Raw genomic sequence first — 57671 nt, forward strand, 5'->3', positions numbered from 1 at the left:
CATCCGGGCGACACTGTCTGGATTCCACCGAACACCCGTCACTGGCACGGCGCCACGGCCAGCAACGGCATGACCCACATCGCCATCGCTGAAGCCGAGGATGGCAAGACCGTCACCTGGGCGGAGCAGGTCTCGGAGGCGCAATACGCCGGCCAATAAAGTTACGGAATGTGTCGAAGCTGCTCGACCGGCACGTTCGCGGCGAACCGCCACGTAACCTCAATGCCCCGTAACAACCTGCCCGCACCGGGATTCCAGCGGTTATCGCACGTCGACTCATGAGTTCTGCTCATGAGTCCATGCGCTATTTCGGGGTTAATCGCCACAACCATCCTCCTTACGATCCAGCAACACCGCAGCGCCCCGCAATGGATGGAGCCCTTCACGATGATCACTGACACCCGCAACCGCACTGCCCTCCCCACACTCATGGCGCTCTGCCTGAGCGTCGGGGCGATGTTCAGCGTCACCACTCAAGCAGCCGAGGCTTCGCCCACCATGACCAGCACACCCGCCAGCGCAGCCCGCTTGTCGAGCCAGCAACAAGCCATTCCACTGATCGCGGCGTTCATGGCGACCAGCGACATGCCCAACCTCAACACGGCGCTCAACCAAGGGCTTGATGCCGGCCTGACCATTAGCGAAACCCGCGAAGTCCTCGTGCAGCTCTACGCCTACGTCGGCTTCCCGCGCAGCCTCAACGCCTTGAATGAATTGATGACCGTGGTGCAGGCGCGCAAACAACGCGGCCTTGACGATGCGCCGGGGCGTGAGCCGAGCCGGGTGATACCGGTGGGGGATGAGCTATTGGCAGCGGGTACGGCGAATCAAACGAAAATCTCCGGCGCCCCGGTCAAAGGCCCGGTGTTCGAGTTCGCCCCAGTGATCAACCAGTTCCTGCAAACGCACCTGTTCGGCGACATCTTCGAGCGCGACAACCTCGACTGGCAAAGTCGCGAATTGGCGACTGTCGGAGCGCTGGCAGCGACGCCGGGGGTCGAGCCTCAGTTGCGCTCGCACATGGCGGCGAGCCTGCGCGTCGGGCTCAGCGCAGCACAGTTGCACCTAGTCACCGAACTGCTGAAAAAGCATGGCGATGCACAGACTGCCGAGCGGGCCAACGCAGCGCTGGTCCAAGCCCTCGCGGCGTCGAGGAAGTGACATGAGAACTGCAAAACGTCTGCTGAGCGTCATGCTGTTGAGCCTGTTGGCGGCCTGCGCGAACCACTCCGAAGGCCCGCTGCTGATCCAGAAACAAGGCAGCTTCGCCGCCGGCGGAACGATGACCACGGCACCGGGCACCTTCAACCCGCGCCAACCGATGACGCCCAACGGTCAGACCTACCACGGTGACCACGCCTACGCCTTCTATCAAATCCCGGTGGACGCGCGAAAACTGCCCATCGTCATGTGGCACGGCGCAGGTCAGTTTTCCAAGACCTGGGAAACCACCGCCGATGGTCGCGAGGGTTTTCAGAACATCTTTCTGCGCCGCCACTACGGCGTCTATCTGATCGATCAACCCCGGCGTGGTGATGCCGGGCGCAGCATGGTCGAGACTACCATCAAGCCTGTGCCGGACGAACAACTGTGGTTCAACCAGTTCCGTATCGGCCTTTGGCCCCGCTACTTCAACGGCGTGCAAGTGGCACAGGACGCCCAGACCCGCGAGCAGTTTTTCAGGGCTATGACACCGAACACCGGGCCGTTTGACATGGGCGTGGTCTCCGATGGTGTGTCGGCGCTGTTCGACAAAATCGGCCCCGGCATCCTGTTTACCCATTCTCAGGGCGGCGGGCCGGGCTGGTTGACGGCGATCAAGAACGACAAGGTCAAAGCCATCGTGGCGTTCGAACCGGGCAGCAGTTTCGTGTTTGCTGACGGTGAAGTGCCGGCGCCGATCCCCAGCGCGTTCGACACGGTGCAAGGCGCAGCGGTGCCGATGGAGCAATTCATGGCACTGACGCGCATTCCGATTCTGATCCTGTACGGCGACAACATCCCGGAACAGGCAGTCGATCTGCCCGCTCAGGACAGTTGGCGCGCACGCCTGAAAATGGCCCGGCTCTGGCGTGACGCGGTCAATCGCCATGGCGGTGATGTGCGACTGATACACCTGCCGGAGATTGGCATTCACGGCAATACCCATTTCCCCATGTCGGATCTGAACAACGTGCAGATCGCTGACCTGGTCGCGCAGTTCCTCAAAGAAAAACAGCTGGACTGACCCAAATACTTTCGCAACTGCCGTCCTTTTTTTGCTCAGGAGCTTCACGTGAAGAACACCCTCAAAGCCACGTTCATGTCGGCATTGGTCGGCCTCTCGGCAGGCGAAGCCTTGGCCGCCGACTACAAGAAGAACCCATTCACCCTCGCCTACGACGGCGCGATCACCCGCAACGAACCGGGCAGGGTCAACATCCACCCGGTCAGCTATAAGCTCAACGGTCTGGACATCGCCGCCAACGTCTACACGCCTGCCAACTACGACGCGAAGAAGACCTACCCGACCGTGGTGGTTGCGCATCCAAATGGCGGCGTAAAGGAGCAAGTCGCCGGTCTGTATGCCCAGCGCCTCGCCGAACAGGGCTACATCACCATCACGGCCGATGCGGCCTATCAGGGCGCCAGCGGTGGTCAGCCGCGCAGCATCGATAAACCGGCGTATCGCATCGAAGACATTCACGGCATGGCCGATTTCATCAGCCAGTTCGCTGGCGTGGATGACAATCGTCTGGGCCTGCTCGGCATTTGTGGCGGCGGTGGTTATTCGTTGGCGGCGGCGCAAACCGACAAACGCTTCAAATCCCTGGCAACGGTGAGCATGTTCAACTCGGGTCGAGTACGCCGCAACGGCTACAGCGACTCGCAACTGGACAGCATCCAGCAACGTTTGCAACAGGCATCAGCAGCCCGCGCGCAAGAAGCAGCGGGGGGCGCGGTGCTGTATACGGGGGATGCCAACCTCACCGATGAGCAGACTGCCAAACTGCCTTTCGAACTGTATCGCCAAGGCTATGAGTACTACTGGAAAACCCACGCGCACCCGAACTCGACCTTCAAATACACCACCAGCAGCCTTATTGACCTGATGCGTTTCGACGCCACCGACCATATCGAGTTGATCAATCAACCGTTGCTGATGATCGCCGGCAGCAAGGCCGACAGCCTGTACATGACTCAGGATGCGTTTCCCAAAGCCGCCGGCACCACCGACAAGGAAGTGTTCATCATCGATGGCGCCACCCACATTGAAACCTACTGGGTGCCGCGTTATGTCGATGCGGCGATCGGCAAACTGACGGATTTTTACGCACGCACCTTGTGATCAGCGCGCCAAGGGTCGCACATCCGTGCGCGACCTGCTTTCATGGAATAATCACGCGCTCCTCATGAGAGGTTCTCATCAATGTCCCGCCCCAATCTCAACGACCTGCAAGCCTTCGTGGTCATCACCCGCGAAGGCAGTTTTACCCGTGCTGCCGCGCAACTGGGCGTTTCGCAGTCAGCGCTGAGCCACACTCTGCGGGCACTGGAAACCCGGCTGGGCGTGCGCTTGCTGACGCGGACTACGCGCAGTGTTTCACCAACGGAGGCGGGCCAACGCCTGTATCAAGCGATGGCGCCGCGCTTTGAAGAAATTGAACTGGAACTGGCTGCCGTCAGCGAGTTTCGCGACACCCCCGCCGGCAATGTACGGATTCAGGCGTCCGAGCATGCGGCGAACAATATTCTCTGGCCGAAGCTGCTGAAGGTGCTGCCCGACTACCCGGACATCAAGGTCGAAATCACCGTCGATTACGCCCTCGCCGACATCGTCGCGCAGCGCTATGACGCTGGTGTTCGACTGGGTGACCAGGTGGCCAAGGACATGATCGCCGTGCCGATCGGGCCATCGTTACGCATCGCCGTTGTCGGCTCACCGCAGTATTTCCAGCAGCGGCCTTACCCGATGGAACCGAGAGATCTGGCGGCGCACAACTGCATCAACCTGCGCCTGCCGACTCACGGCAGCCTGATGCAATGGGATTTCGAAAAGGATGGCCACGAACTCAAGGCCCGCGTCGAAGGCCAATGGACATTCAACAGCAGCGTGCCCATTCTGCGTGCGGCCGTGGCGGGATGTGGCTTGGCTTTCCTGCCAGAGGACATGGTGGCGAAGGAGCTTGCCGACGGTAGCCTTGTGCGGGTGTTGGAAGATTGGTGCCAACCCTTTGCCGGTTACCATCTCTACTACCCCAATCGCCGTGAACATTCGTCAGCGTTTGGCGTTGTAGTTGAGGCGTTACTCTACAAGAGCTGAGTCATCGACCTTCAAGGCGTCTGAATTTTTCCCGCCCCCTCAAACCGTGAATGAGCAGATGATTTTGATCGACTGCGTCGGGCGCGACCGGCTGCAAGCCGATTGCTGCCCCTCGTAACAAGCAGCTTCTGGCTTATCCCCCCTAAAGCCCCACCCAAAAACGCCGATAACCTCCTACCATCAATCAACCCCCGCTCCCCTACACCCGATTCGCTCCCCGCATGCTCGTATGGCACGTCGCAAGCTTGCCTCACCCCGGCCCGTCCACATGGAGTACGAGTGAATGCCTGCCCAAGCCCGTTTCATCGAGCACTACCGCAAAGCCGACCGCATCATGCTCGCCCTGATCTGGCTGATGACCCTCTTCTCCCTGGGCCTGGCGTTCTGGCACGACACGCTGCTTCAAGCGCTTTTCATAGGCGGCGGCACCAGCGTGGTGCTGACCCTGGCCTATCGCGTCATCGGCGGCACCCGCCTGATGCGTTGCGCCCTTGGCGTCGGCCTGATGGTCATGGCGGCGTTGCACATCAACCAGGCCCAGGGTGTCATCGAATCGCACTTCGGTATCTTCGCGCTGCTGGCGGTGCTGACGTTCTACCGCGACTGGCTGCCTATCCTGGTGGCCGCTGTCACCATCGCGGTACACCACGTGGTGTTTCATGCCTTGCAGCACCAGGGTTTCCCGGTGTTTGTGATGGAGCATCACGGCGGCTGGAGCATGATTTTCGTCCACGCGTTCTACGTGGTGATGGAGACGGTCGCCCTGCTCTACCTCGCGGTGCACAGCCAGACAGAAGCGCTAGAAAGCCAGGAAATGCTCGAAAAAATGCTCGCCGTCACCACGCAGTTCAGCGGTGAGGCCGTCAAGGGCAGTCCGGAAAAAGTGCATGTCTCCCTTGCCACCCGTTTCGATCACTTTCTGACCCAGATCACCGGCCTGATCGACGGCGTCGCCCGTGACTCCCACGGCCTCGGCCAACTCGGCCAGGAGCTGGCTCACGCCAGCGGCACCCTGGAAAAAGGCGCGCGCCACCAACTGGCGGAAATCGCCCAGATGACCGGTTCCATGCAGCGCATGGACTAATGGCCGACAGTAGCCGCTCATGACAGACCACTTCCAGCCAAGCCAGTGAGCCACTCCAACCCTATCGGCGAACAAAACCAAAACACCCCGCACTTCAACCAAAGGCGGGGCGTTCTCTCCAGCATCACTTCACATCAATCACATCGCCGTATGAAAAATCTGCTCAATCTCATCCTGATTGGCAGGACGCGGATTGGTAAAGCCGCAGGCATCTTTCATCGCATTGGTTGCCAGGGTCGGAATATCGTCAGCCTTCACACCCAGCTCAACAAGCCCGCTCGGAATCCCCACATCCGCAGACAGTTTACGGATGGCCGTGATAGCCGCCGCAGCGCCCTTGTCCGCATCCAAATGCTGAGTCTCAACCCCCATCGCATGAGCGATATCCTTAAACCGGGCCGGGCATACGCTGGCGTTGAAGCTCGACACATGGGGCAGCAGGATCGCGTTGCACACGCCGTGAGGCAGGTCGTAGAACCCGCCCAGTTGGTGCGCCATGGCGTGCACGTAACCCAGCGAAGCATTGTTGAAGGCCATGCCGGCAAGGAATTGCGCGTAGGCCATGTTTTCCCGGGCGGTCATGTTGTCACCCTGGGCAACGGCGGTGCGCAGGTTGGCCGAGATCAATTCGATGGCTTTGAGTGCACAGGCATCGGTGATCGGCGTGGCCGCCGTCGACACGTAGGCTTCGACGGCGTGGGTCAGTGCGTCCATGCCGGTGGCGGCGGTCAGGCCTTTGGGCATGGCGGCCATCAGCGAGGGGTCGTTGACGGATAACAGGGGGGTGACGTTGCGGTCGACGATGGCCATTTTCACGTGGCGGACTTCGTCGGTGATGATGCAGAAACGGGTCATTTCACTCGCCGTGCCGGCGGTGGTGTTGATGGCGATCAGTGGCATTTGTGGTTTGGCGGATTGGTCGACGCCTTCGTAGTCGCTGATGTGCCCACCGTTGGCGGCGCACAGGGCAATGCCCTTGGCGCAGTCATGGGGGGAACCGCCGCCCAGGGAAATAATGAAATCACAGTCGCTGCGGGCCAGCAATTCAAGGCCCTTTTCCACGTTGCTGACGGTCGGATTCGGTTTGGCGCCGTCAAACAGGGTGGAGTCGATGTCTTGCTGGGCCAGCAGGCCGGCGACCTTGGCCGCCACGCCGGCTTTGGCCAGGCCGGCATCGGTGACGATCAAGGCTTTGCGGAACCCGTACTTGCGGATTGCGAGCATCGCCTCGTCGAGGCTGCCAATGCCCATCATGTTCACGGAAGGAATGAAGAAGGTGCTACTCATGATAAATCCTCTTTTTATTATGGAGACACGGGAGTCAGTGAGGTTTTCTACTCATCTCGCAGGTGATGCGACGCCTCTTGTTGTCATCGTTGACGATCACAAAGCTGAGCCTAAACCTATGGCGTCAGACCGAAATGGTCCTTTAGCGGGCATTGACACCTCCTTTAGTACTGGAAGCAGGGCTTCACCCATTCCATGGGGGGCGGCAGCAAAATCTGACTTGCGCAGACCCCGACCCGCACGGATGGTTATGATGGTTCGCTGATCAACAGCCCTCACCCACTCTCCTGTGCAGGAACTGCAAAATGAGCATTGATTGGATCAACTTCACGCCTTGGGCTTCATTAGGCGCAGGCGCCTTGATCGGGCTGTCCGTCAGCGTGTTTGTTCTCGGGTATCTGCCCTGGGCCTGCGGTCGCCCTTCTGTTTACCGGGCACTGGCAAATTCTCATCTTCGTAGTGGCGATGCTGGCGGGTATGTACGTGTTTTCCAGCCTGGAAGGCCGGCGCACGTCTTGATGGGGTTTGACCCCGATTTTTACTGAACGCAACTCAAGGACGGCTTCATGGAACGACTCCAACCTCGTGGCACTGATGCGGACGGTTATATCCTCACCGTGTCCAACGTCGAGACGCAGCCACAGTTTCAGGCTTTGCTGACGGACGTTTGCATGACGCTCGCGCGGCCGGAACCTCTGCTGGACGGGATTTATCTTTATGGCAGTGTCGCGAGAGGCGACGCCGTGCCGGGGTTTTCTGACCTTGACCTAACCCTTATTCTGCACAGCCCACCTACGTCGCAGGATCTGGAAATGCTGGAGTCGAAAAGGCGCACGCTGGAAAGTCGGCATGCCGAAGTCACCAAGATCGATTTCGATATCGGTAGTCGTGCTGAAGTATTGGCACCTGACAATCGATTGAGCTGGGGGTATTGGCTCAAGCATCACTGTCGTTGCTTATGGGGCAATGATCTGACCCAACGCTTCGACCGGTTCAAGCCGTCGCGCGATATCGCCATTGCCGTGAATGGTGACTTTGAATCCGTACTGACCCGGTATGCCGACCTTATCGACCAGGCGACCACACCGACGCAATCGCTGCGCTTGCAGCGAGAAGCTTCGCGCAAACTCATCCGGTCAACTCAAGTGCTTCGCTCTGAACAGGACCTGATGTGGCCGCAAACACTGGAAGAGCTTGTCGAGCAGTTTGTTCAGCATTACCCGAGTATGAAAATGCAGATCTCTTTTTTCTTGTCCCAGGCAAGGAACCCGGATGCCAAGCCAAAGAAATTTACGACTCAGCTCCATCATTTTTTGACCTGGATGGCTACACAAACCGGTTGAGTCCATAACGCGCCTATGAAATCAGGGGCGATTCATGTACCTACAGACGGGTTATCACGCATGCCATTACCGCGAAATTCGATATCCATAACCTGTTGGCTGCTCCGTGGTGTTACTGAATTGAGTGAGTCATCCTAAGCGTTCCTGGATCATCATCGGAAGATACGCTTCCAAGCGACAACAGGCTTTGGATCAACTTCCGCTGAATGACCGATACTCCTCTTCTTATTGATGAGTATCAGCCTCCTCTGCGGGATAAAACTCGCCCTCCTTCCCCATTTTTTTCAGCCGTTCGCGCACAATTACCTCGACGCTGGCTACGGCGGTTTGATCGTCAGGGTTGACCAACTGCAAGCACAGGCGTTGGACATTCTGATCGTGGGTGCCCTCGCTCATCATCTCGTGGGTGAAGACCTGTTCGCCACGCCATAGGCATAGCTGGGTATGCGTCCCGCCAAGCCATATTTCGTTGATTGATCCAAGGTCGGTGGTCGCTAGTTGATCGACGGTGATTGTCTTATCCATTGCGCTGTACCTTACCCATGAGTAGATACAGGTAGACTTGCCGGCATAGCGGGTCGTTCCACGCGTTGGCAGTTCAACCGGGCTAATGGTGGTTAAGCACGTCCCGGTTGGAACCAGGACAATTGACGATTGAAGGCGGACAGTACGAGCCGAGAAGGGCCATCACATGACTGATCCTGCTGTTTTACATGCAAATGACCGCGCTTGGATCAACTTTGATCTCCCCTCCTCGGGCCGATACTGCCAGCTCACAGATGGCATGCAGCCTACGGAACGACCGGCTGCTATCGGCCAAAAGCAGTCATACGCGATTCATAAAACTGCCCATTAAAAGGGGAATCATTTAGCAGGTCTTTGATTGATTGCACCGATCAGACGGCCCCACTATTCCCGTTACGCTATACGTCAGCACGGCCCGATTTTTTTTGTGTCATTTGGGGAGAGAAACCTGGCGTCCGCCAGGTGAGATGAAGCATTACGGTTGCACAAAGTGCGAAGGGCAATCCCACCAAGATCGACACTTTGTAGGCCAGCAATAGTCCCGCTGCGCAACCAACGAAAGCGGCTAAAACGAGAAAGCCGGCGTCTGCCATTTCCGTTCCCGGTCGAATAATTAATTTTAGTAAGCCATGCATCTGTAAATTCTCTACAAAAGGTGTTTTTGCATCGCCCTGATAGGCCTAGGTCTCATCAATCGTTATTGATACAAGTAGTTCTCTCTCGGCGTCATTGGGAATTAACCCTGTCGTTTCCGCGAGCAAGACAGCCAGGCCGCTACTGTTGGTCACGATTACCTCGGCTTGAGCCCGATTACCCTCATCGATCCCCATAATTTTCCACACGCATGTAAGCTCATCCCCGATATAAACGGGGCGCTTGAAGCGCAGATTCATGGAGGTAGCCAACCACCCCAACTGCCCTCCGATCTCTGTGATCAATGTCGCAGTAAGCAAACCGTGAGCGATGACACCATCAAAGCCTTTAGCCTCTGCATACTTGGCATCGGAATGCACTGGGTTGTGATCGCGCGATAGCGCTTCAAACTGGACGATGTCTGCGTCCGAAAAAGTGCGTTTGATTTCAAAAGTGTCACCTTCCTCCAGGCCTGCTATCGCCTTCTGGCGCAGTGTGCTCATTGCAATCTCCGATGCTCTAAAAAGTATGTTCTGGCCCAGGGAATGAGCCCGATTCGACATCTTTAGCAAAGGCTTGAGCAGCGTCACTCATCACCTTTCTCATATCCGCATACTGCTTGACGAATCGCGGCAACTGACCATCCCTTAGCCCCGCCATGTCCTGCCAGACAAGCACCTGTGCATCGCAGCCATTACCAGCACCAATTCCTACGGTAGGGATGGAGACTGTCTCGGTGATCCTCGTTGCTACATCGCCTGGCACCATCTCTATCAGCAGGCCAAACGCCCCAGCACGCTCGAAGGCAACGCTCAAATCAATCAACCGCTCCGCGTCTTCGCCTTTGCCCTGGATGCGGTATCCGCCCAGCTGATGTTCTGCCTGTGGGGTAAAACCGATATGGGCCATAACTGGTATGCCAGCGGCTACCAACATCTCTACCTGCGCAAGCATCTCGATCCCACCTTCGAGCTTTACGGCATGAGCGCCGCCTTCCTTCATGAAGCGCACTGCGGTATGGAAGCATTGCTCAGGCGATCCCTGATAAGAGCCAAAGGGCAAATCGGCAATGACCAACGCCCGTTTGGTAGCACTCGAAACCGCCCTGACAAGAGGAAGCATCTCGTCAACTGTTATTGCCAATGTCGAGTTATGTCCAAACACGTTGTTGGCAGCGGAATCGCCTACGAGCAGCACTGGAATTCCTGCCGCCTCAAACACTGACGCGGCGTACATGTCATAAGCAGTCAACATGGCCCATTTCTGACCCCGTGCCTTCATGTCCTGTAAATGTGGAATTCGTACCCTTGCGCGAGGAGGGCTGTTATAGGGGGCGTTGATTTGATCAGACATTTCACTTCCTCAATTCAAATGGCCAGCCGCTCGGCAGCTAGAACCACAGCGATTACGATCATCGCGGCTCCCGATATCCGACTCACATTGGTTGCCGCTGCTGGTCGTGAAGCAAGCACCGCACCAGCGCCATAGCCGACCGCGAGATAGACGACACCGCAACTGACACCATGAATCAGGCCTAGAGCGACAATCTGAGCCCCTACTGGCCATGCGGTTGACGCATCAGTGAACTGAGGTAGTAGCGCTAGGAACAACAATAGGACTTTCGGGTTGAGACCGCTGACGCATAGTCCTTTTATCGCCCAGGCCATCCAGGCACCTTCATCGTGGGATGTCCCTTGAGCAGGCAGCGAAGGCTTGAGCAACATGTTGAGGCCGAGCCATAAGAGATAGGCCGCCCCCATCAGCGTTAACGTCAGCAATGCATAGGGAATTTTGACCAGCACTCCCCCCACACCTGCGGCGACGATCAGCGTGGCCACAAGATGGCCGGAAAGCATGCCGACTACGGCGGGTAAGACGCGGCCTCGCAAACCTGCCGAAATCGCGTAGGCCCAGTCGACCCCAGGCGTGATAACAAACAAAAATGATACGGCCCAAAACGCCATAATCAGAGAAACACTCACGATCAAATCCTTCCTCTTCCATCAATTCAAAGCGCCGCTTGGCCCTGAAAAACCGTGATAGAAGGATAATGAAAGCGAAGTGGTATTATCTTTCGAAGATACCTGTAGAAGCTAAACGAATTAGAAGGTTTTTCTTAATGGATCGTGTAGACAAGAAGATTCTTGCGCAACTGCAGCAAGATGGCCGTCAGTCACTGACGGAGCTGGCCGACCGCGTAGGTCTAAGTTTGTCTCCATGCCATCGACGCGTTCGGGCGATGGAAGATCTGGGAGTGATCAAGGGTTATCGAGCTCAACTATCCGCGACTGAGTTAGGACTCAATTTCTCGTCCCTGGTATTCGTGACGCTCCGAGAGGGACACCAAAAAGCAGTAGCTGATTTTGAAGATGCTTTACCGCGAATTCCTTACATCGTCCAAGCTCAGAGACTTTTTGGCGATCCTGATTACCTGCTGATGGTGGTGACAGCAGATCTTCCTGCATTTCAAAAACTATACGATGAGGAACTGTCGAGGTTACCCAACGTACAGCGTCTGACATCGACGTTGGTGATGAAGCACGTGATCATTGATCGTCCGCTGCCGTTGGAATGAAGTTCAAATATTGCGGATAACGCAGGGAAGTCGTCAGGCTTTTGTCGAATCGCCCCAGAGCTGAGACACGGATGCTCTGGGGCCGGACTTAGAATGCCTAATCTGACCGCATCTGAGGCCCACGGCTGAAGACTAAATTCAGAGGTTAAAGGCTGGGAGACAAGCGTGCCGCACCCACCAAGCCGTCCAGCCATTCCTGATGACCGTTGATCATCGGATTGGGTTTGGCCTTGGCGAGATTCTCCGCTGGTTTACCCTTCTGTGTTTCCTGAGTCAGGATGCGCACTCGTCCACCAGAGAGGTCTTCAATAAGCCAGGCATGGTGAACGTCCAGCCGAGCGTCACCCTCACCCGACCAGCCATGCCACGCAATTCGTCCTGGAGAGGTTAGAGTTGGCGGCACGCACTCATTGCATAAAGCCTCGACCGGAAAGCCGAACGTTTCGAAGTAGAAAAATACCCCGTCTTGCAGATCCGGCCCGATGTGATCATGAAACTGGATGTTTGCCGAGTTGGCGTAGTACGACGGCCATCTCTGCGCCTGGGTGAGCAGAGGCCATACCTGTGCGGCACTCAATCCCGCGATGATGACCTCGTTAGAGACAAAGTTTTCGGTAAAACCTGGCAGGTAGCCCTCAGGCCAAATGATCTGATTCATGGTTATGCAGCGCTCAGTTGATGAATTGAGACCATGATGGGTGTAGGCTAGAAATAAGACCAATCGCTATGTTTTATTTTGCGCATCATGAATCCTGATATCAGAAATCTAGATCTCAACCTCCTCAAAGCACTGGATGCGTTGCTTGATGAACGTAGCGTTACGCGAGCCGCAAATCGACTATCGCTTACCCAGCCTGCTGTGAGCGGCATGCTCAGCAGGCTCCGAGAAAGCTTCGCCGATCCGCTGTTCGTGCGCGCCCAGCGCGGCATCGTGCCGACGTCGCGTGCAGAGCAGCTTGCAGCGCCGGTTAAGAAATTGCTGGCAGATATTGAAGGTATGCTTCAGCCGCAAAGCTTTGATCCGTTGACGGCGAGCATGACGATAAGGATTGCTTCGACCGACTATGCATTGCGTGCAGTGGTCGTACCGTTTCTCAACGCGCTAAGAATACAAGCGCCGAACATCCGCGTTAGTGTCCAGCCCGTGGATCATCAAGAGCTTCAAAATCAGCTGGATCGAGGTGAGATCGATCTCGCATTGGTTACCCCTGAAGCGGTAACACCAGGATTGCATGCTATCGCACTCTTTGATGAAAGCTATGTATGCGTAATGCGCACTGATCACCCAGATGCGCTGAATGGCAGGCTTTCACTGGATCGATTCTGCGCATTGGATCACGCCTTGGTTTCCCCGGCAGGGGGCGGTTTTCATGGAGTGACGGATGATGCTCTGGAAAAACTTGGAAGATCACGTCGAGTGACAGTGTCGGTGACCAGCTTTCTGGTACTTCCAGAAATTCTAACGTACAGCGACATAATCGCTGTCGTGCCGCGTCGATTGGCAGTGAACAACATCGGGCTCAAATCAATAGAGCCGCCTGTTGAAATTCCAGGCTTCAGAAAAATCTTGGCCTGGCATGAACGAACTCAGCGCGACGCAGGCCATCGCTGGGTGCGGTCACTTATCGTTGAAACACTACGGACACTCGATTGAAGCAAACGGGGTGGCCAAACATGCAAAGTCGTCGTGGCAGCTGCGGTTTAGAGACCAGTTCCGTTGTGTCAAAAACCCAAGCTCGGTGTCCATAACCAGCTCAGTTTCCAGACCGTCTGTGACGGAGTCGTTCTTGGGCTCGCGGGCACCTTCGAGTTATTGTCTGTTACTGATAGCCGCCCCTTGCGAGCGTCAGCAATGGATAGATAACGACCATATACTAATGGCTGCTTATGGCCGATTGCAGCCCCTCGTGACAAGCAGCTTCTGGCTTATCCCCCCTAAAGCCCCACCCAACACCGCCGATAACCTCCTACCACCAATCACCCCCCCCGCTCCCCCACACCCGATTCGCTCCCAGCATGCCCGTATGGCACGTCGCATGCTTGCCTCACCCCGGCCCGTCCACATGGAGTACGAGTGAATGCCTGCCCAAGCCCGTTTCATCGAGCACTACCGCAAAGCCGACCGCATCATGCTCGCCCTGATCTGGCTGATGACCCTCTTCTCCCTCGGCCTGGCGTTCTGGCACGACACTCTGCTTCAAGCGCTCTTCATAGGCGGCGGCACCAGCGTGGTGCTGACCCTGGCCTATCGCGTCATCGGCGGCACCCGCCTGATGCGTTGCGCCCTTGGCGTTGGGCTGATGGTGATGGCGGCGTTGCACATCAACCAGGCCCAGGGTGTCATCGAATCGCACTTCGGTATCTTCGCGCTGCTGGCGGTGCTGACGTTCTACCGCGACTGGCTGCCTATCCTGGTGGCCGCCGTCACCATCGCGGTGCACCACGTGGTGTTTCATGCGTTGCAGCATCAGGGTTTCCCGGTGTTTGTGATGGAGCATCACGGCGGCTGGAGCATGATTTTCGTCCACGCGTTCTACGTGGTGATGGAGACGGTCGCCCTGCTCTACCTCGCGGTGCACAGCCAGACCGAAGCGGTAGAAAGCCAGGAAATGCTCGAAAAGATGCTCGCCGTCACCACGCAGTTCAGCGGTGAGGCCGTCAAGGGCAGTCCGGAAAAAGTGCATGTCTCCCTTGCCACCCGTTTCGATCACTTTCTGACCCAGATCACCGGCCTGATCGACGGCGTCGCCCGCGACTCCCACGGCCTCGGCCAACTCGGTCAGGAGCTGGCTCACGCCAGCGGCACCCTGGAAAAAGGCGCGCGCCACCAACTGGCGGAAATCGCCCAGATGACCGGTTCCATGCAGCGCATGGAAGATGCCATGGGCCATATCGCCGTGCACGTGGAGCATGCCGTCGAGCACGCGGGGCAAGCCAGCCAGCAGATCATCCGTGGCCAGGAAAGCGTCGGCCGCGCCCAGCTGGAAATCACTCAACTCGCCACCCGCCTCCACGACACTAACGAGACGGTCGAAGGGCTGGCCGTGCAAGCCGAACAGATCGGCTCGGTGCTGGAGGTGATCAACAGCATCGCCAACCAGACCAACCTGCTGGCCCTCAACGCCGCCATCGAAGCCGCCCGCGCGGGTGAGCAAGGGCGCGGGTTTGCCGTGGTCGCCGATGAGGTACGCAGCCTGGCGCAACGCACGGCAGTGTCGACCCAGGAGATCAAGACGATTATTGAAGGGTTGCAACACGGCAGCCGGCAAGCGGTTGAGGCCATGCACGACAGTCGCCAGGGCGTGGAGCGCTGCGTGGAGGACAGTCAGTTGGCGGTGGAGATGCTGCGGGCGGTGGGCAATGATATTTCGCAGATCGATCAGTTGAATGGGCGGATTGTGTCGACCACCCGTGAGCAATCCACGGCGAATGTGGAGATTGTCGGGCGGCTGCAGTCGGTGCAGAGCATTGCGCAGAATACGGCGCAGGATGTGGAGACGCTGGCCAGGAGCAGTGAGCGGTTACCGCCGATTGCGGTGCGGCTGGATGCGCTGGGGCGCCGGTTTCATCAGTGAGTGGGAGCATCGGCCGGTGCTTGATTCAAGCCCTGCTTCTGACGCGGATTGTTAGTCCAGGCGTGAGCGTCGCTACGGGCAGATCGGGTTTCAATCAAATGAATCGGGCCCTTTCTGCTCCTTTATTTGGACGTGGCGTGTTCATTTTGAGCGTGGGCCGGATAACGCATAGCGGCTTGCCTCTTCCATCAAGTCATCGCACATCGGATTGGCTTTGAGCATGTACGCAGCCGGGTCGATTATCGACAAGCCAAGCGATGTCTCTTCTGTGGCAGATGCCCAAACTTCTCCCATTGGCCTGACAATCTATTTCACTGCCCTCGCAGGTGCGTAGGGGTTGATTTACCGCTACCTTCCCTGGAAATCTTGCAAAGAGACGATGCACATGGATGTTGAATGGGCGCATGCCATCGAAGCCGCAGAAAGCGAGTACTTGTGTTCCCGCGTTGAGAGCTTGTCGCGGGTTAGTGGAAATCCTTTTGGTGCTCGTGTGTTTTTCAATGGGGCCTTTCCGTGCTTTCAGGTGAAGGCAACACCTAGCCCGATGTTCAATCGTATCTACGGTGACAGCACCGGCAACCCCCTTTCACTGCTGAGCTTGCTCAAGGAGTCAGCGGAGTATTCAACAGTAACGCCCCTTATCGGGAAAGCCTCGACGTTGGAGCAATTCGCTTTTGTGGGTGAGGAGCGATTCGAGCGTTTGAGGGGGTGGACGCATCTGCAGCTTGCGTGCCCCATCGAGGATGCGGTGTTGACCCCCCAATTATTCAACATCGAAGAGGCCACTTCAGACTCTCTCCCGGAGTTCGCGGCAGTTCATGCGAGTGGCTTTCATACCAAGCCAGAGCATCGTCAGTTGAGCCAGGCTTGTTTTGCAGGACTGATGTCGAATGAACGCCTGAAAATCTACGTCCTTAAAGCTGATGGGCAAGTCGTTGCAGGCGCGTTGATGTACCTGGCCACCAATGGCGTTGCCTACCTGGGCACGGCTGCCACTCGAAAAAATGCACGAGGCTTGGGCTATCATGGAGCGCTGATATCTCACCGGATAGAGCAAGCAAAGAAGCACGGCAGCCTGGTGATTGCTGCAACTGCGCTTCCAAGTTCACAGAGTCGCCGTAATTTGCAGCGCATTGGGCTGGCGGCGTCTCATGCTCAGGCGCTGTACCGCTTGGCAGATGGTTGAAACAGATTCGTAATCTACCTTCCGCTTGTGCGAACGGTAGATGTAAAAAGCTGCTGCGCCTATGGCGAAAATGGTAAGTCAGCCAGAGCTTTTCATATTCATTTAAAACCTCGGCACATCGACGTCGCGCAGAAGTTCCTCGGTGGCACATTTGAAACGCTCCACCAGAAAGTCCAACAGGACCCGCACTCTGGCAATTCGGTACCGATTGCCATGCAGCACCGCAAACACCCCAGCTTCTGCTACGCAATAGTCAGGCAGCAGCACCTTCAACCGCCCGGCACGGATATCCGCTGCTGCGTCCCAAATGGTCTTGCGTGCAATGCCATGACCGGCCAATGCCCAAGCACGTGCCACGGCGCCATCGTTGGTTTCCCAGGCGTTTTCCAATGGCACACTGTGGTTCCATGTCTGGCCGTCCACCCTGAAATGAAAGGTGTTTAAAGGACCCGCCGGAGTCACCAGCAGAATAAATTTATGCCCGGTGAGCTCGGCCGGCGTCTGCGGCTCGCCGTGGCTCGCCAGGTAGTCCGGCGAGGCACAAAGCACCCGCCAGTTGGGTGCCAGTTGCCGGGCGATCAACGAGCTATCACGCAGTGGGCCGAAACGAATGGCTAGGTCGACATCGTCCTGTACCAGGTTAGACATAGCGTCCGACAAGGTCAGCGCCACCTTCAACTGCGGATGCTGCGCGCAAAAGGTCTCGAGCCAGTCATTAAGCAGGTGACGGCCAAAGTCAGTAGAGGCAGACAGACGGACTTTACCGCGTACTTCCTGCTGACTCGCCTGCAACCCCGCCTCCGCCTCATCAATGGCGCGCAAGGCGACCCAGCATTGCTGCAGATAGAACCGGCCTTCATCAGTCAGGCGCAGTTGACGGGTTGTGCGATCAAACAAGCGGGTATGCAGCGCCGCCTCCAACTTGAGCAACCGTGCGCTGGCCGCCGCCGGCGACAACCCCAACTTGCGTCCAGCGGCTGAAAGACTGCCGAGGTCGGCAGCCTCAACGAACAAGCGCATGTCCCCCAATCGATCAGTGGCCATCTTCAATCCAGATTTGATTAAGCATCAAATTCTAGACCAATTATCAAATCACAGACACTTCATCACAATCAGGCCTCACCTGTTTTTCGAGCAAGCTCATGAACCGCGAAGAATCGATTCAACCCACCCCCCCGCCGTCCTCAGAACTACCTATCACTGGCTTACTGGCACTGACCACCGCGAGTTTTATCGCCACTGCCAACGAGAGCGTACCCGCCGGCCTGTTGCCACACATCTCCGACACGTTTGAGGTTTCCCAGGCATGGGCGGGGCAATGGGTCACCGCGTGTGCCCTCGGTTCCGGGCTGGCGGCCGTTCCCTTGACCTTGGCCTTGCAAGGTTGGCCACGGCGCCTTGTGTTATTACTGACAGTGGGGGTGTTCTGTTTGTGCAACGCGGTAACTGCCTTGTCGCCGTATTTTGCCCTCACCCTGGTCGCGCGCCTGATCGTCGGGGTCGCCACTGGTGTGGCGTGGAGCCTGTTGGCCGGTTATGCGCGACGCATGGTCGCCGCGCCCTTGCAAGGCCGCGCGATGGCAGTGGCTATGCTGGGTATCCCCGTCGCCTTGGCGCTGGGCGTACCACTGAGTGCCTGGCTGGGTGAACAGATCGGTTGGCGCAATGTGTTCGGGCTGCTAGCGGCGTTGAGCCTGGCGCTGATGGTTTGGATTCGGCTGAATGTCCCTGACTTTGCCGGGCAACGGGCTGGCCAGCGCTTGTCCCTGGGCCATGTTTTGTCCAGGCCAGGCGTGCGACCGGTGCTGACGGTAGTTATGCTGTGGATCATGGCTCATTACATGCTCTACACCTATATTGCGGCATTCCTGGCATCGGTCGGGTTGGATGGACAGGTCGAGCAGGCATTGCTTGCGTTCGGCATTGCGGCTCTCGTGGGTATCTGGCTCACCGGGCTATTGATTGACCGCTGGCTGCGGCGGTTGGTGCTGTTGAGCCTGGCCGGGTTTGCGCTGGTATCGCTGGCATTGGCGTTGGGTGGCTTGCCTGCCATAGCGGTTTATCTGGCGATGGCTGCCTGGGGCCTGAGTTACAGCGGTGCACCGACCCTGCTACAGACAGCTTTGGCGAATGCTGCTGCCGACGGTGCCGATGTGGCTCAGTCGATGCTGGTGACCGTGCTGAACCTCGCGTTTGCGGGCAGTGCCGTAGTGGGCGGTGTACTGCTTGAGACGACAGGCGTGGGATCGATCCCCTGGGCAACCTTGGGATTGGTGCTGCTGGCCTGGTTGGTTGTTAAGGTGGGTGGCCAAGCTGGGTTCAGGAGCTTGTCCAAGCCCTGACCGGTTTTACTGCCGCTTAGTCCGAATTCGGCTCAGCCAAAATGCAGGCAAGCCAGTTCACACAAATGCTGTGTGATGCCTTCCTCGGAGTGTTCCGGAGCTGCAATCAACAGCATCTCCGAGGCACTCGATGAGGCTCAAGCGACGGCACGCAATGCCGGTGATATTACGCCGCCGCTCAATCTCAACTTCGTCACTCTAAGCAGCTCGATTAAATTGTTCGGAGCGCCGTCTGAGTATCTGCGTCCAATTCAGATGCTCGGTTACTACCCTGACGAAGTCCTCAAGCGCTAATTTTAGCTCGATGAAGCACGCCTAGCCGAGCAGAGCATCCTAGTGTCACAGGCCATTTGAACGGCCTCTGACTGCTAACATTCCGTTGGCAGCCAGTCGGATAATGGCCGTAACGTTGGGCCTCATAGTGGTGAGGCATTTTCAGACGATATAGCCACTTATGCCGTCCCACAGAAGTTTTACCGCCGTGACTACGAGCAGGCAGTAGCAGGCAAGGTACATCTGGCGTTGATCCAGCTTGGTGTGCAGTCGCCAGCCCAGCCAGACACCACTTGGAACTGCTAACAGGCAGATGACCATCAGGCTTAGCACGTTACCGGTGGGCCTGGCTAACAGCAGCCAAGGCACTGCCTTGAGCAGATTGCCTACGGTAAAGAACATGCTGGTGGTGCCGGCATAGGTTTTCTTGCTTAGACCGAGCGGCAACAGGTACATCGCTAATGGTGGCCCACCAGAATGCGCGACCATAGTCGTGATCCCAGAGGTGACGCCTGCGGACACCGCCTTGAGCGATGAGCGCTGGCTGACCCTGATTTCCCCACCGGTTTTGAACCAGAGGCCGACAAAAATCAGGGTAACCGCCGCCATCACTAACGCGACTGCGCGGTGATCCATGACGCGAAAGAGTAGATAGCCGACACCGATGCCGACAATCAGACCTGGTAACAACAGCACCAAGTCGGGTTTAGACCAAGTGGATGGCTTCCAGTAACGCAGGCCGAACAGGTCCATCGCGATAAACAACGGCGCTAGCAGTCCGCCGGCTGTGAGCGGATCCATCACCAGCGACAGCAGCGGAATGCCGACAATGGAGAAGCCTCCACCGAAGGCACCTTTCATAAAGCAGATCAAAAAAACTCCGGCGAAGGTCACCAGAATCGTGGTGGTGGTCAACTCAAAGTCCACGGTGCTGCCCCCTGATCCGGCTGCTCAAGGTTGGCCAGCATTATCGAAGAAAGCTCAACGTGCCCGCGCTCGCGCAAGTGCGCGATCGCAGACAAGCGATCAGCGTGCGACTTGTTTTGATTGAGCTTGCGCTTGCATTCAACGCACTGCATTTCGATCTCGATACCGACGACTCTCGACACCATCTCGTCCAGATATTCACGCGGCGCATCGCCCATCTTCCAGGGCTTGATCTCCTTGGACTCCTGGTGGCGAGTCAGCAGGGCCAGGGTGCGGCGCAGGAGTTTTTCTTCCGACATCACGTGCATGACGCCATGCACATGCACCACCTCGTAGTTCCATGTGGGAACCTGGCGATGCGTTTCGTGCTTGGACGCAAACCAGTTGGGCGAAATGTAGCCTTCTGCCCCCCTGAAGATCACCATAACAGGCGTGCTGCCGGCGCAACGTTGCCACACAGGATTGGCGCGGGCCACATGAGCGGTCAGCAACCCGTATGTTCCGTGGCCGGTATCGAGTTCAAAGGGAATGTGGTCCGCATCCATGCCGGATTCACCCTCAGTCACGAGGATGCCCAGCGGATTGTCGCGGATAATTCGGTGCAACTGTTCCGGGCGGTGCTCTGCGAAGTGTTCGGGAATGTACATGGGATTTCACTACGGATTGTTGGGAGTCCATAATGTCGACCACGACCTGCATCATCGAAAGTGCCAGTTTCGAGGTTTTTCCATGGGCCAGTTTTCAGCCAATCCGGATGCATTTTCCCGCGGCGCGCAACGTCGGATCTATGCCAGGCTGCGCGCGCAGATAGAAGACGGCACGCTTGCCGCCGGCACGAGGCTCATGTCGACGCGGGCAATCGCGGCCGAACTCGGCGTGTCGCGAACCACGGTAACGGCGGCTTACGAGCAACTGGCGGCCGAAGGCTTTGTCCTGACATCAGTGGGCAAGGCCGCCACGGTAGCGAGCATAATCAGCACTCAATCCGGGCATGCCCAAGGGGACTCGGCGCAGCAAAAGGAACTGCCGCCAGTGCTTTCCCTTTACGGGCAACGAGTGGCCATCATGAAGCCGTACAACATGGCGTCACCCCAAGCCCGCATCGATTTCAGGTACGGCTCGGTCGCTACCAGGGATTTTCCGGCGCTGGGTTGGCAGCGCGCCTACCGTTCCGAACTAGTCAAGCGTCAACCGAGCCTCGCTTACGGCCACCCCGAAGGGGAGGAGCGCTTGCGCAATGCGCTGCAAGGTTATCTGCGACGCGCACGCGGTCTGGCGTGCGATGCGGATCAAATACTCGTCGTGCATGGCTCGCAGCAAGGACTTGACCTGTGCGCCCGGCTTTTGCTGAACCCGCAAGATGCATTCGTCTTCGAAGAGCCTGGCTACCGCATGGCCAGATATTGCTTTGAGGCCACGGGCGCGACGGCGTTGCCCATACCCGTCGATGCCTCTGGACTGGATACCAGTGCTCTGCCGGAAGGTGATCGCGTGCGCCTGGCCTTTGTCACTCCGTCGCACCAGTTTCCCATGGGGGCGGTGCTTCCTGTCGCACGTCGCCTCGAACTGCTGAGTTGGGCGAGGCGGCATCGTGCGTGGATCATTGAGGACGATTACGGCGGCGAGTTTCGCTATGGCCAGCGGCCCATCGACGCACTGCAATCCATGGACGCAGATGCTCGCGTCATTTATGTCGGAACGTTCTCCAAGGCACTCTCACCGCAACTCAGGTTGGGTTATCTGGTTCTTCCACGCGAGTTGGTTCACGTTTTCCGTGAAGCAAAACGGCTGACCGATCGACACTCACCGCGCTGGGAGCAAAACGTGCTCGCCTCATTGATCGAAAGTGGAACCTATGAGCGTCACGTTCGCCGCCTGCGGCGGGAAAATGAACTGCGGCGAAGGGCATTACTGGAGGCTTTTGAACAGCATCTGGCGGAATATGGGCAACTGGCCGGCATGGCGGCGGGCTTACACGGCGTATTAACGCTACCCGCGCTTCGCGCTCAGGATGAGCCGACGTTGCAGGCGATAGCGCTCGAACGCGGGGTTGGCGTATATCCGCTTTCGCCGCTGTTTGCCGAACCCACGTCGGTAGAATACGAGCGACCGGCAGGGCTCATTTTGGGCTATGCCGGCCTGACAACGCAGCAGATTCATGAAGGGATCGGCATTCTTGGCACGGTGGTTCGGGAGGTTGAAGAGCTTGGGGCTCGGTCCGGATCAGTGGATGACTATGTCATCTAATATGCGGCTCGAACACGAGCAAATTTACAAGGTAGAGATAAGGCGAATAAGAAAAAGTGGTCGGATTGAGTGACTGCTAAAGGTGGAAAATGGTTCTGGACGGAGGGACCGCTATTGGCCGATTGCAGCCCATCGTGACGGGTAGCTTCTTGAAAACTGGCCCCCATTATCGGCCCCAATTTTTCGATGCTGATAATTGGCTACTTTTCCCCGGAAAACCTCCTGGCTTGGGTCGAAGTCGTCGATACAACTACCACCGCCTCCACCACGCTTTCTGAGCAACCACCTCAGGCTTCAGCGAGGCGATCTTAGAGCCAGCAATCTTTACCGGTGCGACGTCCAGACCATCGAAGCTACCTAGACCCAGAGGGGGGCTTTCTGCTTGTAGAAAGCGAGTGGTTTCTGCTGAAGCAACCGCATGCAGTAACGATGAGGGCGTTATATTCCGACTCAAGACGTGAATGCCGCTCTCTGGGTCATGCAGACCACTTGCGTCGGTGCCTTCAACTCCATCTATCAGAAGCGGCTGGATCATGACCGTGCCAAGCTCGTAGGTGATATCCAGATCACCGCAAACGCAACGCAGTCTTTGCAGTTCACCATTCGACGATACACACACAAAATCCAGCCCGTCGTCATCCGTGCAAAAGCTGCAAACGTGTAATTGAAGGCTTTTACTCAGCGCTAAATTCACATTCAGGAAAGCTCTCTTGAAGTAGTCGGCTAGCTGAGCATCCCTAAGCACTTTGTATATCTGCGATAGCGCTGCCAATTCTTGAGGGAGCTCAAGCGGTACATCCTTGATGGGTGGCATAGACGTAAAGGGCCATTTCCGTTCTTCGCCAGCCTTGAACGTGTCTAAGTAGAACGACGTGGCGTTTTCATCCTGGTGCAATGACCAACCAATGCTCACCGGCAACGTAGAAAGTGGTTCTAACTCCGGCTTCACATTCATCGCGTGAGCAACGACAAGGTACCCCATTGTTTAGATCCTTCAGGTACAGGGCTGAATCGCTCCAAGCATAGTCGATACTTGAGTGTGTGCTATTGGCCGATAGCATTCGCGCATGGCCGAGAGCTGACTCAAATGGCCTGAAAAATTCCGGGGATTGAAAATGGAAGAAACGTTCTCTTCGATATTTATGCGCACTAAAGGAAAACCCATAAATTTCAACGGAAAAACCGTCGTTACGATCATCAACCCCGATTTTTCCTAGCCGTTTTACAAATGTTAACTCCTTCAAGTGGCTATTGGCTTTAGGCTTCAAATCACAAAGTCCGATCGGACCCAATCAGCTCTAAGACGACTCTACAACCATGAATCTGCACGCCATCGCCGCGACGCTTTTTGCGTTTTTCACACTGTTTCCTTCCTCAGTGCACGCCGCAACCCCCATCGCCCATGTCGCTATCTACCGAGGCCCGGCGGGCTGCGAGGGATGTTCAGAGAATGTCAAAACAGCCCTGCTGCGCGTCCGCCCGAATGCGCAGATTGACTTTGTAGGTGCCGATGAATCGATCGACATCACGCCGCAAAGCCTCGCTCGTTATGACCTCTACGTTCAACCGGGTGGCGGTCAGGACATCCCTGCGGCGCTTGATAGTTTGGGGGATGCGCGGGTGCAGGCCATTCGTGACTTTGTCGCCCAGGGTGGGCGCTACCTGGGGCTGTGTATGGGCGCTTATCTGGCCGACGACAGCAACTTTGGCCTGATACCCTACGACCTTGATTCAGAGGCGGGCAGGCCTGGGTTTGAGGTCGCGGGTATTGCGGACGCGGCGGTGCAGGTTGTGTGGGATGGGAAAGCCGATAGCGTCTTTTATCAGGATGGGCCTTACTTCCCCAAGCGTGACGCGACCTCGCCTTCTTCAACCATTGCGACCTACCGGAATGGTGATGTGGCGGCAGCGCGTTACACCTATGAAAACGGGGTAGTGGTTCTGAGCGGCCCGCACCCAGAGGCGGATCGGGAGTGGTTCGAGAAGGCGAATATTCCCTTGAGCGAGATGCCGCAGGGTGAGCTTTTTGGGGCGTTGGTGCGCAACATTGAGGGGCGCAACGGCGCAAAGTCACCCTGATGTGCAGCGCACTGGACTGGCGACATCCCACGTTCAGGCGCTGGCTGGAACACCGTACCGATTGTTCCAGCCGGGGTTTCTGTTGTGCCTGACGGCCATGCAATAGGTATTGGCAAAGAACCCTGCCCTAATAGCGTTTTTCCAGTCTACAGGCACCTGTTTGATGACCCGACTCCCCCTCATATTCCTGATGGCTGCTGCAGTTACCAGTGCGAACGCCGCCGATAATGTCCCTTTGGAGCGTTCGATCAAGGACTGGATTGTCGGCTGTGATAACACGCGTGCCTGCACGGCTATCGGTGCCGTCCCGGAGCGTGACGATATCGGTATCTCGACGTTCAGCCTGCGGGTAACCCGTGAAGCCGGCCCACATGGAGACTTGCGGGTAGGCGTGTTCAGCTACACCGCCCCCCAGGGTCAGCCAACACTCGATGGCAAGCCGCTGAAAAATCGATTCGAGCCTGGCGAACTCAAAAAAGGTGAGGTATCTGAGGTGTTTGCTCTGACCGGAACGAATGCCGACGCCTTGATTGCAGAGTTGCGCAACGGGCGGGAGTTGATTTTACCCATTGAGGGCGGTACCTCCGTCGCCTCGCTAAACGGGATGAGCGCGGCGCTTTTGCTGATCGACTCGGTCCAGGGGCGCGTTGGTACACAGGACGCACTGATTTCCAAGGGGCAGGCGCCCGCCAGCAGCGTGCCGCAAGCACCGGCCGCACCGCCGGCACCGAGTTGGCAGGCACCCGTTGCGCTAACCCCGGACAGGGCAAAAGAAGTCGCGGATGCCGTGGTGGCGGCCACGCGCAAGGAGTGGCAAGCGGATCTGAATGAAGGCGTTGCGCCAAAGGCTAACGCCTATGCCTTGAGTGCAGATCAAGCGCTGGTGATCATCGAAACCGGCTGTGGGGCATACAACTGTTTCTACAATATCTACCAGGCGCCCCTGGACCACCCTGAGCAGGCGCGCCCAGCACGGGTCGCCGAAGTGCCAAATCTGCCGGAAAGAGAGCCCAACGGCCTGGTCGATTTTGATCCGGCCACGGGTGAGCTGAGCAGCCAGGCAATGGCGATGGGCATGGGCGGTTGTGGCACTGCGCTGCGCTGGCGCTACGACGGTAACGGTTTCACGCTGACGCATGCGGCTGAAATGAACACCTGCATGGGGCTGGAGCAGGTTCATTGGCCTGTGCTGTGGCGTACCGAGGCAAGTCGCTGAAACTGTCGAATACATCAATGTGTGTGGCGAGGCGCGAGCGCCCTCGCCACAAACGGGTGTAGCCCCCTACCCCTTCAGGAAGCCTTCAACGCCCGCAACTCACCCTCTACACGCGCCGCGTTGCAGTAGGTGTCCAGCATTTCCAGCACTTGTTCGCCGGTGAGGACGTTACCGTTCAGTTGCAGGCCGAACAGCGTCAGGCATATCTGAGGCTCCCGGGAGCGCTTGATCTTGACGTGGGGCATCAGGGGGCCCGCAGCGTTTTTGCAGGCGGGCAATGGCGCACCCTCGCGCAATGTCAGCGTGATCCATAGCTTGATGCGGCCCTCTTTGATGTGGATATCGCCGATATCCAGCAGATCGATTTCTGCATCAAGGTTGCGAAACCACAAGTGGCTATGGGTCAGGCGCATCAGGATTTCTTCGCCGGCCCGACGGTGCAGCCACACCCCGCTGAGCAAGACCAGCGCCACGATTGCAAAAATGCCTCCCATGAACGCGTTTTTGCCATCCCATGCACTCCCGCCAGCCATCACGAAAGCGAACACTGAAAAGAGCAACAGGGTGCGGCGCACCTTGCGTGGGTAGGCCAGTTCGGTGACTGCGGGAACCTCGGCCAACCACTCCTCGCGTTCCTGGATGGCCGCCTGCAACTGATCGCCAGTGTGCTGATTAAAATCCTCAGTGAGGGATTGGGCCAGGCTGGCCAGTGGATCATCAGGGTGGTTCATACCGGTACTCCATTCTTGTTGGCATCTTCAGCCGACTGCGGATCATGAGTGAGTTGACTGAACCACTGCCGGTCGTGCGCGGTGGGCGTCCGTGTTGCCTGGGCCAGCAACTGGTCGTCGAGAACCACACCCAGTTGCTGCAGGCGCACGGCAGTGGGGGGATGGGTATCGAACGGATGAGCGATCGCGTGATCCATCACCGCCTCGTTCAAGATCACCGGAGCCTGGCGAAGGTGGTCCGCTAACGCCTGGATCAAGTTGCTGTGGGTACGCTGCCCAAGCAGTTTGTTGACTTCGGCATCAAGGGCGATGACGCGCAGCAGCGCCTGGCAAAACAGCCGCTCGCCGGCAATTTGCGCCCCGACCTTATCCGCCACCAGTTCCTGCGCACGGCTCCAGTGGTGCACGGCAATCTGGAAGTGATGCAGAAAGCGCCACGTCATCCAGATCGCCGGGCGTTCGATCCAGGACGGCATGTCATCCACCGCGCTGATGTTCAGGAAATGCATGTACATCAGGCTGAACCGTGCCCCGGCTTCACTCCCGCGCTCGGTGTCGCGGCTGCTGAAGTGGCCAAGCTCATGGCCGATAATCGAGGCGGCTTCTTCCTGGCTCAGGGTCGACAGGAAAGTCAGCGGCAGGTACATCGTACGGCCCGTCAACAGTTGCCCCGAGGGTTGCAGGGCCACCTGGACACTGGTGACGAAAAACGATTGGTCGACCCCAATCACGATGTGGTCCGGCACGGGCGCGCGGGTGACGGCTGCCAGTTTTTCTATCCACTCCCATAAGGCCGGGGCGCTGGCCCGGCTGATTGAACGCCCCAGAAACCCGGATTGCGGCGTTTCCATATCCTGCCATTGCCGACGCAGGCGCCCAATCAACAGCACGCCCAGGTACAGCATCACCAGCAAGGGCACCACCACCAGCAGTATCACCATGCCGCTGTTCTGGCGGTTGCTCCAGCCCCAGCTGACTTCATACAGCAGGGCCATCGCCAGCGCCCCCACTATCAACCCGGTGTAGACCACCAGCCACTGCCCCAGCGCACGCCAGCTCAGGACCAGTCGATCATAAAGAAAGTCCCGCGAACGCAACGCGCGCCAGGCATCCAGGCGCAGTTTTACCCAGGTCGCGCAGCCCGCCAGCACGGCTGCGACCGCCAGCCAGTAACCGAGAAACGCCAAGACCTGGCGCATGTGCACCGAGCCCTGGTCGGCATCGGCCCGAGCGACCTCACGCTGCAGGTAGCCGCGCAGGCTGTCGTCCGGGAGTACCGGCGTTTTGCGCCATTGTTGCGGCAGTTGCTGCCTCAATTCATCGCTCGGGCTGGCGAGCCATTGGCGCATCACCTGCGCTTCTTCCAGGGTACTGTCGGCACGCCAGCTCTGAAGGCTGCTCCAGCCCATCAGTACCAGCGGCAGCAGCAACATCGCCAGGCCCCACGACCATCGTCTCAACAGGCTCATGGCTCAGTTCGCCTGGAGATAGTCAGTGAGAAATGCTTGCGCATTGCCCTGACTCGCCAGCGCCTCGTTATAGGCGACGGCCAGCGCTTTTGCTTCGCCTGGCAAGTACAGCTCTCCCCAGCCGTTTTGCAGAATCAGTACGACGAACTTCTGACCGTCTACCGTGGTGTAATAGCGCGTGTCCTTGCTGGTCTTCTCGACAGACATCTTTTGGATTTTCAGGTTCCAGTCGTGGTCAGCCCCTTCCACTTGCACCAGTGCCTGATTTTCGTCACGGGCCCCGATACGCAGTGTCCAGACTTTCACCCCGGCCTCACCCGAATACGCAGCGACCTTATCTGCGACTTCCGGGCGATCTTGAGCGAAGGTATTGCCCGTCATGACGGCCAGTACCATGCTTAGCACGGCAGCCCATTTGCGATAAATCAGCATACTCAGGTTCCTTGAATTTCACGGCCGACCATTGAAAGTCACCCTCGGCGATCTGCCAACCGTGCAGGCCGTTGCGCACAACAATGAGACTGCGGTTCACAACGACGAGTGACGGGGTACAATGGCGCGAACACATAAGGACATGACTCAAACCCTTCTCGATGAAACGCCAGAATCCTTATCTCGACACACACTTCTGCTTCGATCACCCGGGTCCCCTGGACCAGGCCGGCGTATTCGACGACAGCGCTCGTCAGGTTATTGGTTCTGCCATCGGCCACTACCGCGCACGGACCGTTCGGCCAGACCTGCAGTATTTCGACTGTGACTTGCAGTTCCCCGAGCCGCTGAAGATCCACAAGGTATTGCCCGACAGTGTGTGCATCGTGCAGGTGCTCGGCGGCCAGTGGCAGCATCGGGTCGACGGTGTGCTCAATGAATACACCACGGGCGCAGTCCATGTGCTGGGCCTGAGTGAGAGCATGGAAACCGTCGATCAACTGCCCGCCGGCAGTCATGCGCGCATGGCCGGGCTACGCATCGCAGGCGATTATTTGCGCGAGCTGGCCGAAGAAGACTCGGCGCTCCAGCCGTTACTCAGCCTGCTCAATGACGGCGTTCAATTTTCGGGACTGCACGGGTGCCCGGCACTGGGGCGTTTGCTGGAGCGGATATATCACTCTCCCTACCAAGGCGCCTTGGAGCGCCTTAATCAGGAAAGCCTGAGCCTGGCAGCGCTGGTGGAGCTGGCAGCCCATCTTGCCCCTCAACCTGCCAGGCCAATACCTGCGGTACGCGGTCATTCAGACCTGGCCCATGAAGCGCGGTTTCAACTGGATGCCAACCTGATCGACCCTCCCGGCACTCAAGCGCTGGCCCGTAGCCTGGGTGTGGGGGAAACCACGCTGCGCCGGGCGTTCAGTCAAATCTACGGCCAGTCGATGCTGGATTATGTGCGCCAGCAACGCATGGAGCTTGCGCGCAATCTGCTTCGTCAGCGCAAGTGGCAGGTGGCGCAGATCGCCTACCGCCTGGGCTATGCCAATCCCGCTAACTTCAACCATGCCTACAAGGCCTACTTTGGTCACCCGCCAGGTGCCGAACGCTAGAGAGCAAAGCCATGAATAGACCCCTTCCGGCCATTAGCTATCCCAATTCCCGCCCCAAAAACGGCGCAGTCCGGCTCCCCTTACTCTTCGCCACCTTCTGCGGCGTCCCGCTCACCACCACCTTCCCGCCTCTGTCCCCAGCCCCCGGCCCGATATCAATCACCCAATCACTCTGCGCCACCACACGCATTTCATGCTCCACCACAATCACCGTGTGCCCCGCCTCCACCAGATGATTCAACTGGCTCAACAATCGGTCCACATCCCGCGGATGCAGCCCGGTCGTCGGTTCATCCAGCACATACAAGGTCGCGCCCCGGGCATTGCGTTGCAGCTCGGTCGCCAGCTTGATCCGCTGCGCCTCCCCGCCTGACAACTCGGTCGCCGGCTGGCCAAGGCGCAAATAACCCAAGCCAATATCCCGCAGCACTTGCAGCGAGCGCAGCACACCCGGCTCTTCGGCAAATACCTCTACCGCCTGTTCAACCGTCAGCCCCAGCACCTGGGCGATGGTCAGCCCTTCCCACTTGATCGCTAACGTTTCCGGGTTGTACCGCGCCCCGTGGCACGTCGGGCATGGCGCATACACGCTGGGCATGAACAGCAATTCAACGCTGACAAACCCCTCGCCTTCGCAGTTCGGGCAGCGGCCTTTGGCGACGTTGAAAGAAAATTGCCCGGCGTCGAAATGGCGCTTTTTCGCCGCCGGTGTGGCGGCGAACAGTTTGCGTACATTGTCGAACAGGCCGGTGTAGGTCGCGAGGTTGGAGCGCGGTGTGCGGCCAATGGGTTTCTGGTCCACCTGCACCAGGCGGCGGATGTGTTCCAGCCCGCCGCTGATACGGCCGCCGCTGGTTTGCGGGGCGTCGTCTTCGAGGCTGGGTTCGTCTTCGGTTTCCACCACGCGGCCCAGGCCTGCGCCTACCAGTTCCAACAGCGCCTGGCTGACGAGGCTGGATTTGCCCGAGCCGGAAATACCGGTGACGGCGGTGAAGCAGCCCAGGGGAAAGTCCACGCTGAGGTCGTTGAGGTTGTTGCGCGTGACGCCTTCCAGGCTCAGCCAGCCGGTGGGTTGGCGCGGTGGTTGGCTGACCGGGCGTTTTTCGGCGAACAGGTATTCGCGGGTTTGCGAGGCTTCGACCTGCGCCAGGCCGGCGGGTGGGCCGCTGTACAGGACCTGGCCGCCGTGCTCGCCGGCAGCCGGGCCGACGTCGATCAGCCAGTCGGCCCGGCGCATGGTTTCCAGGTCGTGTTCCACCACGAACAGTGAGTTGCCGGCGGCCTTCAGGCGGTCGAGGGCGGCGAACAGGGCTTCGCCATCGGCAGGGTGCAGGCCGGCGGAAGGTTCGTCGAGCACGTAGATCACGCCGAACAGTTGCGAGCCCAGTTGGGTGGCCAGGCGCAGGCGTTGCAGTTCGCCGGAGGACAGGGTTGGTGTGCTGCGTTCCAGGGCCAGGTAGCCGAGGCCGAGGTCGGTCAGGGTGCTGACGCGTTCGAGCAGGTCCTGGGCGATGCGTTGGGCAGCCAGGCGTTTTTCCACGGAGAGCTTTTTATCGCCCTGCCCTTCGGCCACCGGTCGCAGCAGTTCGGCGAGTTGCAGCAGGGACATTTGCGACAGTTCGCCAATGTCCACGCCGGCAAACTTCACCGACAGCGCGGCCTTGTTCAGGCGTTTGCCTTCACACAGCGGGCACGGGCTGCCTTGCATGAACTGCGACACGCGCTTTTTCATCAGGGCGCTTTGGGAGTGGGTGAAGGTGTGCAGGATGTAGCGGCGGGCGCCGGTGAAGGTGCCCTGGTAGCTGGGCTCGAGTTTGCGTTTGAGGGCGTCGCGGGTCTGGGCCGGTGTGAAGCCGGCGTACACCGGTACGGTGGGGGTTTCTTCGGTGAAGAGGATCCAGTCGCGCTGCTTTTTCGGCAGGTCGCGCCACGGGATGTCGACGTCGTAACCCAGGGTGACGAGGATGTCGCGCTGGTTCTGGCCTTGCCACGCCAACGGCCAGGACGCCACGGCGCGCTGGCGGATGGTTAGGGAAGGATCGGGCACCATCAGGGCTTCGGTCACTTCGTACACGCGGCCCAGGCCGTGGCATTGCGGGCAGGCGCCCTGGGGCAGGTTGGGGGAAAAGTCTTCGGCGTACAGCATCGGTTGCCCCGCCGGGTAACTGCCGGCGCGGGAGTAGAGCATGCGGATCAGGCTGGACAAGGTGGTGACGCTGCCCACTGATGAACGTGTGCTGGGTGTACCGCGCTGTTGTTGCAGGGCCACGGCGGGCGGCAGGCCTTCGATGGAGTCGACGTCCGGTACGCCGACCTGGTCGATCAGGCGGCGGGCGTAGGGCGCCACGGATTCGAAGTAGCGGCGCTGGGCTTCGGCGTAGACGGTGGAGAATGCCAGCGAGGACTTGCCGGAGCCTGACACGCCGGTGAACACCACCAGGGCATCGCGGGGGATGTCCACGTCGACGTTGCGCAGGTTGTGTTCCCGGGCACCCCGCACCCGCACGAAGCCAGGGCGTTGGGAGGTGAGTGAGGTGTCTGGTGGCAGGTTGCGCTGGGAAGTCATGGGTAACCTTATTGGTGTGTTCAAGGCAGTGAAGATCAACTGTGGGAGCCGGGCTTGCCCGCGATGACGGTGTGCCAGTTACCGGATGGGGTGCCTGACACTCCGCCATCGCGGGCAAGCCCGGCTCCCACAGTGGTTTGGTGTTGCTGGCTGGATCTTCATTCGTCACATCATTCGGGAGGTCAGTACCGAGCGCACCCGTTGCGCCAAGTCATCCGGGCCATAGGGTTTGCTCAGCAGGTGAATGTCGTTGCCCAGCAGGTGGTTGCTGGAAAGAATGTCGCGGGTATGCCCGGAGGTAAACAGCACCGCTATCGCCGGCACTTGCCTGCGCGCCCACTCGGCCAGGTCGGTGCTTTTGACCCGGCCCGGCATCACCACGTCGGTGAAGATCAGGTCCGGTTGCAGGCCGGCCTGGAGCATCAGCATGGCCCGGTCGCCGTCTTCGGCGGTGAGCACGGTGTAGCCGGATTGTTCGAGCAATTCCACCGCGGCCGCGCGTACGCCTTCGTTGTCCTCAACCACCAGGATCGTCTCATGGCCGCCGGTGGGTTGTGTGAGCTCGACGGGCGCATCGTGGTTTTCCGGCTCTCCCAAATTGCGCGGGAAATACATTTGCACCACGGTGCCGCTGCCCTCCACGCTCTCGACCTCAACATGCCCGCCACTTTGGCGCACGAACCCGAACACCATGCTCAGGCCCAGGCCGGTACCGTGGCCATTCGGCTTGGTGGTGAAAAACGGTTCGAAGGCACGGGCCAGGATCGTCGCTGACATGCCGGCGCCGCTGTCGGCGACGGCCAGGCGCACGTATTCACCGGGGTTGATGCTTTTACCGGCGCAATCCGGAGGGTTGAGGATAATGTTTTCGCCGGTGATCCGAATCACCCCCTCGCCTTTCATGGCATCCCGGGCATTGATCGCCAGGTTGAGCAGCGCGTTTTCCAGTTGGTTGCGGTCGACGTTAATGCACCACGGATCCTGGGGCAGCTGCACATCAATGTGGATGGTTTCTCCCAGCGCCCGCTGCAGCAACTCGCCCAGGCCTTCATAGATGCGCAGCGGGTTGTACACCGCCGGTGACAATGGCTGGCGACGGGCGAAGGCCAGCAGTTGCGAGGTCAGTTTGGCCCCACGTTCCACTGCCGCGATGGCGGCGCTGACACGGCGCTGCACCTGGGGGTTGTCCGGTTCATGCCGGGCCAGCAGGTGCAGGTTGCCGGAGACCACTTGCAGCAGGTTATTGAAGTCGTGGGCCACGCCGCCGGTCAGGCCGCCAATGGCTTCCAGCTTCTGTGATTGGCGCAACTGTTCCTCGGCGGCGGAACGGGCTTGCACCTCCGCGGCCACGCGCTGCTCCAGGTTGTGGGTGAGTTCCTGGCGCAGGCGCTCGGAGATCATATGTTCGGTGGTCTCCACTACAATCGCCAGGACCCCGGCCGGTCGTTGGTCGTCACCGGCCACGGGGCTGTAATACAGGTCCATCCAGACTTCTTCCGGGCGGCCGTCGCGCAACAGTTCCAGGGGCAGGTTGCGGTAGGACAAGGTGCCGCCAGCCAGGCAGGTGTCGACCACATTGCGGTTGAAGTCGGCGACTTCCGGCCAGCCCAGTTCCACCGGCGCACCCAGCAGATAAGGGTGGCGACCGCCGGCAAATACCGAATAGCTGTCGTTGTAGATCATGTAACCGGCGTGCCCCCACAGCATCACCATGGGCATGGGCGATGCCAGCATCATCTGCACGGCGCTGGTCAGGCTGGAGGGCCAGGCACTCATCGGGCCGAGGTCGGTGGTGGACCAATCGAAAGCACGAATCCTCTGGGCCATTTCCCCAGCCCAACCCTCACAGCCGTGGGTATTGGATAAAAACTGCATCGGTCGGCTCTGCAAAAGATAAAAGGTGGGCGGCGATGAAAACTTTGAGCCCGGCAGTGGCGGTTGGTTTCATCGCATATTGCTTATGCCGGCAGGAAGGAGCAAGGGCCGACTCAGCGAAAGTCCCGGCTGCGCACACTGATGCCCGACAGCAACGGGGTCAGGTCGGTCAAGCGCCCGGCGATCAAGTGCCGAACCTCGCCCACCGCCTCCCAGCGGCCATCCACCTTGAGCAACCGCGAGCCCACCAGCGCCTGGCGTTGGCGCTCGGCCAAATCGCGCCAGACCACCACATTGATATTGCCGAACTCATCTTCCAGGGTGACGAAGGTAACGCCGCTGGCCGTGCCCGGGCGTTGTCGACCGGTGACCAGGCCGGCGACGCTGACGTTGCGGCCATGTTCAACCCGCAGCAATTCCCTGGAACTGCGGCAACGCCGCGCGCGCAGTTCATCGCGCAACAGCGCCAACGGGTGTGGGCCCAGGGTGGTGCCGACGCTGGCGTAGTCGGCATACAAATCTTCGCCGACTGTCGGTTGCGGCAGCTCCACCACCGCCTCTTCCGGGCTGGCGATACCGGCAAACAGGCCCAGTTGTTTCTGCACCCCGGCCACCTCCCAACGCGCCCGGTGCCGATGCCCGGCCAGGCCGCGCAAGGCACCGGCATCCGCCAGCAGTTCCTGGGCGCGAGTGTCCAATTGGGCACGCTCGCCCAAGTCGGCAATATCAAAAAACGCCCGGGCCTGGCGCGCCGCTTCGATACGCCGGCCGGCCTCTTCGCGAAACCCGGAGATCATGCGCAAGCCCATGCGAATCGCCGGTTGCTGGCCTTCGATCGGCTCAAGGCTGCAATCCCAGTCACTGGCCTGCACATCCACCGGGCGGATCTGCAAATGATGGCGACGGGCGTCCTGCAGGATCTGGTCGGGGCTGTAGAAACCCATGGGCCAGCTGTTGATCAGGGCGCAGGCAAACGCTGCCGGTTCATGGCATTTAAGCCAGCAACTGGCATAGGTCAGCAAGGCGAAACTGGCGGCGTGGGACTCGGGAAAACCGTAGCTGCCAAAGCCCTTGATCTGCTCGAAGATCTGCGCGGCGAAGGCTTCGCTGTAGCCGTTTTTCAGCATGCCGGTGCGCAGGCGTTGCTGATGGGGTTCTAGGCCGCCGTGGCGTTTCCAGGCGGCCATGGAGCGGCGCAGTTGGTCGGCTTCGCCGGGTGTGTAATCGGCGGCGACCATGGCGATCTGCATGACCTGTTCCTGGAACAGCGGGATGCCCAGGGTGCGCTCCAGTACGGACTTGAGTTCCGGCGATGGGTAGGTGGTTTCTTCCTCCTTGTTCCGCCGCCGCAGGTACGGATGCACCATGCCACCCTGGATGGGCCCCGGCCGCACGATGGCGACCTCAATGACCAGGTCGTAGAATTTTTCCGGTCGCAGGCGGGGCAACATCGACATCTGCGCCCGCGACTCAATCTGGAACACGCCGATAGTGTCGGCCTTGCTGATCATCGCGTAGGTTGCCGCATCTTCCTTGGGCACCGAAGCCAGGCTCAGGTCCCGGTTGCGATGGCGGCGCAGCAGGTCGAAGCAGCGGCGAATCGCACTGAGCATGCCCAGCGCGAGGATGTCCACCTTGAGCAGGCCCACGGCGTCGAGGTCGTCCTTGTCCCACTGGATGATGGTGCGCTCGGCCATGGCGGCATTTTCCACCGGCACCAGGGTGTCCAGCGGGTGTTCGGAAATCACGAAGCCGCCGGGGTGCTGGGACAGGTGCCGGGGGAAGCCGATCAGTTGCTGAGTGAGTGTGAGCACCCGGCGCAGCACCGGGCTGTCGGGGTCGAAACCACCTTCGCGCAGGCGTTCCAGGGGCGGTGCTTCGTCGCTCCAGCGCCCACAACAGTCGGCCAGGGCGTTGACCTGATCCGGCGGCAACCCGAGGGCCTTGGCCACGTCGCGCACCGCGCCGGCGCCGTGGTAGCTGCTGACCACCGCCGTCAACGCGGCGCGGGTGCGCCCGTAGCGCTGGAAGACGTATTGCAGCACTTCCTCACGGCGTTCGTGCTCGAAGTCCACGTCGATGTCCGGCGGCTCGTTGCGTTCGCGAGACAGGAAGCGCTCGAACAACATGTTCATCAGGCTCGGGTTGATCTCGGTGATGCCCAGGGCAAAACACACCGCCGAGTTGGCCGCCGAGCCACGGCCCTGGCACAGGATCGAACGGCTGCGGGCGAAGCGCACAATGTCGTGTACGGTGAGGAAGTAGCTTTCGTAGCCGAGGTCGCTGATCAGTTCCAGTTCGTTATTGATCTGCTGGAGGGTCTTGGCGTCGACCCCTTTCGGCCAACGCTGGGCGATGCCTTGCTCGGTCAAGCTGCGTAACCAGGATTTTGCATCCTGGCCTTCAGGTACCAACTCCCTGGGGTATTGATAGCGCAATTGGCCGAGGTCAAAGGTGCAACGCCGGGCAATGTTCAGGGACTCTTCCAGCAAGTGCGCCGGGTACAGCGCGGCCAATGCATCGAGGCTGCGCAAGTGCCGTTCACCATTGGGATGCAGGCGCGCGCCGGCTTCGGCCACCGGGACGTGGTGACGGATTGCGGTCATGGTGTCTTGCAACGCACGGCGACCGCGCACATGCATATGCACATCGCCGCAGGCCACCGCCGGCAGGTGCAGGCTGGCGGCCAGGTTCAGGCGTTGCTCAAGGTGACGGGCATCGTTCTGGCCGCAATGCAGTTCCACCGCCAGCCACAGGCGATCGGTGAAGGTGCTGCACAGCCATTGGATATGGGCCTGGGTGTCGGTGTCTTCGACCATCCATAACGCGAGCAAGCCGTGTACCGCGGTGAAGTCTTCCTGCAGCAAGCGGTAGTGGCCTTTTCCCGCACGGCGACGGGCAATGGTGATCAGCCGGCACAGGTGTTGATAGCCTTCCAGGTTCTCCACCAGCAGCACCAGCTTGGGGCCGTTTTCCAGGCGCATCTCGCTGCCGATAATCAGCGGCAACCCGACTTCCTTGGCCGCCTGCCAGGCACGGACGATGCCCGACAAGGTGCATTCATCGGTGATGGCCAGCGCCTCGTAACCCTGCTGCCTGGCCCGTTCAAACAGCTCGCGGGCACTGGAGGCGCCCCGCTGGAAACTGAAGTTGGACAGGCAGTGCAGCTCCGCGTACTTCATGCAAACCAGCCTTGCAGCCACAGCGTGCCGCTTTCGCCCACGGTGCGGTAAGCCCAGCCCTGCTGGCCGGCGCGGGTGCGCACCAGGTAGTAATCGCGGCGCACATCGGCACCATCCCACCAGCCGGACTCGATGCGTTCCGGGCCCATCAGGATGTGTAGACCTTGCTCGACCAGAGGCGTCGGTTCATGCAGCAACCAGCCCGGGCGTTGCACGTTATTTGAGGGGGTGCACGGGCGAGTGTCAGCACCGGCTTGCCAGGCGCATTCGGGGCGGTGGTCGGCGTGAAAGCGCAGGCCTTGCACCGCTTCGTCCCCCAGCCGCGCCCGCAGGCGTTCGCGCAGTTGTTCCCACGGCAGGGTTTGTTGCGGGCGCTCGTCGAACAGGTCCTGGCGCTGGGGCACAAACACCGGCAGGTCCTCGGCCACCAGGCGAAAGCCGCGCACCGGCGAGGTGACTTGCACTTGCTCCAGGCGGCCACGGGCCAGTTCGAACAGCATCGCCGCGTCACGCTCGGCGCTGAGCAGGCCGACCTTGATCACGCTGTCGGGCTCGGCCGCGTGTTCCAGGTGCAGGTCAAAACGCTGCACGCCACTGTCCCGACCACACAGGAACGCCGACAGATCGCCAGTCAAACGGCGCAAGGGAAACAGCAAGGCCTGGTGGGACAACACATCAAAATTCAGCTCGATGCGCACATCAAACCGGTCCGGCGGCTGGTAGAACGCCAGCGCCAGGGGCCGTTGGCCGCACAGTGCATCGAGGTGCTTGAGCAGCGCAGCGTCGAAGCGCCGGGCCAGGGTATGCCGAGGCAACGCCTGCACCTGGGCCAGGGTGCGCAAGCCCATGCGCGACAATGCGCTGGCGGCTTGCGGGTCGAGGCCGGCGCGGTCGATGGGGATCGGTGCCAGGGCGTGTTGCAGGTATTGCTCATCGGCCACGGCCAGGCCGTCGTAGGCATTCGCCAATATCCGCGCCGCCGCCGGGTTCGGCGCGGCGACGATGCGATGACGAAACCCCAGTTCGGTCAGCTCCTTGCGCAAGCGTGCTTCGAGCAACGGCCAGGGCCCGAACAGGCCCAGGCTCGACTCGATCTCGAACAGCAACGCCCGTGGGTAGAACACGCTGACCTGGGAGCTGAAACGGTAGGCCCAGGCGGCGAGAAACTGCTGCCAGTATTCGATCTGCGCCGGGTCGTATTCGGCGCAGGCGAACGCCTTGGTCAAGGCATGGGCCGCCGTCAGGGATTGGCCGGGGCGCAGGCCGAGTTTGCGCGCGGCGTCATTGACGGTTTGCAGCACCCGCCGCTGCGGCGTGCCGGCCAGCAGGGCCAACGGCTGGTCCGGTTCGGGGCGCGAACGCAGCACCCCGTCCAGCGCCAATTGCGGGAACACAATACACACCCAGCGCATGCCAACCTCAGTGCCCAAGCGCAATGGGCGCGGGATGGGCCAGGCCACCCCGGCACTTGAGCACCCGCACCTGCGCCGGGCTCGCCTCAACCGCCAGGCGCAACGCGGCCGGTGACGGGTTGATGGCCTCGTTCAAGGAGCGCCAGGCAAAGGCCAGGGTCTGGCCGGTTTCCGCCGCCACCTGCAAGCGGCGCAAGGCGCGGTCATCGGCCTTGCGCGGCCAGCACAGCACCGCGCCACAACTGCCGGAACGCAGGCATTGCTCCACTGCCCACAAGGCATCGCGTTCATCGGCCTGGATCACTGACAGCTGGCGCACATCCACCCCGGCGTTTTGCCAGGCGTGGGGGTACGGCGTGTAGGGCGGCGCCACCAGCACGATGCGCTCACCGGCCGCCGCCAACCGTGCCAGGGTCGGCCACACCAGCTGCAACTCGCCCACGCCTTCCTTGGCCATGAGGATTTCGCTCAACGCCGCTTCCGGCCAGCCACCGCTGGGCAGCACCGCATCCAGGGCCGCAAGCCCGGTGGGATGGACGCTGGCCGGCGGCGCGGCGGGCCGGCCTTTCCAGACCCGGCCGCCATTGAACAGCGAGTCCAGTGCAACGACGGCGCCCATCAGCCTTGCCTCACCAGGCCGCAGAACACCCCTTCGATGGCCAGGTCCTGATCGGGCCGCACCACGATGGGTTGATAGGCGGGGTTGCGCGGCAGCAGGCGCACACGCTCGCCCACGTGTTCGAAACGTTTGATGGTGACTTCACCGTCCAGGCGTGCCACCACGATCTGCCCGTTCAAGGCCTCGGCACTGCGGCGTACGCCTACCAGGTCGCCATCGAGGATGCCGTCTTCGATCATCGAATCGCCCTGCACCCGCAGCAGGTAATCCGGGGTTTTCGCGAACATGCCCGGGTCGAGCAATAGACGGTTGTGCACTTCGGCATCGGCGCCAATGGGCAAACCGGCGGCCACCCGGCCGAGCACCGGAATATCCAGCAGCTCCGGCCGCGCCGGTTGATTGAGCAGGCGGATGCCGCGAGCCTGGTTCGGGTTGACCTCGATAAAGCCGCCCTCGGTCAGCGCCAGCACATGCTTGCGCGCCACGCTGCGGGAGGCAAAGCCGAACGCCTCGGCGATCTCGGCGAGGCTGGGAGACTGGCCTTGCTGCGCGATACGGTCGCGGATAAAGGTCAGGATGGCGGTACGGCGGGGCGTTAGATTCTTCATGGAGTACATTTGTACTCCTGTGGGAATTTTCTGGCAATATCCGTCAGTCGCTTCCCATGCAGCCACCGGAAAAGTACCCGCCAAGTTGACGAACGGTCTTTCGAATGTTCAGATGCCGGCCTGTTTCAGGTGCCTCATGCCGCCGTGCATGGGGTGAAACGGGAAACCGGTGCCGCTCTTTTCGAGCCAGTCCGGTGCTGCCCCCGCAACGGTAGACGCGTGATTCCTTCGACACACCACTGTGGCCTGCGCGCCATGGGAAGGTGAAGGTGTCCATACGCGTGAGCCCGGAGACCGGCCTGGAATTCTGTTTGGCAAAATCCTGCGGTGGGCGGGCATGGGCCGGTATTGGCGTGTGCTCGGTGCCTACTCGTGCGTGCTTTTCGCGAAAGATACTTTTCCGAGAAGACTATGATTCGACCTTACACTACTTCCGTGCCCAGCCTGTTGCTCGGTTGCCTGTTCAGCCCCCTGCTGCTGGCCGACGACCCTCCCCTTGAGCTCAAGCAGCAGATCATTTCCGCACCGTCGGTGGAATCCACTACCGTGGCCGACATGGCCCAGTACGGCAGCAAGGTCGAGATCGTCACCCGCGAACAGATCGAACGCGCCGGCCCCGCCGCCGATGTGTCGCGCGTGATGCAGATGTTCATCCCCGGCCTGTACGTGGCACCCAAGAATGGCCCGTTCGACTACGGCACTTATTCCCTGCTGGGTGGGCGCAACGACGACACGTTGATCCTGCTGGACGGCGTGCGCCTGAACAACCGCCTGTACGGCGGCCTGTACCTGGACACCCTGCCCGCCAACGCCATCGAGCGCATCGAAGTGCTCAAGGGTGGCCAGAGCCTGCTGTTCGGTACCCAGGCGGTGTCGGGGGTGATCAACATCGTTACCCGCAGCCCGCAAACCCGCGAGGCGTCCGGCGAGGTGAACCTGGGCGCAGACACCTTCGGCGGCACCACCGGCGATGCCCGGGTCGAGAAGATCTTCAACAACGGTTTCGGCGATCTTGGCTTGCTGGCCTACGTCAGCCGCAACGTCTCCGAGGGCTACCAGCCGTTTCGCAACCGCGACATGAAAAACGTCAGCGACAAGAAACGCTCCTACGAAGTCACCACCTTCGGCACCAAGGCGATCCAGTCGTTTGGCGATGACACGCGCCTTGAGCTGTTTTACCAGTACGCCGACGCCAACCTCGATTTCGCCCGCCCGGTGGACAACCACAAGACCACCAACGACCGCGTACAACAAATCGCTACGGCGACCTTCGAGCAAACCCTCAACGAGCGCCTGAGCTACTTCGTCAAAGGCCATATCAACGATTGGGACACGCGCTATACCCGCATCAACAATATCGAAAGCGGCGGCACCCGGGCCATCAACCACAACGACTACTGGGGCTTCACCGACTGGGGCGTGCAGGCCGAAGGCAAGGCCGTGCTGCCAGGCGAGCACGTGCTGGTATTCGGGTCCGATAACCAGTGGTTCAAGGGCCAGGACGATGTATTGATCATCGACGACAACAAGGCCCAGGCCCACGCGCTGTACACCCAACTGCGCCCGAATATCGAAGCCCTGCCGAACTGGCACCCGAGCATCGGCGTACGCCACGAAGCCATGAGCGGCGGCGACAGCGCCACCGTCGGCATGCTCACTTCGCTCTACGACCTCAACGACAACTGGGCCCTGCGCGGCCAATACGGCACTGCCTACAAACTGCCGAATGCCGAGCAACTGTTCGTCAACGAAGACGATGAAAAAGGCAACCGCAACCTCAAGCCGGAGAAGAGCCGCAACGCCGAACTGGGCGTCGACTACAAGGGCAGCCTGCTGGCCCGGGACTTCAGCGCCAGCGTCACGCTGTTCAAACGCAAGATCACCGACCTGATCACCCTGGACGATATCCAGTGGGTCAACGGCCAGGGGCAGATCCAGATGCGTGGTTTCGAGGCCGACGCCAAGCTGCAGCTCAATGAACAATGGAGCGTGCAGGCCGACATGACCCGCAACCTCACCGAGTCCCGTGCGGGTGTCACCATCAACGATATCCCGGGCTTCTTCGCCCGCTCGCGGGTCGGCTATGAATCGGCGGACCGCCTGTGGGGCGTCGGTACCGCCGTGCGTTACATCGGCGATATCGTCAGCTCGAAAAAGGTCGAGTACGGTAACTACACCGTGGTGGATGCCGACGCCTATCGCTATCTCGACAACGCCCACCAACACCGCGTGAGCCTGCTGGTAGAAAACCTGTTCGACCGCGATTACGTCACCAGCCGCGCCAGCAACGTCGACAACCTCGGGCGGCCGTTCACCTCCGAAGTACGCTACACGTATCGCTTCTGATGAGTACGCCCGTGGAAACTCATCCGGACTGGTCCCACGTGCCTGACCACGCCCGTCACGTGTTCCTGTGCACCGGCCCGCGCTGCACCCAGCGTGGCGCGCTGCAACTGTGGAAAACCCTGCGCCGCCACCTGCTGCAACACGACTGCATCGAAAAGCCTGGCGGCGTGCTGCTGACACGCACCCACTGCCAGTTCCCGTGCAACCTGGGGCCAATCGTGACGGTGTACCCGGACACTTGCTGGTACGGCGTGCACAACAAAGACGATGTGCAACGGCTGGTGGAAGTGCATCTGGTGGGCGGCGAAGTCGTCGAGGATCTGCTGATCAAGGAGCGCCCATGAAAGCCTCGTGGCTGCTGCTGGGCGCCCTGCTCTGCGCGCCATCGGTATTGGCCGACAGCTTTCGCAACTGCAACCAGGATTGGACCGCCGCCCACTCACCGCCTTCGCGCATCGTGGCACTCAACCAGCATGCCGCAGACCTGCTGTTGGCGCTGGATGTCGGCCCGGCCTTGGTGGGCGTGGCGTATCTGGATGACAACGGTGTGGCCCACCGACACGGCGAGTATTTCGGCGTGCCGGTGATTGCGCCCAAGTACCCGTCCAGCGAAGTGCTCTATGCGCAGAAACCGGATCTGGTGGTCGGTGGATTCGCCACTGCCTTTGGCACTGGTGTCACCTCCCGCACAGGGTTGGCAGGCAACGGGGTTGGGTCGTACTTGCTGGAGTCGGCGTGCGACGGGCACTCGCTGGATTACTTCGGGCATATTCGCAACGACCTGTTTACCCTCGGCGCCCTGGTGCACAAACAGCAACGGGCGCGGGCGTTGAGCGATGCCATGGACGCCGACCTGGCCAGTGCCCAGGCACTGGCGGGCGAAGGTAAACCGCTGTCGGTGTTCTACCTGGACAGTGAGGTCAACGGGCTGGACAGCGAAGGCCGGCGTGGGTTCGTCACCACGTTGGTGGCGGCTGCTGGTGCGCGCAATTTATTCGCCGGGATCAACCAATACCGCGTCACCGTGAGCAGCGAAACCCTGCTGATGAGTGATCCGGATGTAATTTTGCTGGCGGATGCGCTGTGGTCACCGGCCAGCCGCAAACGTCAGTTGCTGACCACCGACCCGGTGCTGTCGCGTTTGCGGGCGGTGCGGGAGAACCGGATGATCGATATTCCCTTTACCCATTTGGTGCCCACCGCGAATAGCGGCCGAGTCGTGTTGGAGTTGACGAGGCAATTCAAACAACTGGCTGAATAATTCACGAGCGAAGCGCCTGACCAATTTACTCAGTCCATGCCACCGACCAAAGTTGTGAAACGCTGTAGGTTTCCAATGCTGAGCGCTTCGTACTTTTAATCGCCTCCAGCTCCTGGCCTGACAGATCAGGGTGATAGAGCTCGCACTTGGTGGCCGAGATATCACTCATCCCGGCCTCAGTGACTACCGGCTCGACCGCACCACCATCCCACCTGGGAAAGCCGGGCCCCCAAGACGAAAAAAAGGGGCGATCAATGATCGCCCCAAATACAACGAGAGGTCCTTTTCTAAAACTACAAGCTGATCTGCTGGCGCTCCTCATCCGTCAACCGCGCCCGCGCCTGGTCACTCAACGGTCCGGCGCCAAGCACCTGAACCGGGCTGTTGGGGTTGTAGCCCGAGGTCTTCTGCCCGTCCTCCGGCTTGCGCTCCACTGGCTCGCTGCCAAAGCTCAACACTTCCACCGTGACAATCGACGCCCGGCCCTGTTTGGCCGCCGCCTGCTGGCTGCGCGCGGCATCTTCCGCCGCCTGGGACGCCGCCGCACCGGCTGCGCTCGCCGAGGTCATGGCCCCGGTGTTTACCGCCGCCGACACCGGCACCCCGGACGACTTGCCCTGGGTCTGGATGTTGGCGGCGTTTACAACGCGCAACGCGGCAATGTTGATGTTGCCCGAGACCCGAATCCCCGCTTCACCCGCATCGATGGTACCCAGCGGGGCGATCAGGTCGATGTCTCCGGCCGGCACTTCCGGAATCGGGTTCAAGGTGGCAATCCCCGCCCCGGTGCTCGGCACCGCCGGCGACAGGGTCACGTTGCCCCAGTTGTCGTAGACACGCTTGGGCGGCGTGTACACCACGGTGGTCTTGGATCCGCGACCGGCGTTGATGTCGCCCTCGCCGGACCAGCCCATGATCGAGCCGCCGAAGGTGGTCATGATGCGGCTCTGGCCCAGCAGGATGCTGCCCATGGAATACAGCTGGATATCGCCGGCGCCCTGGGTGATCACACCGGCGGTGGACGGAGGTGCCGCGCCTTCGATGCCGAAGGTCTGCCCACCGCCCGGGGTGAGCATCTGGATCGAGCCGCCGAAATTGGTGTGTACACCCGAGCCGCCGAACAACGTGATATCGCCCTTGTAGGTGATCGGGTTGCCGGCCACGTCCTTGTCCGGGAACAGCGCGGCAATCGCTGCACGCCCCCGTACATAGCTGCCCTGGCGCGCACCGCCCACCGCGTTGTACTCACGGCCGGCGGCCTTGAGTTCGGCGAAGTACACATCACGGGCGAACACCCGTTGCTGTTCAGCGGGCAGTGCGGCGTAAACCGCGCGGGCCTGCTCGCGGGTGCCGACGAAACCGAAGCGCTCGGCGAGCCAGGTGACCAGTTCGTTCTCATAGGTCTTGGCGACCTTGCCGCCCTGGATCGACAGGGCTTCGCCTGGCTGGACGAGGTTGGCCGGGTCCAGGTAGGCCTCGACAAAGCGCCGGTAATCCGGGCCGTTGGGGCCGACGCCAGCTTGCATGACGATGCCTGCGCCAGGGCGGTTGTCACCCGCGACCACCGGGCCCAGGCTGGTGATGCTGACTTCGCCGCCCTTCGCCGGGTCACGCCCGGACATCAGGATATTGCCGCCCGCCGTCACTTCCAGCAGGCCAGGACCGGCAACCTGGAAGTTGCTGTACAGAATGTCGCGCCCGGCGGAGACGATGGAGATGTCAGTGGGGTTGTTGTGGATGAACAGGTTGCCGGTCGACTGCTCGCTGACCGCACCAGGGGCCGTATTAAAACGGCTGCCACTGCTGACAATGTCTCGCCCCGCCATCATCCAAACTGGCCCGTTGCCCTCGTACCAGGTCTGCCCTGAATGCAAAAACGAGGGGGAAGAATTGAACGTCAGGGTCCGGCCGCTGCTGACCCCCACCAGATCGCCGGTCAAGGCATAGAACCGCGCCGGTTCCGTTGGCGCGTAAGCGGCTGCCGACGCCGTGGCGGAGCCAAAGGCAAACAAAGGACGCGGAATGGAACCCGACGAGCTACCGTTTTCCGACAGATTGTTGCCATCGACAACCACCTGACCATCAATGGTCCCGACGAACGCCGGCCGCCAAGGTGTGGCCATGATGCTGGGGTCGGCCCCGGAAGGCGTGACAAACATACCGCCCGCATAAATCGAGTCATGGGCCAGGAATTGCAACTGGCTGCTGGCACCGGGGGCGAGCACCAAGGCATTTATCGGACTCGTATCGGCTTGGTACCCCAGGACGGCGCTTCCGTAATAAATACTGCCGCCAGCCGCCGTCGCTCGAACGATCGATGGGTAGACAGTTGCCAGGTCGGACGCTGCGGCGGAGACAGATGGCGTCAAGTTGCCCCCCGCTGAAAACAGGTCGATTGCCGTGTGCCCGGTCCATAACGAGAACCAACTTTCGCCGGTCCCACTCGTCCCGCCACGGGTAAACGATGAGTTGTTCAGCAGGACGACACGGCCCGGGTCAATCACTTGCTGCAGCACCAGGTCACCCAATGTGGTCAGGTTGAATGTGGCATCCCCCGGCACCAGGGTGATGCCCCCCACTGCCCGGCCACGGGTCGCCTGGAACGGATCGAATGCCCGGGTTTCGCCCGGGCTCTGCTCAGAGCTGTTGCTGCCGTAGGTCAGGTCGATCCGGCCCGTGGTCGCACTTTGCAGTTGGACATTGCCCCGGATATTCACCAACTGGCCGTTCTGATCGTTTACATCAACCACGCTGCCAGGGTTCAGGGCGCCACCGATACGCACCCGCAGATCACCACCGCCCGTCAACTGCAGGCTGCCATCACCGGCAACCCGCCCGGTACTGCCAACCGCCAGCACCAGCCCCTGGCTGCGCGGGTTGGCAGAGGCCGACATTGGGTTGCCGTCCATGCGCCGAAACACACCGGCATCCCCGCCTACCTGTACATCCACGTCACCGCCGCCGAGGGTGCCAAAACCGGTAAACCCGACGAACGCATCAGCCTTGGAGGCGTTGGCGGTATAGCTACCGAAATTGATCCACCAGGCCGTCGGCTGCGCCTGCCCGCCGGTGTTCACCGTGCCGCTGCCCTGGCGCCACAGCCAGTTGGCCACATCGGCGGAGTCGATGCCGTTATCCAGGGGGTTGGGCCGACTTGGGTTGAAGACGCCTCCCAGGATATTCCCCGTCAGGTTGCCCCCCACGTTCACGCTCAAATTCCCCCCTGCCTCCGGGTACCAGGCACGGTACAGGCTGTCAGATGAGCCGTTGACGAACTGTTCAAAATAACTGTTGGTATCGTTCAGCACCGTCTTCGCGCTGTTCAGCGCCTTGGGCTGGTTGTAGGGGTCACTGGCACCGGTTGCAGTGGACGATGTACCGGCGGTGTAGACCCCGTACAGGGAGTCCATGCTCAAGTCGCCGGCGCTGAGCAGTTCGAGGTCGCCCGTACCGGTGCGAATCACACTGAAACGGCTGCTGGAGGGGGTCGCCGCATACTCTTTGCCGCTTTGGGCCTGGCAGTAGGCGGGCGAGCTTGCACAGAACTCATCGATGGACGGGATACCGAACTGGTCCAGGATGCTTTGCTCGATCGGCGTTCCGACGGTGACGATAATCCCGTTGTCCGCCAGGTCCTTGGCGCCGAATTCGGTCCAGACATAGCCAACTTTCACGGCGCAGTACGCCGGATTGCCCCCACAGAAATCATCAATCGAACCCAGCCCGAAATCATCGAGGATCTTTTGGTCGATCGGGTCGCCTTCCTTGACCACCACCCCATTGGCCGCAAAGTCCTCCACCGCGAAGGCGGTCCAGGTCAACTTGCCCTTGGCGGGCATCTCCTTGGCAAACATGCCGTAGTGGCTGTCAGCCAAACGCAGGTCGCCGCTGCGCGGATGGGCTTGCAGGATGCGGCTGTCGGCCGCCTCGGTGTCAGCACCTGCAACCAACCGCAGCGACCAGGATTGCGAACCTTCGGCCAGCATCGGCGAGAGGGCCCACAGCTTGCCCTGGCGCCCCGCCACTTCCGGGCGCAACGCCACCGACTCAGCCCCGCCCGGCAACTTGACGTTGGTGCCGGAAGGAATCAACGCGCCGCGCGGCAGCGGTATGTCGCCATTGAGGGTCACGTGGTTTTGCGTCGGGTTAAGCGCCTCGTAGTTCGTCGGCAACGGCACCCCTTTGGGCCAGGTCAGCGCCCCGAGCCGGGTGTCCTGGGTCAGCAGGCTGCCGGCGTCCAGCTGTGAGCCGGCCGCCAGGGTGTGTGCCTGGCTCAATAACGTGCCTGCGGCAAACAGCAGATTGCCCGCGCTGTCGAACACTGCTGCGGCCAGTACCGTACCGGCAGGCAGCGTCAGGTCCTGGTTCAGCGTCGCCCGGGTCGGCAAGCGCGTACCGGCGGCCACGCCCACGGCCTTGATCGGCAGGTCGTAGTTGAGCACGGTGCCCGCCGGGAAGGTCGTGCCGTCCGCCAGGGTGATGCCGTTACCCGGCACGATGATCGTGCCGCCGGTAAAGTCGATACCCGGCAACAACACCCAGCCCTTGTCATCGACGGTCTGCGGTGGCGGTGCAAAACCGTCGTTGATGCTGCCGTAAATATTCAGGTCGCCACCGGCGCGCAGAGTCAGGCTGCCCGACTCACCGGAGCCATACACCGAGGTTTTCTGGCTGTGGGGGTTGAGGCTGGCGTAACGGTAGCCGGACAGGTCCAGATCGCCCTGCACCACCAGGTCACCGTCCGCGGTCTTGCTGACGATTTCCACGCCCGGGCGCAGGTGGAAGGCATCGGCGTAGGTTGCATTGTTAAGCCCGGCGAGTTTGTTTTGCAGCAGGTTCTGGTTGAGCAATGCACCGTTGATAAAGGCCGTGCTCAGCACATGCTTGCCATCCAGGTAGGCCTGGTCGATCTGTTGGTAAGGCCGCCCGCTGGCCGTCGGATCGGTGACCAGTGGCGCATCGTCGTAACTGATCATGCCGTTGAGGGTGATCGAGCGCGCGCCCTGGATCGTCAGGCGGCCATGGGCATCGATGTTGATGTCGTTGCTGGTGCCATCGACGTTGATCAGCCGTGGTGCATTCAGTTCCAGGGTGCCGCGGTTGCGCCCGTCATTGCCCTGGACCGCCTCGGTGCCGTGGCGCAGGTCGATGCGTGCGCCATCGGCCAGGGTCAGTTGACCGGTGCCGGAGCCGAGCACCACCATGGCCCGGTTGGGCGAGTCGATGATCTTGCCGTAGCTGTCCACCCGCAGCTTGCTGCCATGGGCGTCGAGTACCGCGCCGCCGTCCAGGGTCAGGCCGTGCTTGCCGGCCAGGTTGATGCTGCCGACGCGCTCGCCACTGGCGTCCACCAGGCCGGTGACCCGCAGGCTGCCGTTGTCCACGGAGACGTTGACGGTGCCGGCCTTGAGGCCATTACCGATGGTCAAGTCGCCCTGCTTGAGTTGGAAGCTGCGTGTGCCGAACACCTGGCCTTGATTCAGGCGCTGGTTGAGGTCGGCGAACTGCTGGTCCAGCAAACCGCTGCTGCCCAGGCGCTGGGCCTGGATTTCCACGGTACCGGCCTCATAAGGCATCGTGGTCCCGCCCGCATCGTAATAGCCACTGCTGCCGGCGAGGATCGTGCCTTGCAGGTCGACGATACCGCCCGCCGCGTCCACCGCAACCGCCCGCAGTTTGCCGGCCTGGTTGTTTTTGGCCGAGAGGTCGATGGTCGAGCCGGCAGCCTGCAGTATGTTGCCGCTGCGGCTGTCCAGCAGCACAGTGCCGCCCGCGCCGTATTGGGTCACATCGTTGAACACAGTGGCGCCACCGGCCACGTCGATCAACGCCGCATCCGTCAGCACCACATCACCCCGGGCGCCCAGGCTGATTTTACCGCTGGGCAGCACTACCGCCGTGGCCAGGCGAATGCTGTCGCCTTGCAGGGACAGTTCGGCGCCCTGGCCGTCGGCCTTGCCACGCGCCCCCACGGACGCTGCAATATCAATCGCCCCACCTGCGGTGATGCGGTTCACCGAACCGGCTTCGCCGGTCATCAGCGGGGTGAGGATATTCAGGTCGCCGCCGCTGTACTGGAAGCCCTTCACCGGGTCATAGGCGCCCTGGCTCTGATACACCGAGAGGCTGCCCTTGTGGTTGGCGGTAATGCGCTCGCTGGCATTGAGGTTCACGCTGGCAAAGCCCAAAGCCAGGCGATCGAAACTGCTCACGGTGTTGGTCTGGGCAAAGGCGCCGTAGCCGAACTCAATACGCTCGGCGTTGATATCCAGGCGCCCGCTGCCAGTGCCCGCCCCGCCGGCGATCACCGAGCCCGGTGGGGTGGTCGCGCCCTGCCAGATCAGGTTGGCGGTATGAATGTTGGCCACGTCGCCAGCGCCACCGGCACCGTAGATCGCCGGAGTGGAGAGCATCAGGTTGCTCAGCCGCGACTTACCCGTCAGTGGGTCATAGGTGTCCAGGGAGGTACTGCCGTAGAAGTTGAACCTGTCCCGCGCCGAGAGCTGCAGGGTTTCCAGGGCCGGCGCACCGAACTGTGAATCACCTTTGAGCAGGCGATCAAGAAGCGCCTGGGTGAGTGTCAGGCCGGCCGGCAACTGATTGGCCACAGCGGCAGCGGCCAGGGCTTGGGCGCTGCCGAGGTTAATGGTGTTGACCCCCAGGTTGAGGTGACGGGTGCCGTAGCGCACCTGGTCGCCCAACTGGAAGGTATTGTTGGTCAACGCCACGATGCTGCCTTCGGAGTACAGCCCGGTTTGCCCGCTGCACAGGCCCGTGTCACACACACCGATGCTGATCCCGCCGCTGGGCACCGTCGTATTGAATGCAATGACATTGAGCAAGCCGTTGGACGCCGCCAGCATATTGGTGACTTTGTAGATAAAACCGTCACGAGCGTCGTAGCTGGCTTTGCCACGGCCGATGGTGTTGATGGATGCGCCCTGCTCCAGGACGATCGCGTTGGTGTCACTCAACAAAAAGACTTCCGGCGCTGCGAGCGTCACACCTTCCCGAAGCGTGACGGTGCTGTTGGCCCGACTCGTACCGCCCGCCAGGACGATGTAATTCCCGGACTGGCCATACGTAACTGCCGTCATCCCCCCCACCATCAAACGCGAGGCTCCCAAGGCGTTGAGGCTCTCATCGTTGAAGGTAATGCCGGAAAAACCGCTGGTTGCGGAACTGCCCGCCGCGACGACTTCAATACCAAGCTTGCCTGGATCAATCACCGCCACCGCGCCGCCATAGCCACCCGCCGCGGCCTCAAAACGGCCTATGCCCTGGAACGAAAACGCATCAGCGCCGCCCCCTGGCCGCAAGGCCAGTTTCAGGGTCTTGGCGTCGATGGCGAGCATCGGGCGTGGCACACCCTGTTTCGCAGCGTCGGCCATGGCGAACTGGGCGTAGCTGGTTTCGTTGTATTGGGAATAGCGACGCAAGGTATCGGCCGAGGTCAAAATCAACTGGCTGGCAACGCTGTTGCCGATCCCGGTGTTGGCGATGGACAAGCGCCCGGCGGTGGACCAGGAGCCATTGCGCATCCGCTGGGTGGCGGCATCACTGCCGAGACCGGCCAGGCCGTTGACCTCGACGCGGAAAGCGCCGGGCATCAAGGCGTAGGTGGACGGCATCAGGGTATAAGTGCCCGCCGGCAGCCCCGGCACTCCGGCGCCGATGGTGACCTGCTGGCCCACCAACGGATCGACTGCGCCCTTCTCCGGTGCCACCGGCGCCGAGCCAGGCTGCACCCCGGGCACGATGGCGTAAATCGGGTTGGTGCCCAGGCCCGGCAACACAAAACCGCCATTGGCACCAAACTGCACCAGTGGGCTGTAGCGCGCATCCGTAGAGCCTCCGCGCCCGGAAACGAAACCGGCCCCCAGCAATTCGCCGCCGCCCGACAGGTCCAGGGTAGCCTCAGGCTGCACCTGCACCGACTGGCCGCCGAGAATCACCCCGACGCTGAGTTCCGCGTCCTGGTTGACCAGCCCGCCCTGGCCGACAAACGTCACGGTCTTGCCGTTGTACTTATAGACCTGCCCGTCCAGGGTGCCGCCATACGGCAGCACCAGGCCCCTGCCGCTCACCGACGTCACGCTGCCCGGCAGCAATTGCACCTGGCTGCTGCCCATGCTGCCGATATCGATCAACCCCAGGGGCGCCCGCACCACACCGCCCTGCCGCACCGTCGCGGCGCCCAGTTGCAGGCGCCCGAATGCCGAGTAAGGCACCGCGGCATCCGTGTTGCCGGTACGGCCAATGGTCAGGGTGCGCAGCGGGTCGAACGTGATGTTGAGGCTGTTGAATTCGCTCAGGTAGCCGGCAATGACCCGCGCACCGACCTCCGTGGCCGGATACAACTGCGCCGCCCGCAAGGTCATGTCGCCCTGGGTCAATAACTGGGTGCTGACCCTCAAGGCCACGCCGTCCGGGTTCGCACCCGCCAGGAAGCGCAGATCGCCCTGGCTGGTCAGGTTGACCTGATCAAAGCCGCGACGCTCAAGGCCGATCAGGCTGTCGTCGGCCTGGCGCAGTTTGCCCTTGCTGCCAAACAACACGCTGCCGCGCACATCGATCAAGCTGCCGCTGGCATTGAACTGCGCCTCGGTGGCGCGCAGCGAGGGTAACGGCAACACCGACACCGGGTTCACGTAGAACTCCCGGGCCGGCGAATCCATGCCGGACAGCAGCAGAGACGGTGCCGACAGATTCACCCGGGCATTGGCTGCCGCGCCCTCACTGAGGTTGAAGGCACCGCTGTACAGGCGCAGGCTCTGGCCCATGTTCAAGGACACATCGCCGTCGAAACTCAACAGGCCGTTGCTCATCAATGCCAGGTTGTCGAAGCCGCCCGCACTGACCTGGTCGACGCCCAGGCGAGCGTGGCCGTATTCCAGGCTGTCGGCCGCGTCGGCGGCGGTGCCGGCGAGCGTGTGGGCCTGATGGGTCTGGCCGAGCACCAATTCACGCACCTTCAGCACGCGATCCGTGACACTGCTCTTGGTGTAATACGGGCTGTCCAGCGCTACGTTCAGGCTGCCGCCCGCTGCGCCGGCACCGCCGGCCCGGGCCACCAGACTGCCGTCCAGGTACAAGCCATTGTTGGACGCCAGGCTGATGCTGCCGCCATTGCTGGCCACCCGGGTTGCGCCCTGCCCCGGCACATCCAACACCGCTTGCGTGCCCGACGCGTCCAGCCGGGCGCCCTCGCGTACCACCACAAACAGGTCGCTGGCAGTGACCGTGCCGGTGCTCAGGTTGATCTCGCCACCGATGCTGATCTTGCCGCCGTCACGGACCAACCCGTATTGGCTCCCGCGATTGTCCACGGCAGTCGCGGCCCGGGCGGCGACATCGATGAGTGCGTTTTCACCCAGCCAGATGGAGCGGCCGTGGCCAACCGCGTTGGCCGGCTCGAACGCGCGCGTGGTCAGGCCGTTCAGGTTGACGCTGCCACCCCAGGCATTGAGCGTGCCGTCGACCGTCAGTTGACCGATGCTGCGCAGGTTGATCGACTGGCCCGGGTCGACGCTGATCACCGCGCCCTTGCCGACCACCAGCGCGGTTGTCGGCAGTTGCTCGGCAGGCGACTCCAGGTGGCCGGCGGAAAGAGTCAGGCTGGCGCCACGGCGTTGGCCGAGTACGCCCTTGCTGGCGTCTTCCTGGTAAAGCGGCGGGGTCCAGCGCTCCATCACGCTGGCCGCATCGCCGCCACCCGGCGTCGTGGCGGCCTGCTCCGAGAGCCGGTAGGCCGACACGTTCACATCCACCTGAGTACCATCGGCGACCAGCAATCCTTCGTTGCCGGTAATGTCATAGGCCGAAAAACCCTTTTTGAAAAAATCCCCGGCCAACTGCAAGGTCTTGGCATCCGGCGCCTGCGGGCTCTGGCCGATCTGCACCTTGTTGGCCTGCAAGGTCAGGGTGCCGCCTGCGCTGACGCCATAGCCGCGAATCTCGGCGCCCAGGTCCAAAGCCCCCAGTGCGCCCACGGTCACGTCGCCGCCCTTGCCGCCCCGGACTTTGCCATCCAGGCCGATGGTCGCCCCGGACGACGTTTCCACCAGGCTGCCCGCCGCGAGGTTCACGTCGCCGGAGCTGCGCAACGACACCTTGCCACCGTTGATATACGCCACCCCGTCAGTGGCCGAAGGGTCCAGCGCCAGATTATTCCAGCGCCCGGAACTGTCCAGCTTGACTCCGGCGGCCACATCGAGCCGGCCGATGCCCGGCAGAATCACATCGCCAACGACATTGGAGCGATTGAGGTCGACCTGATTCAGCAGGTTGCCCGCGTTGATGCTGCCGCCGTGGGCCGTGAGGTTGGCATTGACTGAAACCACGGGGCCGAACAGGGTGATGTCGCCGCCGTCAGCCACCTTGAGTGCGCCATTGACGTCAATCTGCTGCTTTGCGCCGACCTTGATCGCGCCCAATCGGTAGCCATTGAGCTGGTCACTGTCGAGCACCAGTTTGCCCTGGCGTTCGGTCGGCAGCGCAGTGGCCAGGTCCAGGCCGTCGGCGATTTTTTGCGTGCTGCTCTCGATCAGCACCTGGTCGATGGTCGGGGTCAAGGCGTAGCGCAAGGTGCCGGTGGCCTTGTTGTACACCGGCGTGTACTGGCCAATGATCAACTGCGCCCGCTGGGCCATGGCCTGCTGTGACTGCTGATAACCATCAAGGTTGATATTCGGTGCCTGGGTCTGGCGATCGCCCTGGAATACATCGCTGATCAACTGGCCTTCCAGCACCGCGTTGGTGGTGCCCACCACCAGCTTGCCGGCGTCGCGGCCCACGGTGTAGCCCGCCTCGTAGCGGCTTTGCTGGGCCACCAGCGGGTTGTAGTAGAAATCGCTGCGGCCCCAGCGGACGCTGGTGTCTTCAAAGCCCTTGTAGATCCCCGCGTAGAGAATGTCCCCGGGGGCTTTCGACAGCTCATAGAGCTGGCCGTCAGGCCCCTTGAGCCAGGTCTGGCGGATGTAGCCGGCCTGCACATCGACGGTGCCGCCCGACAGATTGACCTGGGCCCCCTGCTGGGTCACCACGTCCTTGCCGGTGAACGTCACAGTGCCGCCCTGGGCCATCCACTCGCCGACCGAGTGGCCCTGGGTGCCCAGGTAACCGCCGACTTCCAGCAGCCCGCCGGCGGTGTACCAGCGGTCCGTCGCATAGCCGTTGGTGCCGGCCGGGACGAACACCAGGTCCCGCAGGTCGACCCACACGTCGTTGTTGATCAATTGCCCGCCGTCACGGTTGGCGGGCGCGTCGCGCTGTTCGTTGCCTTGCACGTTGATCTTGATGTTGTTGGCTTCCATCGCCACCTTGACGCCAATCGCGCCGGACACGTCGATCATCGCGCCGTCACGCACCAGGCTGCGCTGGCCGGCACTGACCGCCACCTGGCCGCCGGTGGCCAGGGTGATCGAGCCTTTGCGCAAATCCACAGTGCCGCCGCTGACGATCTCGATCCGCGACTGGTCAGTGCGGTCGGCCACCGCGCTGAGGTTGTTGAACTGGCCGGTGATCAGGTTGGCAGGCAAGCCGTCGAGCTTGATCAGGCCGTTGTCCTTCTGGCTGTTGAGGGCGGTGCTGCCGCTGGCGTCCAGCAGGATCGCCGTGGTGCTGCCCTCGCCCAGGGTCACGCTGGCGCTGGTGTCGCTGGCGGCGTTGAGCAAGTGAATCGTGCCGCGGGTATCCACCGAGGTGCTGGCCAGGGCCACGCCGTTCTGCTGCACCTGGTGCCCGGTGAGGGTGATGTCGCCGGTCGACGCCATGATCAGGCCGCTGTTGCTGACCTTGCCCGACGTGCTGCCGGCCTTGAGGCTGGTGGCCACTTCATTGCCACGGGTGGTGGAGCGGTCGTTGCCCGTGGTGCCGACGCCCTTGCGGATATAAAAACTGTCGCCGGCGGCCAGGGTGGCCTGGCCCCTGGCGGTGATGATGCTGCCGGCGTTCTCGACCTCCGAGCCGAGCAGCAAGGCGTAGCCACCGGCGTCGGTAGAGGTGGCCGGGTTGTGAGTCTGGATCAACGCGCCGCGCTGCACCTCGACCTTGCCCGCCGCGTCGGTGAAAGTCGGCTGGGTGCCGTTGGCATCCACATAGATCCCGCGCTGGGTGAATTGGTCATCGGTGATGGTGGCAGCGGCCGCCACCAGGTTGCGCACATTGACCTGGCTGCTGCCGCTGAAGATCACCCCGTTGCGGTTCATGATCATCACTGTGCCAGGGGCGTTGATCTGGCCCTGGATTTCGCTGGGGTGCGCGTTGGGGTCGTTGACACGGTTGAGCACGGCCCAATTCGATTGCTGCTGGAAATCGACCGTGGTGTTGCGTCCGACGTTGAAGGTTTCCCAGTTGAGGATCGCCTTGTCGGCGGTCTGCTCGATGGTCACCGTGGTCTTGCCACCGGACTGGCTCTGGGTCGGGCCCTTGGCGTTGGTCCAGCCCTGGGTCAGGCTGTTGTCCACCTGCAAGCCGCCCTTGCCGAGGCCGTCGGGAATCGTCGAGACCTGGCCGAGCGCCGCTTGCCGGCCAGCGGCCTGGGCGGCCTGCTGGGCCGCAATCGCCGCGACACTGTTGTTGAGCGTGCTGATGGAACGTGACAACTGCTGGTTCGCCCGCGCCTGCTGATTCAACGACGGAATCCCCGGCACCTGCGCCCCGTTGAGGCGGGCCGCTGTCGCCGCCTGGGAGGCACCCTTGTCGGCAAACCAGCCGGAGCTGAACGCTGTCGCCGCGTGGGCGCTGCCTGCCACCATGAACAAGGCAATCGCCTGGGCCAGGGGTTTGAGGCGCAGGATCGTCTGGCCGCCAGGGCCTTGGGCATTCAGGTTGACCGGTGGTTTGCAGCGGACCATCAGGAAGCTTCCTTCTTTGTTATTGCCCATGGGGAACTGGCGAAGTGCGTCACGTATGGGAGTTAGGCGGTTGGCGAGGGGCGGGACTGAACTTCTGTCATGGAAAGTTCATGTAAGGCTGATAGCCGAGCCGCAAACGCAAAAATCAGCAACGGCACAGGCCGTTGCTGATCGGGTGTTGCCGGTCGGTAAAAGCGTGGGTTACAGCGGACGACCGATGGCGTTGCAGACATCAGACTTGCCGATGCTCAGCGCGCTGGTGGCGGTAACGAAGTTGCTGGTGATCGCGGCTTTCCAGGCAGCTGGCAGTGGCACGAAGCGGTTGGCCTTGATCGCGTTGTCGTTGCTGTTCAAGGCGCTGGCACCGAAGTGACGGGTGAAGAATGCACGCACTTGCGAGGTCTGGGTGGCGTCGGCGTAGCACTGGCTGAAGATCAGGTTGGTGAAGCCCAGGATCGGATAACCGCTGCTTGGGTAAGGCACGACGCTTGGGTCGTTGGCATCGGCGGCGGCAGCAAACACCGGTACCCAGGCGTTCTGGTTGGCGACGTTGGCAGCAGCCGGTACGGGCACAGCAGCAATGGCGGCGGAAACGTTATCAGGGGCTGGAGAAACACCGGCGACCTTGGCCACTTTGGTGGCGTCATCCAGGCCAGCCAAGGTAGGCGCGGCATAGTCCGGGCTCATGTAGGTGATGCGACCATCACCGGCGTTCAGCGCGGTCATCACGCCTTGGCTGGTCACGGCAGGCACGGCGCCTGGTGGCACGCCGAAGCTGTCCGCGAAGTTGGTGGTGACCACAAATTTCTTGGACTCATTGACGCACTTGGCCGCCAGGAAACGGGTGAACAGCTCGGTGGTGCCACTGGCTTCGTTACGGTAAACCACCACGATGTTACCGGTGCGACCGGTAGCCGGGAGTTGGTTCCAGGTGGTGATGCGGCCCGAGAACACGCCGCACAGTTGATCAACGCTCAGGTCAACCGCGTTGGTACCGGCCTTGTTGAATGGAATGGCAACCGAAGTGGCGACCGAAGGCACTTGAATCAGCTTGCCCCAGGTCGCTTGTTTGGTGGAGGCGTAGGTGGACAGTTCAGTCGAGGTCAGCTTCGAGTCGCTGCCCGCCCAGTGAACGTTCTTGGTGCCGGTGCCGAACTGGCTGTAGTCGTTGTTCAGGAACGCCAGTTTGCCCTTGCCGCTGCCCACGCCGATGTACGGGGCGAAACCGGCGGTCAATACGCCGGAGGTCTGGTACAGCGGTTGTGGCAGGGTGGCGCCGCCGCCGTTGATGTCTGCCATGGCAGCCTGGGCCGAGCACAGTGCAGCGAGGGTCATGGATACCGCGAGAACGTTGCGCTTAAACATGAAGAAGCTCCTTTCGTCGTGTTTGTACGTTGGGGTAGATGACGCTATGGCTTCGGTCCCGGGCTGTGTTCCGGGGGGTACCCAGGGGTGAGGCCATGGGTATGAAATTTCGCAGCATCCGATGACAGCTAAAGGAAAAAACCTCGGGAGGAACGGCTTGATTTTTAAAAAGATTCTCGGGTGTTTTGGTCACACTTTTGAGCGGTTTGGGGGTGAGGTGACAGCGAGGTTTCAGCGCGGATTT

39 protein-coding genes, 2 pseudogenes and 1 riboswitch (1 of these 42 running past the window's edge) are annotated in these 57671 nt (G+C 60.9%); of the genes and pseudogenes, 20 read left to right on the forward strand and 21 right to left on the reverse strand.

Annotation, left to right across the window (positions count from 1 at the left end; all coding sequences use genetic code 11):
• The 6 genes and pseudogenes from HX815_RS14015 to HX815_RS14040 all read left to right on the forward strand — a co-directional run.
• A protein-coding gene (locus tag HX815_RS14015; protein WP_008432610.1) for a cupin domain-containing protein crosses the window boundary here: on the forward strand, nucleotides 1-159 show its end. The gene continues 309 nt to the left of window position 1, outside the view; the window shows 159 of its 468 coding nt (coding positions 310-468); its start codon lies off the left edge, out of view; it ends in the stop codon at nucleotides 157-159.
• A 228-nt stretch (nucleotides 160-387) separates the two neighbouring features.
• Complete coding sequence (locus tag HX815_RS14020; protein WP_003209734.1) at nucleotides 388-1161, forward strand: carboxymuconolactone decarboxylase family protein; 774 nt, start codon at nucleotides 388-390, stop codon at nucleotides 1159-1161.
• A gap of 121 nt (nucleotides 1162-1282) precedes the next feature.
• The gene (locus HX815_RS14025; protein ID WP_173406085.1) at nucleotides 1283-2227 is read left to right on the forward strand and encodes an alpha/beta fold hydrolase; all 945 of its coding nucleotides are present in this window, start codon (nucleotides 1283-1285) and stop codon (nucleotides 2225-2227) included.
• A 48-nt stretch (nucleotides 2228-2275) separates the two neighbouring features.
• Nucleotides 2276-3328, forward strand: coding sequence for an alpha/beta hydrolase (locus HX815_RS14030; protein WP_008432604.1), 1053 nt, complete (start codon nucleotides 2276-2278; stop codon nucleotides 3326-3328).
• Between the two features lie 81 nt (nucleotides 3329-3409).
• Complete coding sequence (locus HX815_RS14035) at nucleotides 3410-4303, forward strand: LysR family transcriptional regulator (RefSeq protein ID WP_003209726.1); 894 nt, start codon at nucleotides 3410-3412, stop codon at nucleotides 4301-4303.
• Between the two features lie 283 nt (nucleotides 4304-4586).
• Nucleotides 4587-5384 (forward strand): annotated as a pseudogene (locus tag HX815_RS14040) (methyl-accepting chemotaxis protein); the annotation flags it as partial.
• Nucleotides 5385-5525: 141 nt separating this feature from the next.
• Here HX815_RS14040 and yiaY read toward each other — a convergent pair.
• Complete coding sequence (gene yiaY / locus HX815_RS14045) at nucleotides 5526-6674, reverse strand: L-threonine dehydrogenase (RefSeq protein ID WP_008430225.1); 1149 nt, start codon at nucleotides 6672-6674, stop codon at nucleotides 5526-5528.
• A gap of 390 nt (nucleotides 6675-7064) precedes the next feature.
• Between yiaY and HX815_RS31665 the strand changes: the two are divergent.
• Both HX815_RS31665 and HX815_RS14055 read left to right on the forward strand, forming a co-directional pair.
• Nucleotides 7065-7193: pseudogene (locus tag HX815_RS31665) on the forward strand (DUF6691 family protein); the annotation flags it as partial.
• A 47-nt stretch (nucleotides 7194-7240) separates the two neighbouring features.
• Nucleotides 7241-8017 (forward strand): nucleotidyltransferase domain-containing protein, encoded by a 777-nt coding sequence (locus HX815_RS14055; protein ID WP_008430223.1) that lies wholly within the window; start codon nucleotides 7241-7243, stop codon nucleotides 8015-8017.
• A 225-nt stretch (nucleotides 8018-8242) separates the two neighbouring features.
• Here HX815_RS14055 and HX815_RS14060 read toward each other — a convergent pair whose 3' ends face one another.
• The 4 genes from HX815_RS14060 to HX815_RS14075 all read right to left on the reverse strand — a co-directional run bounded on the left by HX815_RS14060 (nucleotide 8243) and on the right by HX815_RS14075 (nucleotide 11163).
• Nucleotides 8243-8542: a hypothetical protein gene (locus HX815_RS14060; protein ID WP_087694689.1), complete on the reverse strand. Its 300-nt coding sequence runs from the start codon at nucleotides 8540-8542 to the stop codon at nucleotides 8243-8245.
• 680 nt (nucleotides 8543-9222) lie between these two features.
• Entirely contained in the window at nucleotides 9223-9678 is a 456-nt protein-coding gene (locus HX815_RS14065) for a MaoC family dehydratase (RefSeq protein ID WP_003212629.1), read from the reverse strand.
• A 16-nt stretch (nucleotides 9679-9694) separates the two neighbouring features.
• Nucleotides 9695-10528 carry a 3-methyl-2-oxobutanoate hydroxymethyltransferase gene (panB, locus tag HX815_RS14070; protein WP_008430222.1) on the reverse strand — a complete coding sequence of 278 codons (834 nt, stop codon included), beginning with the start codon at nucleotides 10526-10528 and terminating at the stop codon, nucleotides 9695-9697.
• Nucleotides 10529-10542: 14 nt separating this feature from the next.
• On the reverse strand, nucleotides 10543-11163 hold the full coding sequence (locus HX815_RS14075) for a LysE family translocator (protein ID WP_003212633.1): 621 nt from the start codon (nucleotides 11161-11163) through the stop codon (nucleotides 10543-10545).
• A 131-nt stretch (nucleotides 11164-11294) separates the two neighbouring features.
• On the opposite strand from HX815_RS14075, the gene HX815_RS14080 reads away from it, so the two are divergent.
• On the forward strand, nucleotides 11295-11750 hold the full coding sequence (locus HX815_RS14080) for an Lrp/AsnC family transcriptional regulator (protein ID WP_003212635.1): 456 nt from the start codon (nucleotides 11295-11297) through the stop codon (nucleotides 11748-11750).
• 145 nt (nucleotides 11751-11895) lie between these two features.
• On the opposite strand, the gene HX815_RS14085 is transcribed toward HX815_RS14080, so the two are convergent.
• Nucleotides 11896-12408 carry an SRPBCC domain-containing protein gene (locus HX815_RS14085; RefSeq protein WP_003212637.1) on the reverse strand — a complete coding sequence of 171 codons (513 nt, stop codon included), beginning with the start codon at nucleotides 12406-12408 and terminating at the stop codon, nucleotides 11896-11898.
• An 87-nt stretch (nucleotides 12409-12495) separates the two neighbouring features.
• On the opposite strand from HX815_RS14085, the gene HX815_RS14090 reads away from it, so the two are divergent.
• From HX815_RS14090 to HX815_RS14100, 3 genes are all read left to right on the forward strand, one after another.
• On the forward strand, nucleotides 12496-13404 hold the full coding sequence (locus tag HX815_RS14090) for a LysR family transcriptional regulator (RefSeq protein WP_008430215.1): 909 nt from the start codon (nucleotides 12496-12498) through the stop codon (nucleotides 13402-13404).
• Nucleotides 13405-13828: 424 nt separating this feature from the next.
• Entirely contained in the window at nucleotides 13829-15325 is a 1497-nt protein-coding gene (locus tag HX815_RS31815) for a methyl-accepting chemotaxis protein (RefSeq protein ID WP_177028430.1), read from the forward strand.
• A gap of 385 nt (nucleotides 15326-15710) precedes the next feature.
• Nucleotides 15711-16511, forward strand: a complete 801-nt coding sequence (locus tag HX815_RS14100) for a GNAT family N-acetyltransferase (RefSeq protein WP_177019865.1) — start codon at nucleotides 15711-15713, stop codon at nucleotides 16509-16511.
• A gap of 102 nt (nucleotides 16512-16613) precedes the next feature.
• On the opposite strand, the gene HX815_RS14105 is transcribed toward HX815_RS14100, so the two are convergent.
• The gene (locus HX815_RS14105) at nucleotides 16614-17555 is read right to left on the reverse strand and encodes a LysR family transcriptional regulator (RefSeq protein WP_008432596.1); all 942 of its coding nucleotides are present in this window, start codon (nucleotides 17553-17555) and stop codon (nucleotides 16614-16616) included.
• A gap of 98 nt (nucleotides 17556-17653) precedes the next feature.
• Between HX815_RS14105 and HX815_RS14110 the strand changes: the two genes are divergently transcribed.
• Complete coding sequence (locus HX815_RS14110; protein ID WP_177028431.1) at nucleotides 17654-18853, forward strand: MFS transporter; 1200 nt, start codon at nucleotides 17654-17656, stop codon at nucleotides 18851-18853.
• 435 nt (nucleotides 18854-19288) lie between these two features.
• Here the strand turns inward: HX815_RS14110 and HX815_RS14115 are convergent, their stop codons facing one another.
• Nucleotides 19289-20053 (reverse strand): sulfite exporter TauE/SafE family protein, encoded by a 765-nt coding sequence (locus HX815_RS14115; protein ID WP_177028432.1) that lies wholly within the window; start codon nucleotides 20051-20053, stop codon nucleotides 19289-19291.
• Nucleotides 20038-20700, reverse strand: coding sequence for an FMN-binding negative transcriptional regulator (locus HX815_RS14120; RefSeq protein WP_177028433.1), 663 nt, complete (start codon nucleotides 20698-20700; stop codon nucleotides 20038-20040). The genes HX815_RS14115 and HX815_RS14120 overlap by 16 nt, the downstream gene beginning before the upstream one ends.
• Here HX815_RS14120 and HX815_RS14125 point away from each other — a divergent pair.
• A complete protein-coding gene (locus tag HX815_RS14125) occupies nucleotides 20699-22300 on the forward strand; it encodes a PLP-dependent aminotransferase family protein (RefSeq protein WP_008432589.1) in 1602 nt (533 codons plus the stop codon). The genes HX815_RS14120 and HX815_RS14125 overlap by 2 nt on opposite strands.
• Nucleotides 22301-22550: 250 nt before the next feature.
• On the opposite strand, the gene HX815_RS14130 is transcribed toward HX815_RS14125, so the two are convergent.
• A complete protein-coding gene (locus HX815_RS14130; protein WP_177028434.1) occupies nucleotides 22551-23282 on the reverse strand; it encodes a hypothetical protein in 732 nt (243 codons plus the stop codon).
• Between the two features lie 335 nt (nucleotides 23283-23617).
• Here HX815_RS14130 and HX815_RS14135 point away from each other — a divergent pair, with 335 nt between their 5' ends.
• Nucleotides 23618-24379, forward strand: coding sequence for a BPL-N domain-containing protein (locus HX815_RS14135; protein WP_177028435.1), 762 nt, complete (start codon nucleotides 23618-23620; stop codon nucleotides 24377-24379).
• Between the two features lie 163 nt (nucleotides 24380-24542).
• Entirely contained in the window at nucleotides 24543-25595 is a 1053-nt protein-coding gene (locus HX815_RS14140; protein WP_087694702.1) for a DUF1176 domain-containing protein, read from the forward strand.
• A 74-nt stretch (nucleotides 25596-25669) separates the two neighbouring features.
• Here HX815_RS14140 and HX815_RS14145 read toward each other — a convergent pair whose 3' ends face one another.
• Genes HX815_RS14145 through HX815_RS14155 form a run of 3 tightly spaced genes read right to left on the reverse strand, consistent with a single transcriptional unit; the run spans nucleotide 25670 to nucleotide 28227 of the window.
• Complete coding sequence (locus tag HX815_RS14145) at nucleotides 25670-26326, reverse strand: hypothetical protein (protein WP_177028436.1); 657 nt, start codon at nucleotides 26324-26326, stop codon at nucleotides 25670-25672.
• Nucleotides 26323-27795 carry a M48 family metallopeptidase gene (locus HX815_RS14150; RefSeq protein ID WP_023658733.1) on the reverse strand — a complete coding sequence of 491 codons (1473 nt, stop codon included), beginning with the start codon at nucleotides 27793-27795 and terminating at the stop codon, nucleotides 26323-26325. Before HX815_RS14150 ends, HX815_RS14145 begins: the two co-directional genes overlap by 4 nt.
• A gap of 3 nt (nucleotides 27796-27798) precedes the next feature.
• A complete protein-coding gene (locus HX815_RS14155) occupies nucleotides 27799-28227 on the reverse strand; it encodes a hypothetical protein (protein ID WP_003210496.1) in 429 nt (142 codons plus the stop codon).
• 161 nt (nucleotides 28228-28388) lie between these two features.
• Here HX815_RS14155 and HX815_RS14160 point away from each other — a divergent pair, with 161 nt between their 5' ends.
• Entirely contained in the window at nucleotides 28389-29336 is a 948-nt protein-coding gene (locus HX815_RS14160; protein WP_087694703.1) for an AraC family transcriptional regulator, read from the forward strand.
• A gap of 37 nt (nucleotides 29337-29373) precedes the next feature.
• Here HX815_RS14160 and uvrA read toward each other — a convergent pair whose 3' ends face one another.
• From uvrA to lexA, 6 genes are all read right to left on the reverse strand, one after another.
• On the reverse strand, nucleotides 29374-31902 hold the full coding sequence (gene uvrA, locus HX815_RS14165; RefSeq protein WP_177028437.1) for an excinuclease ABC subunit UvrA: 2529 nt from the start codon (nucleotides 31900-31902) through the stop codon (nucleotides 29374-29376).
• A gap of 165 nt (nucleotides 31903-32067) precedes the next feature.
• On the reverse strand, nucleotides 32068-33777 hold the full coding sequence (locus HX815_RS14170; RefSeq protein WP_177028438.1) for an ATP-binding protein: 1710 nt from the start codon (nucleotides 33775-33777) through the stop codon (nucleotides 32068-32070).
• 113 nt (nucleotides 33778-33890) lie between these two features.
• Complete coding sequence (locus HX815_RS14175) at nucleotides 33891-36980, reverse strand: error-prone DNA polymerase (RefSeq protein ID WP_371135995.1); 3090 nt, start codon at nucleotides 36978-36980, stop codon at nucleotides 33891-33893.
• Entirely contained in the window at nucleotides 36956-38371 is a 1416-nt protein-coding gene (locus HX815_RS14180; RefSeq protein WP_177028440.1) for a DNA polymerase Y family protein, read from the reverse strand. Before HX815_RS14180 ends, HX815_RS14175 begins: the two co-directional genes overlap by 25 nt.
• Nucleotides 38372-38378: 7 nt before the next feature.
• Nucleotides 38379-38990 carry a translesion DNA synthesis-associated protein ImuA gene (gene imuA / locus HX815_RS14185; RefSeq protein WP_008432576.1) on the reverse strand — a complete coding sequence of 204 codons (612 nt, stop codon included), beginning with the start codon at nucleotides 38988-38990 and terminating at the stop codon, nucleotides 38379-38381.
• Nucleotides 38990-39607 carry a transcriptional repressor LexA gene (gene lexA, locus HX815_RS14190; protein ID WP_003210482.1) on the reverse strand — a complete coding sequence of 206 codons (618 nt, stop codon included), beginning with the start codon at nucleotides 39605-39607 and terminating at the stop codon, nucleotides 38990-38992. Before lexA ends, imuA begins: the two co-directional genes overlap by 1 nt.
• 101 nt (nucleotides 39608-39708) lie before the next feature.
• Nucleotides 39709-39916, forward strand: a riboswitch (cobalamin riboswitch).
• A gap of 93 nt (nucleotides 39917-40009) precedes the next feature.
• Between lexA and HX815_RS14195 the strand changes: the two genes are divergently transcribed.
• From HX815_RS14195 to HX815_RS14205, 3 genes are read left to right on the forward strand one after another with little or no spacing between them, the layout of a single operon-like run.
• The gene (locus HX815_RS14195; protein ID WP_177028441.1) at nucleotides 40010-41944 is read left to right on the forward strand and encodes a TonB-dependent siderophore receptor; all 1935 of its coding nucleotides are present in this window, start codon (nucleotides 40010-40012) and stop codon (nucleotides 41942-41944) included.
• Nucleotides 41945-41955: 11 nt separating this feature from the next.
• Nucleotides 41956-42288 (forward strand): ferredoxin, encoded by a 333-nt coding sequence (locus tag HX815_RS14200; RefSeq protein ID WP_008432571.1) that lies wholly within the window; start codon nucleotides 41956-41958, stop codon nucleotides 42286-42288.
• Nucleotides 42285-43205 (forward strand): ABC transporter substrate-binding protein, encoded by a 921-nt coding sequence (locus tag HX815_RS14205; RefSeq protein WP_177028442.1) that lies wholly within the window; start codon nucleotides 42285-42287, stop codon nucleotides 43203-43205. The genes HX815_RS14200 and HX815_RS14205 overlap by 4 nt, the downstream gene beginning before the upstream one ends.
• A gap of 293 nt (nucleotides 43206-43498) precedes the next feature.
• Here HX815_RS14205 and HX815_RS14210 read toward each other — a convergent pair whose 3' ends face one another.
• Both HX815_RS14210 and HX815_RS14215 read right to left on the reverse strand, forming a co-directional pair.
• Nucleotides 43499-56062: a filamentous hemagglutinin family protein gene (locus tag HX815_RS14210; RefSeq protein ID WP_177028443.1), complete on the reverse strand. Its 12564-nt coding sequence runs from the start codon at nucleotides 56060-56062 to the stop codon at nucleotides 43499-43501.
• Between the two features lie 201 nt (nucleotides 56063-56263).
• The gene (locus tag HX815_RS14215) at nucleotides 56264-57427 is read right to left on the reverse strand and encodes a substrate-binding domain-containing protein (protein WP_003210472.1); all 1164 of its coding nucleotides are present in this window, start codon (nucleotides 57425-57427) and stop codon (nucleotides 56264-56266) included.
• Nucleotides 57428-57671 lie beyond the last annotated feature (244 nt).

Origin of the sequence: Pseudomonas sp. E6002, assembly GCF_013385565.1 — a bacterium.
In the GTDB taxonomy this organism is placed as follows: Bacteria; Pseudomonadota; Gammaproteobacteria; order Pseudomonadales; family Pseudomonadaceae; genus Aquipseudomonas.

Bases quoted from the DNA above. Each gene is read 5' to 3' on its own strand.
- HX815_RS14020 (WP_003209734.1), top strand. From the start codon at position 388: ATGATCACTGACACCCGCAACCGCACTGCCCTCCCCACACTCATGGCG.
- HX815_RS14025 (WP_173406085.1), top strand. From the start codon at position 1,283: ATGACCACGGCACCGGGCACCTTCAACCCGCGCCAACCGATGACGCCC.
- HX815_RS14035 (WP_003209726.1), top strand. From the start codon at position 3,410: ATGTCCCGCCCCAATCTCAACGACCTGCAAGCCTTCGTGGTCATCACC.
- yiaY (WP_008430225.1), bottom strand. From the start codon at position 6,674: ATGAGTAGCACCTTCTTCATTCCTTCCGTGAACATGATGGGCATTGGC.
- HX815_RS14055 (WP_008430223.1), top strand. From the start codon at position 7,241: ATGGAACGACTCCAACCTCGTGGCACTGATGCGGACGGTTATATCCTC.
- HX815_RS14060 (WP_087694689.1), bottom strand. From the start codon at position 8,542: ATGGATAAGACAATCACCGTCGATCAACTAGCGACCACCGACCTTGGA.
- HX815_RS14065 (WP_003212629.1), bottom strand. From the start codon at position 9,678: ATGAGCACACTGCGCCAGAAGGCGATAGCAGGCCTGGAGGAAGGTGAC.
- panB (WP_008430222.1), bottom strand. From the start codon at position 10,528: ATGTCTGATCAAATCAACGCCCCCTATAACAGCCCTCCTCGCGCAAGG.
- HX815_RS14080 (WP_003212635.1), top strand. From the start codon at position 11,295: ATGGATCGTGTAGACAAGAAGATTCTTGCGCAACTGCAGCAAGATGGC.
- HX815_RS14085 (WP_003212637.1), bottom strand. From the start codon at position 12,408: ATGAATCAGATCATTTGGCCTGAGGGCTACCTGCCAGGTTTTACCGAA.
- HX815_RS14090 (WP_008430215.1), top strand. From the start codon at position 12,496: ATGAATCCTGATATCAGAAATCTAGATCTCAACCTCCTCAAAGCACTG.
- HX815_RS31815 (WP_177028430.1), top strand. From the start codon at position 13,829: ATGCCTGCCCAAGCCCGTTTCATCGAGCACTACCGCAAAGCCGACCGC.
- HX815_RS14100 (WP_177019865.1), top strand. From the start codon at position 15,711: ATGGATGTTGAATGGGCGCATGCCATCGAAGCCGCAGAAAGCGAGTAC.
- HX815_RS14105 (WP_008432596.1), bottom strand. From the start codon at position 17,555: ATGGCCACTGATCGATTGGGGGACATGCGCTTGTTCGTTGAGGCTGCC.
- HX815_RS14110 (WP_177028431.1), top strand. From the start codon at position 17,654: ATGAACCGCGAAGAATCGATTCAACCCACCCCCCCGCCGTCCTCAGAA.
- HX815_RS14125 (WP_008432589.1), top strand. From the start codon at position 20,699: ATGGGATTTCACTACGGATTGTTGGGAGTCCATAATGTCGACCACGAC.
- HX815_RS14120 (WP_177028433.1), bottom strand. From the start codon at position 20,700: ATGTACATTCCCGAACACTTCGCAGAGCACCGCCCGGAACAGTTGCAC.
- HX815_RS14130 (WP_177028434.1), bottom strand. From the start codon at position 23,282: ATGGGGTACCTTGTCGTTGCTCACGCGATGAATGTGAAGCCGGAGTTA.
- HX815_RS14135 (WP_177028435.1), top strand. From the start codon at position 23,618: ATGAATCTGCACGCCATCGCCGCGACGCTTTTTGCGTTTTTCACACTG.
- HX815_RS14140 (WP_087694702.1), top strand. From the start codon at position 24,543: ATGACCCGACTCCCCCTCATATTCCTGATGGCTGCTGCAGTTACCAGT.
- HX815_RS14145 (WP_177028436.1), bottom strand. From the start codon at position 26,326: ATGAACCACCCTGATGATCCACTGGCCAGCCTGGCCCAATCCCTCACT.
- HX815_RS14150 (WP_023658733.1), bottom strand. From the start codon at position 27,795: ATGAGCCTGTTGAGACGATGGTCGTGGGGCCTGGCGATGTTGCTGCTG.
- HX815_RS14155 (WP_003210496.1), bottom strand. From the start codon at position 28,227: ATGCTGATTTATCGCAAATGGGCTGCCGTGCTAAGCATGGTACTGGCC.
- HX815_RS14160 (WP_087694703.1), top strand. From the start codon at position 28,389: ATGAAACGCCAGAATCCTTATCTCGACACACACTTCTGCTTCGATCAC.
- uvrA (WP_177028437.1), bottom strand. From the start codon at position 31,902: ATGACTTCCCAGCGCAACCTGCCACCAGACACCTCACTCACCTCCCAA.
- HX815_RS14170 (WP_177028438.1), bottom strand. From the start codon at position 33,777: ATGCAGTTTTTATCCAATACCCACGGCTGTGAGGGTTGGGCTGGGGAA.
- HX815_RS14180 (WP_177028440.1), bottom strand. From the start codon at position 38,371: ATGCGCTGGGTGTGTATTGTGTTCCCGCAATTGGCGCTGGACGGGGTG.
- imuA (WP_008432576.1), bottom strand. From the start codon at position 38,990: ATGGGCGCCGTCGTTGCACTGGACTCGCTGTTCAATGGCGGCCGGGTC.
- lexA (WP_003210482.1), bottom strand. From the start codon at position 39,607: ATGTACTCCATGAAGAATCTAACGCCCCGCCGTACCGCCATCCTGACC.
- HX815_RS14195 (WP_177028441.1), top strand. From the start codon at position 40,010: ATGATTCGACCTTACACTACTTCCGTGCCCAGCCTGTTGCTCGGTTGC.
- HX815_RS14205 (WP_177028442.1), top strand. From the start codon at position 42,285: ATGAAAGCCTCGTGGCTGCTGCTGGGCGCCCTGCTCTGCGCGCCATCG.
- HX815_RS14210 (WP_177028443.1), bottom strand. From the start codon at position 56,062: ATGGTCCGCTGCAAACCACCGGTCAACCTGAATGCCCAAGGCCCTGGC.
- HX815_RS14215 (WP_003210472.1), bottom strand. From the start codon at position 57,427: ATGTTTAAGCGCAACGTTCTCGCGGTATCCATGACCCTCGCTGCACTG.